Origin of the sequence: Blautia sp. MSK.20.85 (assembly GCF_013317245.1) — a bacterium.
Taxonomy (GTDB): Bacteria; Bacillota; Clostridia; order Lachnospirales; family Lachnospiraceae; genus Blautia_A.
Genome location: NZ_JAAIUN010000025.1, coordinates 1 through 53,963, shown reverse-complemented (window position 1 = coordinate 53,963; position 53,963 = coordinate 1). Strand labels below are relative to the sequence as shown.

The 53,963-nt window shown below is 44.8% G+C and carries 48 protein-coding genes, 8 tRNA genes and 1 riboswitch; of the genes, 49 read left to right on the top strand and 7 right to left on the bottom strand.

All coding sequences use genetic code 11. The annotated features are described in order from the left end of the window. Positions 1 to 114: 114 nt before the first annotated feature. The 12 genes from G5B12_RS12810 to G5B12_RS12755 all read left to right on the top strand — a co-directional run bounded on the left by G5B12_RS12810 (position 115) and on the right by G5B12_RS12755 (position 5,900). Positions 115 to 188: transfer RNA gene (locus G5B12_RS12810), tRNA-Asp, on the top strand. 29 nt (positions 189 to 217) lie between these two features. Then, a tRNA-Val gene (locus tag G5B12_RS12805) sits at positions 218 to 290 on the top strand. An 8-nt stretch (positions 291 to 298) separates the two neighbouring features. Continuing rightward, positions 299 to 380: transfer RNA gene (locus G5B12_RS12800), tRNA-Tyr, on the top strand. A gap of 7 nt (positions 381 to 387) precedes the next feature. Next, positions 388 to 460 (top strand) — tRNA-Thr (locus tag G5B12_RS12795). A gap of 15 nt (positions 461 to 475) precedes the next feature. Then, a tRNA-Met gene (locus tag G5B12_RS12790) sits at positions 476 to 549 on the top strand. Positions 550 to 554: 5 nt separating this feature from the next. After that, positions 555 to 627 (top strand) — tRNA-Phe (locus G5B12_RS12785). Between the two features lie 133 nt (positions 628 to 760). Further along, a tRNA-Lys gene (locus tag G5B12_RS12780) sits at positions 761 to 833 on the top strand. A 228-nt stretch (positions 834 to 1,061) separates the two neighbouring features. Next, positions 1,062 to 1,877: a methyltetrahydrofolate cobalamin methyltransferase gene (locus G5B12_RS12775; RefSeq protein ID WP_118063306.1), complete on the top strand. Its 816-nt coding sequence runs from the start codon at positions 1,062 to 1,064 to the stop codon at positions 1,875 to 1,877. Between the two features lie 147 nt (positions 1,878 to 2,024). Beyond that, positions 2,025 to 2,657 carry a corrinoid protein gene (locus G5B12_RS12770; RefSeq protein WP_021976028.1) on the top strand — a complete coding sequence of 211 codons (633 nt, stop codon included), beginning with the start codon at positions 2,025 to 2,027 and terminating at the stop codon, positions 2,655 to 2,657. Between the two features lie 165 nt (positions 2,658 to 2,822). Beyond that, positions 2,823 to 4,583 carry an ASKHA domain-containing protein gene (locus G5B12_RS12765; protein ID WP_334297801.1) on the top strand — a complete coding sequence of 587 codons (1,761 nt, stop codon included), beginning with the start codon at positions 2,823 to 2,825 and terminating at the stop codon, positions 4,581 to 4,583. A 49-nt stretch (positions 4,584 to 4,632) separates the two neighbouring features. After that, entirely contained in the window at positions 4,633 to 5,169 is a 537-nt protein-coding gene (locus G5B12_RS12760) for a DUF2284 domain-containing protein (RefSeq protein ID WP_021976026.1), read from the top strand. A 224-nt stretch (positions 5,170 to 5,393) separates the two neighbouring features. Continuing rightward, a complete protein-coding gene (locus tag G5B12_RS12755) occupies positions 5,394 to 5,900 on the top strand; it encodes a hypothetical protein (protein ID WP_148707925.1) in 507 nt (168 codons plus the stop codon). A gap of 16 nt (positions 5,901 to 5,916) precedes the next feature. Here G5B12_RS12755 and G5B12_RS12750 read toward each other — a convergent pair whose 3' ends face one another. Continuing rightward, positions 5,917 to 7,104, bottom strand: coding sequence for a metallophosphoesterase (locus tag G5B12_RS12750; RefSeq protein WP_174088445.1), 1,188 nt, complete (start codon positions 7,102 to 7,104; stop codon positions 5,917 to 5,919). Between the two features lie 340 nt (positions 7,105 to 7,444). Between G5B12_RS12750 and G5B12_RS12745 the strand changes: the two genes are divergently transcribed. The 6 genes from G5B12_RS12745 (at position 7,445) to G5B12_RS12720 (ending at position 15,377) form a co-directional block, all read left to right on the top strand. Then, positions 7,445 to 8,275, top strand: coding sequence for a SpoIID/LytB domain-containing protein (locus tag G5B12_RS12745; protein WP_174088444.1), 831 nt, complete (start codon positions 7,445 to 7,447; stop codon positions 8,273 to 8,275). A 217-nt stretch (positions 8,276 to 8,492) separates the two neighbouring features. Further along, positions 8,493 to 9,479: a M23 family metallopeptidase gene (locus G5B12_RS12740; protein ID WP_021978138.1), complete on the top strand. Its 987-nt coding sequence runs from the start codon at positions 8,493 to 8,495 to the stop codon at positions 9,477 to 9,479. A gap of 335 nt (positions 9,480 to 9,814) precedes the next feature. Beyond that, positions 9,815 to 10,795 carry a LacI family DNA-binding transcriptional regulator gene (locus G5B12_RS12735; protein WP_118071738.1) on the top strand — a complete coding sequence of 327 codons (981 nt, stop codon included), beginning with the start codon at positions 9,815 to 9,817 and terminating at the stop codon, positions 10,793 to 10,795. Positions 10,796 to 11,354: 559 nt separating this feature from the next. Then, a complete protein-coding gene (locus G5B12_RS12730; protein ID WP_174088443.1) occupies positions 11,355 to 13,289 on the top strand; it encodes a PTS beta-glucoside transporter subunit IIBCA in 1,935 nt (644 codons plus the stop codon). After that, the gene (locus G5B12_RS12725; RefSeq protein ID WP_174088442.1) at positions 13,290 to 14,717 is read left to right on the top strand and encodes a glycoside hydrolase family 32 protein; all 1,428 of its coding nucleotides are present in this window, start codon (positions 13,290 to 13,292) and stop codon (positions 14,715 to 14,717) included. 417 nt (positions 14,718 to 15,134) lie between these two features. After that, positions 15,135 to 15,377, top strand: coding sequence for a GIY-YIG nuclease family protein (locus G5B12_RS12720; RefSeq protein ID WP_174088441.1), 243 nt, complete (start codon positions 15,135 to 15,137; stop codon positions 15,375 to 15,377). A 96-nt stretch (positions 15,378 to 15,473) separates the two neighbouring features. On the opposite strand, the gene G5B12_RS12715 is transcribed toward G5B12_RS12720, so the two are convergent. The 3 genes from G5B12_RS12715 to G5B12_RS12705 form a co-directional block, all read right to left on the bottom strand. Continuing rightward, positions 15,474 to 16,292: an ATP-binding protein gene (locus G5B12_RS12715; protein WP_021978132.1), complete on the bottom strand. Its 819-nt coding sequence runs from the start codon at positions 16,290 to 16,292 to the stop codon at positions 15,474 to 15,476. Continuing rightward, entirely contained in the window at positions 16,289 to 16,639 is a 351-nt protein-coding gene (locus tag G5B12_RS12710) for a hypothetical protein (protein ID WP_147344062.1), read from the bottom strand. The genes G5B12_RS12715 and G5B12_RS12710 overlap by 4 nt, the downstream gene beginning before the upstream one ends. Positions 16,640 to 17,256: 617 nt before the next feature. Then, positions 17,257 to 17,961 carry a LytR/AlgR family response regulator transcription factor gene (locus G5B12_RS12705; RefSeq protein ID WP_021975872.1) on the bottom strand — a complete coding sequence of 235 codons (705 nt, stop codon included), beginning with the start codon at positions 17,959 to 17,961 and terminating at the stop codon, positions 17,257 to 17,259. 538 nt (positions 17,962 to 18,499) lie between these two features. On the opposite strand from G5B12_RS12705, the gene G5B12_RS12700 reads away from it, so the two are divergent. Together G5B12_RS12700 and G5B12_RS12695 are read left to right on the top strand one after the other, a co-directional pair. Beyond that, a complete protein-coding gene (locus G5B12_RS12700) occupies positions 18,500 to 19,387 on the top strand; it encodes a hypothetical protein (RefSeq protein WP_174088440.1) in 888 nt (295 codons plus the stop codon). A gap of 794 nt (positions 19,388 to 20,181) precedes the next feature. Then, complete coding sequence (locus G5B12_RS12695) at positions 20,182 to 21,018, top strand: hypothetical protein (RefSeq protein WP_174088439.1); 837 nt, start codon at positions 20,182 to 20,184, stop codon at positions 21,016 to 21,018. Positions 21,019 to 21,078: 60 nt separating this feature from the next. Here the strand turns inward: G5B12_RS12695 and trhA are convergent, their stop codons facing one another. Then, entirely contained in the window at positions 21,079 to 21,744 is a 666-nt protein-coding gene (gene trhA / locus G5B12_RS12690) for a PAQR family membrane homeostasis protein TrhA (RefSeq protein ID WP_174088438.1), read from the bottom strand. Between the two features lie 302 nt (positions 21,745 to 22,046). Between trhA and ppk1 the strand changes: the two genes are divergently transcribed. From ppk1 to G5B12_RS12665, 6 genes are all read left to right on the top strand, one after another. Next, positions 22,047 to 24,161 (top strand): polyphosphate kinase 1, encoded by a 2,115-nt coding sequence (ppk1, locus tag G5B12_RS12685; protein ID WP_334297803.1) that lies wholly within the window; start codon positions 22,047 to 22,049, stop codon positions 24,159 to 24,161. Positions 24,162 to 24,266: 105 nt separating this feature from the next. Further along, positions 24,267 to 24,710, top strand: coding sequence for a hypothetical protein (locus G5B12_RS12680; protein ID WP_147343516.1), 444 nt, complete (start codon positions 24,267 to 24,269; stop codon positions 24,708 to 24,710). Between the two features lie 23 nt (positions 24,711 to 24,733). After that, positions 24,734 to 24,865 carry a hypothetical protein gene (locus tag G5B12_RS17830; RefSeq protein ID WP_255493958.1) on the top strand — a complete coding sequence of 44 codons (132 nt, stop codon included), beginning with the start codon at positions 24,734 to 24,736 and terminating at the stop codon, positions 24,863 to 24,865. Positions 24,866 to 24,975: 110 nt separating this feature from the next. Beyond that, on the top strand, positions 24,976 to 25,470 hold the full coding sequence (locus tag G5B12_RS12675; protein WP_174088436.1) for a hypothetical protein: 495 nt from the start codon (positions 24,976 to 24,978) through the stop codon (positions 25,468 to 25,470). Continuing rightward, a complete protein-coding gene (locus G5B12_RS12670) occupies positions 25,470 to 26,207 on the top strand; it encodes an EAL domain-containing protein (protein ID WP_118071754.1) in 738 nt (245 codons plus the stop codon). The genes G5B12_RS12675 and G5B12_RS12670 overlap by 1 nt, the downstream gene beginning before the upstream one ends. A 123-nt stretch (positions 26,208 to 26,330) precedes the next feature. Then, positions 26,331 to 26,879: a stage V sporulation T C-terminal domain-containing protein gene (locus G5B12_RS12665; protein ID WP_021975964.1), complete on the top strand. Its 549-nt coding sequence runs from the start codon at positions 26,331 to 26,333 to the stop codon at positions 26,877 to 26,879. Positions 26,880 to 26,912: 33 nt separating this feature from the next. Here G5B12_RS12665 and G5B12_RS12660 read toward each other — a convergent pair whose 3' ends face one another. Both G5B12_RS12660 and G5B12_RS12655 read right to left on the bottom strand, forming a co-directional pair. Further along, positions 26,913 to 27,476, bottom strand: a complete 564-nt coding sequence (locus tag G5B12_RS12660) for a M15 family metallopeptidase (protein ID WP_174088435.1) — start codon at positions 27,474 to 27,476, stop codon at positions 26,913 to 26,915. Positions 27,477 to 27,547: 71 nt separating this feature from the next. Next, a complete protein-coding gene (locus G5B12_RS12655) occupies positions 27,548 to 29,008 on the bottom strand; it encodes a nicotinate phosphoribosyltransferase (RefSeq protein ID WP_174088434.1) in 1,461 nt (486 codons plus the stop codon). 257 nt (positions 29,009 to 29,265) lie between these two features. On the opposite strand from G5B12_RS12655, the gene G5B12_RS12650 reads away from it, so the two are divergent. The 23 genes from G5B12_RS12650 to G5B12_RS12540 all read left to right on the top strand — a co-directional run bounded on the left by G5B12_RS12650 (position 29,266) and on the right by G5B12_RS12540 (position 53,861). Next, positions 29,266 to 29,802 carry a V4R domain-containing protein gene (locus G5B12_RS12650; protein WP_244096092.1) on the top strand — a complete coding sequence of 179 codons (537 nt, stop codon included), beginning with the start codon at positions 29,266 to 29,268 and terminating at the stop codon, positions 29,800 to 29,802. A 20-nt stretch (positions 29,803 to 29,822) separates the two neighbouring features. Continuing rightward, on the top strand, positions 29,823 to 31,073 hold the full coding sequence (locus G5B12_RS12645) for a sensor domain-containing diguanylate cyclase (protein ID WP_174088433.1): 1,251 nt from the start codon (positions 29,823 to 29,825) through the stop codon (positions 31,071 to 31,073). Positions 31,074 to 31,256: 183 nt separating this feature from the next. Then, positions 31,257 to 31,328: transfer RNA gene (locus G5B12_RS12640), tRNA-Gln, on the top strand. 120 nt (positions 31,329 to 31,448) lie between these two features. Continuing rightward, the gene (locus G5B12_RS12635; protein WP_021975959.1) at positions 31,449 to 32,156 is read left to right on the top strand and encodes an acyl-[acyl-carrier-protein] thioesterase; all 708 of its coding nucleotides are present in this window, start codon (positions 31,449 to 31,451) and stop codon (positions 32,154 to 32,156) included. A gap of 75 nt (positions 32,157 to 32,231) precedes the next feature. Then, entirely contained in the window at positions 32,232 to 32,927 is a 696-nt protein-coding gene (locus tag G5B12_RS12630; RefSeq protein WP_021975958.1) for an L-ribulose-5-phosphate 4-epimerase, read from the top strand. 296 nt (positions 32,928 to 33,223) lie between these two features. Beyond that, positions 33,224 to 33,472, top strand: a complete 249-nt coding sequence (locus G5B12_RS12625; RefSeq protein ID WP_021975957.1) for a helix-turn-helix domain-containing protein — start codon at positions 33,224 to 33,226, stop codon at positions 33,470 to 33,472. Between the two features lie 128 nt (positions 33,473 to 33,600). Further along, positions 33,601 to 33,771: riboswitch (Lysine riboswitch) on the top strand. A gap of 131 nt (positions 33,772 to 33,902) precedes the next feature. Then, positions 33,903 to 35,489, top strand: a complete 1,587-nt coding sequence (locus tag G5B12_RS12620) for a Na+/H+ antiporter NhaC family protein (protein ID WP_408611455.1) — start codon at positions 33,903 to 33,905, stop codon at positions 35,487 to 35,489. A 192-nt stretch (positions 35,490 to 35,681) separates the two neighbouring features. Continuing rightward, positions 35,682 to 36,524 (top strand): CvfB family protein, encoded by an 843-nt coding sequence (locus G5B12_RS12615; protein ID WP_148448280.1) that lies wholly within the window; start codon positions 35,682 to 35,684, stop codon positions 36,522 to 36,524. A gap of 105 nt (positions 36,525 to 36,629) precedes the next feature. Next, positions 36,630 to 40,097, top strand: a complete 3,468-nt coding sequence (locus G5B12_RS12610) for a DNA polymerase III subunit alpha (RefSeq protein ID WP_174088432.1) — start codon at positions 36,630 to 36,632, stop codon at positions 40,095 to 40,097. 68 nt (positions 40,098 to 40,165) lie between these two features. Further along, on the top strand, positions 40,166 to 41,155 hold the full coding sequence (gene pfkA / locus G5B12_RS12605) for a 6-phosphofructokinase (RefSeq protein ID WP_021975953.1): 990 nt from the start codon (positions 40,166 to 40,168) through the stop codon (positions 41,153 to 41,155). Positions 41,156 to 41,166: 11 nt separating this feature from the next. Then, on the top strand, positions 41,167 to 42,555 hold the full coding sequence (locus G5B12_RS12600; protein ID WP_330384701.1) for a TrkH family potassium uptake protein: 1,389 nt from the start codon (positions 41,167 to 41,169) through the stop codon (positions 42,553 to 42,555). Between the two features lie 13 nt (positions 42,556 to 42,568). After that, positions 42,569 to 43,228, top strand: a complete 660-nt coding sequence (locus G5B12_RS12595) for a potassium channel family protein (protein WP_174088431.1) — start codon at positions 42,569 to 42,571, stop codon at positions 43,226 to 43,228. Between the two features lie 51 nt (positions 43,229 to 43,279). Continuing rightward, positions 43,280 to 44,056 carry a TrmH family RNA methyltransferase gene (locus G5B12_RS12590; protein WP_174088430.1) on the top strand — a complete coding sequence of 259 codons (777 nt, stop codon included), beginning with the start codon at positions 43,280 to 43,282 and terminating at the stop codon, positions 44,054 to 44,056. A 15-nt stretch (positions 44,057 to 44,071) separates the two neighbouring features. After that, the gene (locus G5B12_RS12585) at positions 44,072 to 44,512 is read left to right on the top strand and encodes an NfeD family protein (RefSeq protein ID WP_021975949.1); all 441 of its coding nucleotides are present in this window, start codon (positions 44,072 to 44,074) and stop codon (positions 44,510 to 44,512) included. Between the two features lie 4 nt (positions 44,513 to 44,516). Next, positions 44,517 to 45,458 (top strand): SPFH domain-containing protein, encoded by a 942-nt coding sequence (locus G5B12_RS12580; RefSeq protein ID WP_021975948.1) that lies wholly within the window; start codon positions 44,517 to 44,519, stop codon positions 45,456 to 45,458. Between the two features lie 26 nt (positions 45,459 to 45,484). After that, positions 45,485 to 46,483 (top strand): ornithine carbamoyltransferase, encoded by a 999-nt coding sequence (argF, locus tag G5B12_RS12575; RefSeq protein WP_021975947.1) that lies wholly within the window; start codon positions 45,485 to 45,487, stop codon positions 46,481 to 46,483. Continuing rightward, positions 46,483 to 47,289: a biotin--[acetyl-CoA-carboxylase] ligase gene (locus tag G5B12_RS12570; RefSeq protein ID WP_174088429.1), complete on the top strand. Its 807-nt coding sequence runs from the start codon at positions 46,483 to 46,485 to the stop codon at positions 47,287 to 47,289. Before argF ends, G5B12_RS12570 begins: the two co-directional genes overlap by 1 nt. Before the next feature lie 91 nt (positions 47,290 to 47,380). Beyond that, positions 47,381 to 47,749, top strand: a complete 369-nt coding sequence (locus G5B12_RS12565) for a DUF6145 family protein (RefSeq protein WP_021975945.1) — start codon at positions 47,381 to 47,383, stop codon at positions 47,747 to 47,749. Positions 47,750 to 47,758: 9 nt separating this feature from the next. After that, positions 47,759 to 48,727, top strand: coding sequence for a tRNA dihydrouridine synthase DusB (dusB, locus tag G5B12_RS12560; RefSeq protein WP_334297802.1), 969 nt, complete (start codon positions 47,759 to 47,761; stop codon positions 48,725 to 48,727). A 103-nt stretch (positions 48,728 to 48,830) separates the two neighbouring features. Next, positions 48,831 to 49,781 (top strand): glycosyltransferase family 2 protein, encoded by a 951-nt coding sequence (locus G5B12_RS12555; RefSeq protein WP_021975943.1) that lies wholly within the window; start codon positions 48,831 to 48,833, stop codon positions 49,779 to 49,781. A 269-nt stretch (positions 49,782 to 50,050) separates the two neighbouring features. Further along, entirely contained in the window at positions 50,051 to 50,536 is a 486-nt protein-coding gene (greA, locus tag G5B12_RS12550) for a transcription elongation factor GreA (protein WP_021975942.1), read from the top strand. Positions 50,537 to 50,860: 324 nt separating this feature from the next. Beyond that, positions 50,861 to 52,657: a lysine--tRNA ligase gene (lysS, locus tag G5B12_RS12545; protein ID WP_242997074.1), complete on the top strand. Its 1,797-nt coding sequence runs from the start codon at positions 50,861 to 50,863 to the stop codon at positions 52,655 to 52,657. A gap of 88 nt (positions 52,658 to 52,745) precedes the next feature. Next, complete coding sequence (locus G5B12_RS12540) at positions 52,746 to 53,861, top strand: Fic family protein (RefSeq protein WP_174088426.1); 1,116 nt, start codon at positions 52,746 to 52,748, stop codon at positions 53,859 to 53,861. Positions 53,862 to 53,963 lie beyond the last annotated feature (102 nt).

Sequence of the window (53,963 nt, the reverse complement as noted above, 5' to 3'; positions counted from 1 at the left end):
TGTTACTAATCGGGTGAGGGCTTGACCAAGAAACGCAGGTTAAGAATTGATTCAAAGAGTTTGATTAACGATCAACAGGCATGTATGTAGTTTTTAAGGTACAAACCTTAAAATGGCCCAGTGGCTCAGTTGGTTAGAGCGCCGCCCTGTCACGGCGGAGGTCGAGAGTTCGAGTCTCTTCTGGGTCGTTACAGCTTAGCTGTAATGAATTAAATATGGGATCTTAGCTCAGCTGGGAGAGCATCTGCCTTACAAGCAGAGGGTCATAGGTTCGAGCCCTATAGGTCCCATAGATTATGGATGGATTCCCGAGTGGCCAAAGGGGGCAGACTGTAAATCTGTTGGCACCGCCTTCGAAGGTTCGAATCCTTCTCCATCCACTTAAATGCCGATGTGGCTCAATTGGCAGAGCAGCTGATTTGTAATCAGCAGGTTATCGGTTCGAGTCCGATCATCGGCTTTTAACATTTAATAACGCGGGGTGGAGCAGTCTGGAAGCTCGTCGGGCTCATAACCCGAAGGTCATAGGTTCAAATCCTGTCCCCGCTACTTATGCCCAGATAGCTCAGTTGGTAGAGCAGAGGACTGAAAATCCTCGTGTCGCTGGTTCGATTCCGGCTCTGGGCATGTTTTAATGCTAGGTTCTTCGAACGGCTGGTTAGAAAAAGCCTGAGCATGTTTTAATGCTAGGTCTTGCGAACGGCTGGTTAGAAAAAGCCTGAGCATGTTTTAATGCTAAACCAAGCATACAATTTAATATGGGGTATTAGCTCAGTCGGTAGAGCACTTGACTTTTAATCAAGTTGTCCGGGGTTCGAATCCCCGATGCCTCACTACTTTTTAAGAGCACTGTCAAAATGACAGTGCTTTTTTCGTATCAAAAATACATCACGGCTATCCTACACATTGTATGAAAAGAAGCGTGAAAACTCCACGCTATAGAGTATGTAGATTGTAAAAAGTATCTGCTACAATAAAGACAGTTAGAAAACTACAGCATGTTTCGGGGGATTCATGGACTGTACGTTTTGTCGGAAAGAAAACTTCAGGAGGTGTAGCAAATGATTATTATTGGCGAAAAGATCAATGGTTCGATTCCTTCCGTGGCAGAAGCAATCGCCAACAGAGACGCTGAATTTATCAAGGATCGTGCAAGAAAACAGGCAGAAGCGAATGCAACGTTTATTGACTGTTGTGCATCTGTTCCGGAAGAACAGGAAGTTGAAACTCTGAAATGGATGATCGACTGTATCCAGGAAGTAACAGATCTTCCAATTTCTGTAGACAGCCCCAGTGCAGATGTTCTGGCGCAGGCGTATAAATTCTGTAAAAGACCGGGACTTTTTAATTCTGTATCTGGTGAGGGAGATAAGATTGATAAGATCTTTCCAATTATGGCGCAGGAGGAAAATAAGGACTGGCAGGTTATTGCACTGTTAAGTGATGACAGTGGAATTCCGAAGAACGCAGCGGACAGACTTCGTGTATTCGATAAGATCATGGCAAAAGCCAAAGAGTACGGAATTTCGCCATCCAGGATCCACATTGACCCGCTGGTAGAGATGCTTTGTACATCTGAGAATGGAATTGAGACAAATATTGAAGTTATTTCTACTGTTCGTGAAAAATATCCTTCTATTCATATCACAGCGGCGATCAGTAATATTTCATTCAATCTTCCGGTTCGTAAGCTGATCAATCTTGGCTTTGTGGTACTGGCTATGAACGCCGGACTGGACAGTGGAATCCTTGATCCTACAAACAGAGATATGCTTGGACTGATCTATGCGACAGAAGCTCTTCTTGGAGAAGATGACTACTGTATGGAATATATCGGGGCATACAGAGAAGGTCTTATCGGACCAGTAAAAAAATAAAAAATGAACTTAAGGCAGTTTTGTCAGATTGCGGAGTCTGTCAGAAAATGCCTGAGGAACATACCGAAAATACAGTCAGGTACGGAAACAGACTGTATTTGGAAAAAAGACAAATGAGTGCAAATTAATTTCAGGAGGTAAAATCTTATGAGTAAAATGGATGAAGTTTTTGATCTGGTAGTGAGAGGAAAATCCAAACTGATCGCAGCAGCAGTACAGGAAGCCCTGGATGAGGGAAATGCAGCACCAGATGTTCTTGACAATATGATCAAGGCAATGGGCGTTGTTGGTGAGAAATTCAAAAATAATGAGATCTTTGTTCCGGAGATGCTGGTAGCAGCGAGAGCTATGAAAAAAGGTGTAGATGTTCTGAAACCACATCTTGCAGGTGGAAGCGCTGGTGTAGCAGGAAAGATGATCATTGGAACTGTAGCAGGAGATCTTCATGATATCGGTAAAAACCTGGTTGCAATGATGATTGAAAGTGCCGGCTTTGAGGTAATTGATCTTGGTGTTGATGTTCCGGTAGAGAAATTTATTGAAGCAGTTCGTGAGAATCCGGATGTTAAAGTAGTAGGTGTTTCCGCACTTCTGACAACAACCATGCCGGCTATGAAAGAAACCGTTGAAGCTCTTAATAAAGAAGATTTCCGTAAAGATATCAAGATCATGGTTGGTGGAGCTCCGATCACTCCGGAATTTGCAGAAGAGATCGGTGCAGATGCTTATACAGCAGATGCAGCTTCCGCAGCGCAGGTTGCAAAATCACTTGCCGCATAAAGTAAACAGGCAAAAAAGCGGGTATTTGCAATCCGCTTGCTTAAGGAGAAACTTGTTTGGGCAGGAATCTCCGGTATAATAGCAGATTAAGATCCGCAGAAACTAGAAAGATACGATAGTTTCTGCGGATTTTTTTCTAAGACTGTATTTGTAAGATGACAGGGGGTGGCAGATTTGAATACATACAGGGTGTTTTTTATAAAAGAAAAAACAGAAGTCACGGTGAAGGAAGGAACTACGGTACTGGAGGCTGAGCGAATCGCAGGTTTATCCCCGGATGCACCATGTGGAGGAGCCGGAAAATGTGGAAAATGCATGGTAAAAATAAACGGAGCTGTGGAAAAAGCTTGTCAGACAAAGATAACTACAGATATTGAAGTAGAAGCGATTGAGAAAAAATCTGAACACAGAATCCTTGTAAAGGGAACAGAGAGAGCCGTGACTTTTTCACCGGAACTGGAAATTCTGGATATTGAAATCCCGCCATGTACAGTGGGGGAAAACAGTTCAGACTGGACAAGGCTTTGCGAGGCGATAAACAGCCGCCGGAAGAAAGACATCATTTTTCAGCCAAAACTGGAAATACTGCCTGCAATCAGCCGACTGATAAAAGAGAAAAATGGAAAAGCGAGAGCGATTATCAGCGGAGATCAGATCCTGGAGCTGAAAGAACAGGACGACAGACCGGTACTGATGGCAGCTTTTGATATTGGGACAACAACGGTGGCAGGATATCTTCTGGATGGAAAAACAGGAGAGCAGCTGGCAACAGCAAGTGCATTAAATACACAGACAGAATATGGCGCAGATGTGATCATGAGAGCAAATTATTCGCTGGAGCACGGTACAGAAGAACTTTCCACATGTATCCGGGAGCTTTTAAGAAAATTGATCGGTGCACTTTGTGAAGCGGCGAAAAAATCTCCGGAGGATATTTATCAGGTCAGTGTTGTGGGAAATACCTGCATGCATCATCTTTTCCTGGGAATTGTACCGGATTCTCTGGTTCATGCACCGTATAATCCGGCCATCAGTCAGGGGCTGATGTTTCCGGCAGAAAAATTCCATCTTGGTATTCACCCGGGAGGACAGTTGGTAGCTTTACCTGTTATTGCAGGTTTTGTGGGGGCAGATACTGTAGCATGTCTTCTGGCTGTGAATCTTGAAGAAGAGAAAAAGATGACGCTGATGATCGACATTGGAACAAACGGAGAAATTGTTCTTGGAAATGAGAAACGCCGTATTGCATGTTCTACTGCGGCAGGGCCGGCTTTTGAGGGAGCTAAGATTGCCTGTGGAATGCGGGGCGCAGATGGAGCGATCGAACATGCACATCTGGTGGATGGAAAACTGGAATGTAAGGTAATCGGCGGAGGCAGACCAACGGGAATCTGCGGTTCCGGTCTGATCGATATCATAGCATGTCTTCTGGATGCGGGGGTGATCGATGAAAGCGGAAAGCTGCTGGAAAATCCGCGGGTGGTTCAGATCGATGAAAACACAAAGAAAGCATATCTTCTGGCTGATCCGTTGGAATCCGGGGATGGAAAACCGGTATATTTAAGCCAGAAAGATATTCGGGAAGTACAGCTGGCGAAAGGGGCCATTGCTGCAGGAATTGCTCTTCTGGCAGAACAGATGGGGATTACTCTGGAACAGGTGGAGCAGGTTTATATAGCAGGAGCTTTTGGAAATTATATGGACCCGGCGGGAGCATGCAGGATCGGAATGCTTCCCGGGGTTCTGAAGGATCGGATCATTCCGGTTGGAAATGCGGCCGGTGAAGGCGCAAAGCTTGCACTTCTGAATAAAGAAGAACTGAAACGGGCAGAGCGGCTTGCACGTCATACGGAATTTCTGGAGCTTGCGGCATTACCTGAATTCCAGGATCAGTTTGTAGATGAACTGGAATTTCCTGAGATATAAAATCCACCAGAACTGAAACTGAATCGAAAAGCATGGGGAGGAAAACATTATGGAGCTGGAAGAATTAAAAAATATTGGAAACAGCATAGGATTTTTTAAAGTAGAAGAACTGAATATAGATAAGATTAAACTTCTTCCGGAGGTGCGCCAGATGTGCAGCACGGATAAATGCCATATGTACGGACGCAACTGGAGTTGCCCGCCTGCCTGTGGAACACTGGAAGAATGTGCGGCAGATATTTCCGGTTATAAAAAAGGAATCATTGTACAGACAAAAGGGGAACTGGAAGATGAATTTGACGGAGAGGGAATGATGGAGACGGAAGCACTTCATAAAGAACATTTTGTAAAGATGCATGACCAGCTGAAAAAATTTTTCCCCAAACTTCTTTCCCTTGGGGCCGGATGTTGCACCAGATGTGCGAAATGCAGCTATCCGGATGCCCCCTGCCGTTTTCCGGAGAAACGTTTTTCATCAATGGAAGCATATGGAATGCTGGTAACACAGGTCTGTCAGGACAGCGGGATTGAATATTATTACGGACCTGGAACAATCACTTATACCAGCTGCTTTTTCCTGGAATAAAAGTCTTTATGAGGAGAAAGTCCCAACCGGCCAGCAGTTCTGTCATATGCAGAAAAAATTTCCGGTTCTATTTCTGCGAAAGCTTTACATAGGATTTTGGTAGCTGTATAGCTGTGGGAAACGCGCATTCCCGGTTCTGTACATTGCAGGAATCTGCGGTGGATGGAATGAAATCAGTGATCAGAAACCTGAGAACAAAGTCTTTTTTGGAAAGGCGGGATTTTATGGTATATGAAAGGCTGGGAATTAAAAAAGTATGGGATGGAAAGAAAGAATACTGTTCTGAGAAAAATCCGGAGAAAAAAGAAGGAAAATCAGGCAGATATACGGAAATATTGCAGATTTTTCATATGACGGTAATGATCCTGGGAATCTTTATGGAAAAAATCTCCCGTGTACAGGCTATGGGAGGAAAACGGGCAGGGATCTTTGCAGCGTATGCAGCAGCTGGCAAAGGAAGCTGGATATGCAGAAACAAAGTGCGTTATATCGTGAATAAGAACGGAAGCGGACATGCAGTGGCGGCAGTTGCAGGCGGAAATAATGGGATGGGAAGAAGGGCCGGAGAATCAGGATTTTACCCCAGACAGGCTAGATCTCCCGGAAAACGAACTGCAGGAAATAAATACCGGGACAGGCGGCTGCTTATAGACTTCCCGGAAATATCAACAGTCCCGGAGGTTCAAAAAAGAAATGGCTGTTATGCGTATCGGGGTTGCGAAAAGCAATAAACAGTAGATGGAGATTTTATAAAAAATGCACCGTGATCGAGCAGATCTCGCTATTTGTGGCAGTACGCATATTCGGGCCCCATATGCCTGCGCCGGAGGTAACGATGTTGTGCATGGTTCCTTTTTTCAGGTAACCGCAGGAATTTTCCCAGACCAGGCCGGTGATGATGTTCAGAGGGAACAGCTGGCCGTCATGAGTATGACCACAGAGATCAAGGTCTGCGCCTGCGGCTGCCACTTCATTCAACTGACCAGGCTGATGATCTATAAAAATAATGGGGAGTGTTTTGTCAAGGGAGGCTGTAAGCTGGTCAGGTTCCTTCCGTGTGTCGGACATTTTGCGGCAGCGGGACGGATCTTTGCGGCCTGTCAGATAGAACCGGTCATCAATGAGAAGCGTTTCATCATTGAGTAGCCGGATATTGGCGGATTTCAGAAAATCCCACATTCTGGGATCGTCATAATCTTCTTTCGCATTACGGAAAGTAAAACCGGCCAGAATCGGTTCGCTGAGATCATGGTTGCCCCAGCAGGCATAAACTCCGTATCTGGATTTCAGCGAACGAAGAATGGCCGCCGTTTTTTGGGGATCTTTGATCCCCTCATATTCGTTGTCAAAAATATCACCGGCAATGCAGATCAGATCCGGATCTTCGGCGTTGATCTTTTTTACAAGAAGTTCGGCATGTTTTTCCCCGATGCTGTATCCGAAATGAATATCTGCAAGCAGGACGATTTTCAGAGAATCCATTCCCTTCACCTGCTTGTCTACTTTCACATCATAAGTTTTTGTCTTAATATTCCACTGGTTTAAAATTCCATAGAGACTGATACCAATGATCAGAAGTGTACAGACTACGCCCGTGATCACGAAGGCTTTCCGGGAGTACAGCCAGGCCGGGTGAAGCGTGTGCTTCAGGATCAGTCTGCAGAGATCAGTAGTTACGATCACGATCAGGATGTAAAGAAACGTTCCCTGAAAATAATTGGCTGTATTTTTCAGGAAACGATGGATTTCAGGCGGCTTCCGGATAAGAAAACAGGTCAGAAGAGAAGTGGACAGAAAAATATAAACACCCACAAAACATACCCGTAACGCAAAGGTCTGGAAAAAATGGGTGCAGGCACCCATCCACAGGATCATCCAGCGGACGATATAAATATTGATGAGGATATATAGTGGTGCGAGAAAGATGGCAAGCATGATATGAGATACCTCCATAAAAAATTTCAGTTAAATATTTTATCCGCCTGATCAGAGAATTTAACCAAATCAAGTAAGTCCCCTGCGGGGTTGCGAAAAGCAATAAGCAGTGGGTGGGGACTTGCTTGTATCAGGAAGAGCGTAAGCTCCTCCTGATAAACTGCGGAGCAGTTATTTGGTGTAGAGCTACGTAGCGAAGCGGATTGCGAATATTCGCTTGAATGGATGGTGAGTAAGGTCTGATCACTGCAGATCCCCTTCGAATTGATATAGTATACAGCAAATAATAATTTTTTGCAAAAGAACATATATTAGGAAAAAGAACGCTTATGGTGTTTTTATGAAAAAATATGCGCTTCTTCGATATTGTCTGGTGTTTCTGGCAATTGTTCTTCCTTATTTTATGGCAGCGGCTTTTCACGGGACGGAGATGGTCCTGGCAGAGAGGAAGCCTGATATGGAAGAATATCTTCCCATCCTTGTTTTTTCACAGATTTCCCCGGATATGAAAAAAGAAACCATAAAAGCGCAGACTGTGATCGCACGGTCGAATATTCAGAGGTGGCTCGAGGAGGGAAAAAATCTTGCGGAGATCCTCTGGGAAAACGAAAATGCAGGAGAAGTCTGGAGATATTTTTTTACAGAAAAAAATCAAATCTATCAGCAGTCAGCGAAAGAGACGGGAGGGCAGGTACTGACATATGAGGGAAAAGTAAAGCTGACACCCTGGCATAAGATCAGCGCGGGGAAAACACGCAGCGGAGCGGAGGCTTTTCATGATGAGGCGTATACATATCTGAAATCAGCAGATAGCAGCGGGGACAAAAAATCTCCGGATTATATGAAAGTTGTGGAAATTCCGGCGGGTCAGTTTTCCGGAGAGCTGAAGATCAAAAAGCGGGATAGTGCCGGTTATGTGACGGAGCTTATGGTTGGGAAAACTCTGGTGGAAGGAGAAAGTTTTGCGGCGGGAATGGGGCTGGAATCGGCGAATTTCAGCTTGCAGAAAAAGAACGATACTTATTATCTGCGGGTGCGTGGCATCGGCCACGGTGTTGGTTTTTCTCAGTTCGGCGGAAATGAGATGGCGAAAAACGGAAGCAATGCGGAGGAGATCCTGAAAAAATATTTTCCGGATATGGAATTAAGAGTTGAGAATCCGGAGAATTAAAGGAAGTCGAGAGGATATTCCTGATTCGATTAAGCAGCAAAAGAAATGTATTATTATGAAAGAAAAATATTCAGAAAGTGAATAGACAGCCATATTCTGGACACTCTATAGATACAGAAATAGTGACTGGAAACGGTAGCAGAGTGAAATGAAGATATCCGCTTTACTGCTTTTTCCGTTGCTGAAAATGAACATATCAGACAGAGGTGGAAAGAATATGAAAAGTAAAATCGTGAGAGGCATTATCAACGGCGGAGTTTTGGCAGCAGTGGCTGCACTTGGAATTACCGTTTATCAGCTGGGGACAAAACCTATTGTAGAAAATTCCCAGGAGGAAAATTCTGTACAGATGGAAGAAGAACTTTCGGATGGGGAAAACGCAGAGGACGCGGCAGTTACCGGAAATGGCTGGGAAGATGTGGCGCAGGATGAGATGACCGATGGAGCAGCCGGAGATGAAACAGGTCTGTCAGGTGCTTCGGAAAATGGGGCAGATGCAGACGGTGTAACCGGAAGTATCCGTGAGACTGCAGGAAGCGGTGCAGCTGAAAATGAGGGAACAGCAGGAACAGACGGTAATACAATGGCAGATGTAAATAATGGGAGTGGTGCAGAGAATAAGAGTGTATCTGCGGCAGCAGGGGCAGAAAGTGCTGGCAATAGTACTGCTGGAATCGGAAATGCAGCAGATAACGCCAACGCCGGAAATGCAGCAAATAACGGAGCAGAGACTTCCTCCGCAGATACAGCCGAAACTTCCGCGGCCGGAATTGCGGCGCAGACCTTGAATTTTACAGAGGATTCCATTATGGAGTGGCCGGTGAGAGGAACGGTTCTTGTGGATTACAACATGAATGAAACCGTATATTATCCGACGTTGGATCAGTATCGGGTCAGCCCGGCTATTTCTCTGCAGGCAGTGGAAGATGCACCAGTGTATGCGGCGGCAGATGGTCAGGTGCTTTCCATTACACAGGATGCCTGCACAGGAACGACTGTGACCATGGAGCTTGGAAATGGCTATCAGGCGGTGTACGGACAGCTGAAGGATCTTACAGTGGCAGAAGGTGACACGGTAAAAGAAGGCGAAGTGATCGGAAATATCAGTGCACCGACCAAATATTATTCTGTGGAAGGCCCGAACCTTTATTTCGCAATGAGAAAAGATGGCACGCCGGTGGATCCGTTTGAGTATCTGGAGTGATGTGGCACGCCTGAGCAACAGGTAAACTGAAACGGCAGGAAGCTGAGACGGCAGAAAAACTGAAACAGCAGATATGATCGATCGGGAATGATCGCTGAAACGGATACAGTAGAATATCCTTTTTAGAGAAATTGGTTATAGCGGAAAACGTTGCAGATGAAAGTAAAACATGCGGGATGCGAGTCACTGGCATCCCGTATACAACAGAATAACTGCGAAACAATAGAAAAGCATCTTTTTTACCGGAAAGAAAACGTGTATAATCTATCTATAAATATCTGTAAAACGACGGAAAATGACAGACTTAACAGGACAGAAGAAGAGGTACATAGGTCATGAATATTAATGAAATAGCCAGACTTGCCGGAGTTTCCAGAGCTACGGTATCCAGATATCTGAACAACGGATATGTAAGCAGTGAAAAAAAAGAAGTCATCCGCAAGGTGATCCAGGAGACCGGATATCAGCCATCCTCCCAGGCACAGACATTGCGGACAAAAAAAACGAGTCTCATCGGTGTTATTCTTCCAAAGATCAATTCCGATACCATAAGCCGTGAGGTGGCGGGGATCAGTGACATTCTCACACGGAGAGGTTACCAGCTGATCCTCGCCAATACCAACAACGATGTGGAAGAAGAGCTGAAATATCTTTCTCTGTTTAAAGAACGCCAGGTGGACGGAGTGGTTTTTATTGCCACCATGTTTACCAGAAAGCATAAACAGATGCTGAAGGATTATAAGGTGCCGATCGTGCTTCTGGGACAGCATCTGGATGGATATCCCTGCATTTATCAGGATGATTATAAGGCAGCTTTTATGGTGACAGAGAAGCTTGCAAAGAAAGGAAAAAAGTTCGCTTACATTGGTGTCACAGATAAAGACGAGGCAGTTGGTGCACGCCGTAAAAAAGGTTTTATGGATGCGCTTCATAAGGGAAAGCTTGAGATCCTTCCGGAGAAGATGAAAACAGGAAGCTTCACCATGGATTCCGGCTATGAGATGGCGAAGGAACTTTTTGAGGAGGATCCATCCATTGATTCTCTGGTATGTGCCACAGATACCATGGCAGTTGGTGCCATGACTTATCTGAAGGAGATCGGACTTCGAATTCCCGATGATGTGCAGATCGCAGGGATCGGTGACGGTGTTCCGGGTAAGATCGTGGAACCGAAGCTTACCACGGTACATTTTTATTATAAGACCAGTGGAATGGAGGCGGCAGCCATGCTGGCGGATCTTATTGAGAACGATACCGGAATCAGCAAGGAAATCAAAATGGGATGTGAACTTGTGGAACGGGAATCTCACAGGTAGCAGAGAATATTCCCGCAGACAGAGGATAAAAATTATAAGTTATTGCGGAACAGGGGCAGATCTTTTGGAAGAAAAAGACCTGCTCTTTTTTGGCGGGTTTATGTGTTATGGCTGGGCAAGCACAGAAAAAGACCAGATTTTTTTGAGATGTCCTGACCGGCTTGTTTGTCTTGCGTATGTTCTTATGGAATATGTACAATTTTGACCGGAGAAATTTGTGAGATGTTGCGGATTTACAAATGAGAAGGCAGTGGTTATAATACAATCAAGATGTGAGAACGATTCCATATTAGAACACATAAAAAACATGAAAAACAAGCAAAGAAATGACTGAAAAACTTATAAATACCAAGGCATTAGGAAAAACAGACATTTTAAAAATAGAAATAAATATGGAATCAATCTCATAAAAGAAACAAAAGGATCAGAAATCATTAACTTCTGGAAAAACAGAAAGAACAGACACAGCTGATCCGAAGAAATCAGTTTTGAAAAAAAAGGGAAAGCAAAAAGAGTCTACTGCCCGCAGGAAGGACAGTAAAAGAAAAGGAGGACGGACATGGATTACAGAAAGACCGCACAGGAAATCTATGATCATGTAGGAAAGAAAGAAAACATCATTTCCGCAGCGCACTGTGCAACAAGACTTCGCCTGGTCATTGCGGATAATGACAAGGCAGACAAGGAATACGTGGAGAACATCGACGGTGTGAAGGGTGTATTCTTCGCACAGGGACAGATGCAGATCATCCTGGGAACAGGCGTTGTAAACAAGGTTTATGACGAGTTCATCCAGATCGCCGGAGTTTCCGAGAGCAGCAAGGAAGAACTGAAACAGGTGGCAGCATCCAAAGCCAATCCGGCACAGAGACTTATTAAGACACTTGGAGATATTTTTGTCCCGATCATCCCGGCTATCGTAGCCAGCGGATTCCTGATGGGAATCATGGAAGCTTTGAACTTCATGGTAAACAACGGCTTCCTGAACATCAACACCAACGGTTCCATTTATGTATTTGCACAGCTTTTCAGTAACACGGCGTACACATTCCTGCCAATCCTCATCGCTTACAGTGGTGCGAAAGTATTCGGTGCCAACCCCTACCTGGGCGCGGTTATCGGTATGATCATGATCCATCCGAATCTGCAGAATGCCTGGACCGTCGCAACAGAAGGCGTACAGGCAACACAGAAAGTATGGTTTGGACTTTACTCCATTGACATGGTTGGATATCAGGGACATGTAATCCCGGTTATCATTGCAGTATGGGTACTGGCACAGATCGAGAAGAGACTTCATAAAGTTGTACCAGCAATGTTCGACCTTTTTGTAACACCACTTGTCAGTGTTTTTGTAACTGGTTATCTTACTCTTTCCATTATCGGACCGATCTTCGTAGCTGTTGAGAACGGACTTCTGGATGGAATCCAGTGGCTCATCGCTCTGCCGTTTGGAATCGGAAGCTTTATCATGGGTGCTTTTTATGCACCGACAGTTGTTGCAGGTGTTCATCACATGTACACCATCATTGACCTTGGACAGATCGCCAAATTCGGCGTTACCTACTGGCTGCCTCTTGCATCTGCAGCCAACGTGGCACAGGGTGGTGCGGCTCTTGCCGTAGGTCTGAAATCAAAGAACCAGAAGATCAAATCCATGGCTGTTCCGTCTGCGTTAAGCGCATGTATGGGAATCACAGAGCCGGCGATCTTTGGTGTAAATCTTCGTTTTGGAAAGCCGTTTATCATGGGCTGCCTCGGCGGTGCATGTGGAGCGCTTTTTGCCTCCATTACAAATCTTGGTGCCACAGGAACAGGTGTTACCGGTATCTTTGGAATCCTGCTGTGCCTGAATAACCCGGTTGCTTATATCATAATGTTTGCCATCGCGTTCGGTGTGGCTTTTGTGCTCACCTGGATGATCGGATATAAGGACGAGGTACAGGAAACAGCTGAAAAAAATATCGAAACAGAGAAAAAAGCAGATGCTCCGGCAGAAATTGCTCAGGAGAAGCCAGCAGAGGAGAAAACATCTGAGACCGGCGCACAGACCCTCTACAGCCCGCTTGAGGGAACCGCGATCCCGCTTTCAGAAGTAAAAGATGCGACTTTTGCATCAGAAGTCCTTGGAAAAGGCATGGCAGTGATTCCGTCCAAAGGTGAGGTAAAAGCACCTTGCGACGCTACCGTTTCTACAATTTTTGACACAAAACACGCAATCGGTCTTGCAACAGAAAGCGGCCTGGAACTGCTGATCCACATCGGCGTTGACACCGTTGAGCTTGGCGGAAAATTCTACACCGCACATGTAAAAGACGGCGACGAAGTGAAAAAAGGCCAGACGCTGATCACATTTGATATGGATGCCATCAAGGCAGCAGGTTACGATGTGACCACACCGCTGATCGTAACCAATACCGATGATTATGAAGAAGTAAAAATGCTTGCAGAAGGAACCGTAAATAACAGTTCTGAAGTACTGGAGGTAAAATAAATGAGTTCTCTGACAAAAGTGCTTGCGGAGGAAGTTCGAAAAATCGAGGAAACGGCAGCAGTGGGAAGGGCAATGCAGACAAACCGTCTGACCCATCACCTGATGCCGCCCACCGGATGGCTCAACGATCCAAACGGATTATGCTGGTATAAAGGAAGATATCACGTGTTTTTCCAGTATTCTCCATTTGAGTCCAACGGTGGACTGAAATTCTGGGGACATTATTCCAGCGAAGATATGATCAGCTGGAGATATGAAGGTGTTCCGCTTCTTCCGGACAGTGTTTATGACTGTCATGGTGTATATTCCGGTTCTGCGATTGCGGAGAAGGATAAGCTTCATCTTTTCTATACAGGAAATATCAAGATGGATGGGGATTATGATTATATTAATAACGGACGGCAGTCCAGCACTCTCCACGTGGAGAGTGAGGACGGCATTCGTTTCGGAGAGAAAAAAGTTGCGATCTCCTGGGAAGATTATCCGGAGAATTATACCTGCCATATCCGCGATCCAAAGGTGTGGAAAGATGGCGAAGGGTATCATATGATCCTGGGTGGACGTCAGAAAGGTGATAAAGGCGCAGCGCTTTTTTATAGATCAGAGGATCTTAAGAACTGGAAATTTGACCACGAGCTTACCACAGAAAATACTTTCGGTTACATGTGGGAGTGCCCGGATTTCTTTTCTCTGGAAGGTCAGGAGGTGCTTTCAGTGTCTCCTCAGGGACTGACCCGTGAGGAATTCCGTTTCCAGAATATTTATCAGTCCGGATACTTTATCCTGAAGGATGGTAAGCCGGAGGAAAAATCCTTCCGGGAGTGGGATTATGGATTTGATTTTTATGCGCCGCAGACTTTTCAGGATGGAAAAGACAGACGGATCATCATCGGCTGGATGGGAATGCCGGATGCAGATGAAGAGTATGTGAATCCTACTGCAGAGAGCGAAGGCTGGCAGCATTGTCTGACGGTTCCAAGGGAAGTTACGTATAAGAACGGAATGCTTTATCAGTATCCGGTGAAAGAACTGAACGGGCTGAGAGAGAATGGGACTTCCATCAGCGGTTCCAGCGTGGAGCTTCCGGTGAACGGACCATTTGATCTGGATATCCAGGTAAAAGGTGACCAGGGCAAGGTAAGTCTTGGGGAAAATCTTTTCCTGGAGTATCAGGGCGGAGATGTGATCTTAACTCTCTCCGAAACAGCCGGTGCCGGACGTAAAGTACGTAAAGCACATGTTCCATCCGGTAAAGTTGAAAGTCTCAGGATCCTTGCGGATACTACAGCTGTGGAGATCTATGTAAATGGCGGAGAAGTGGTTTTTTCCACCAGATATTATCCGGAAACGCAGGCGCAGGCTGTGAAAGTGGAAGCAGCGGATGTTGATGGAAAGATTTATGGGCTGAAGAATTATGTGATGGAGTAGGTCTTCTGCTTCGGAATTTTATCGAATCAACAGCGAAGCAGTTATTCGGAGTAGAGCTGCGTAGCGAATGCGGATTGCGAATATCCGCTTGACTATTCACAGAAATAAAAAATAAACGTATAATAAAGCAGGTGGGAAAATCCGCAGCCGGAATCCCGACCTGCTTTATTTTTTAATATAAGTGAAATACATGAACCGTGCCGGCTGCTTGAGTATAGAAGGACGGCTGCTGAAGAAACGCCGGTGGCTGTCTTTACATAGAAAGATGCTGGTTGACGGGATATTTGCTTTACAGGATGGCAGTTATTCGGTGTAGAGCTACGTAGCGAATGCGGATTGCGAATATCCGCTTGACTGAAGATACACTGGCATATTGGCATTGTATTGCGGGAATTTTTTACAGAAGAGGAGACAAATATGAATTACACGTATATCGTGCAGTGTGCAGACGGCACACTCTACACCGGATGGACAAACTGCCTTGCCAGGCGGATGAAAGCCCATAATGAAGGCAAGGCAGGCGCCAAGTATACACGGGCCAAGAGACCGGTGAAGCTGATGTATTATGAAGGTTTTTCCACAAAGGAAGAAGCCATGAGCCGGGAATACCGGATCAAGCAGCTGACCAGGGAGAAGAAGCTGGAGTTGATGAAGTTTTGAATGGCGAGAAGCATTCCGACACTTCAAGTGACTTCAAAGGTGTGGAGCATTATGCAGCGGAACTGAAAGATAAGGATATGTATGTTCTGCTGAATCTTATTGGTATCTCAGCATAACAACTGAATCAAAGGTATCCCCATTGTCGATCCACTGACAGCTACCATCGTTTTTTGCACAGATATCTTCAATTATGGACAGACCGAATCCATGGTTGGGGATATCTTTTTTTGATGTTTTGTGGTTGAATGGTTGTGCCGGATCTTTGCTGTTTTGCATGTGGACAGTGAGAAAACCGGCGGACATTTTTGAGGTTACAGAGATAAACGGTGCTTCAGAACCGGAAGCGTTGCAGCTTTCGATTCCATTATCCAGCAGGTTAAAAAATATACTGCTCAGTTCCGAAGAGGGAATGTTGGATCTCTCTGGAAGAAGAACTTCGTAGGTAACTTTGATATTTTTCTGCATGGCAAGAAATCTTTTGTCCGCAAGGATGGCATTGATCAGGCTGTCCTGACAGATAGGGTGGAAACGTTCCTTCTGAAAATCATTGGTGATGGCGGGAAGATAGTCCTGGATCTTATCATATTCGTTTGTTTTCAGGTAATTTTGAAGTGTCTCAAGTTTCTGAATGGTAGCCTGCTGAAATGCAAGAGTCTCCTGTTTTCTGGAAACAAACAGCTGCTCCTGTTCTTTCTGTAACTGTTCCTGCTTCTGAAGAGCCTGAAACTTTGCTTCTTCCTGAGCATTTTTGAGCGATCGTCTGGCAAGAAGGTAGATCCTGCGGTAAGTGAGGAACAGAAAAAAGAGGAGCATTATCTGGCAGAACAGAGCATATTCCTGCAGCAGAGCCTCCAGGAAAAGAGATGCCTGAACACAGAAAAGTTCTATAAAAAGAATAACAAAGCCTCGTTTCATAAAGTCCTCTTTTCCGGCGGAAGTTCTGAAAGAATTGTTTTCAGATATGCATCTGCCTCATGATATTTTTTTGCGCGGATCAGATAATTCAGTGAAAAGAGATGGTTTTCCATATCGTGATTCCATTTTCGCACAGATCGATATTCCTGTTCCATATCTTTTGTATATTCCAGCTGTTTCTGAAGAAAGCTCATTTGCTGAATCAACAGTTCGTGTCTTTTTTCTCTGACAGAAATGTTGTGAAAAGCCCTGGCTATGATCAGACAGCAGAGAAGATTTAGAAACCAGTATAAAATGATCAGCCATTTTAACCAGGGAGAATTTTCCCGATATAGCAGTATTCCCATAAAAAGTGAAGACGCCTGTATGGGAAAAAGGAGCTCAGCAATGGTGGTCAGATGAATACTGTGGGAATAATTCCGGATCAGAGGAACCAGTTTTTTAATAAAAAGCAATGCAACGAAGAAATCTATGGTCGCTAAAAAAAGCGTTTCACCGGATGTATAAAGCAAATTATAACGAAATGATTTTTCATGGTGTATAAGAGTGTAGACCGACAGGGTAAACATTACAGCGATATTTTCAGAAACTGCCAGAATACATATTAGGATCAGAAATGTGGAAATCTTTTTTTTCAGAGGATCGGAAAAATAAAAAACTGTCAGGAGAAGAAGTGTCAACTGGATAAGCCAGGAACCCATACTGGGAAACCAATATTTTGACATAAAGGCAGCTGTTATGGGCAACATAAATGAGATAAAAAAACGGATATGGTTTTTTGAAAAAAAGCTCCGGGATGGCGTAAGGATACCAGTGCAAAATCGGACACAGATATAGGAATTTATGAAAGAACTCGGAAGAAGAGCGTATAAAATAAATTTCAGAAACTGTGGCATGAGAGTACCTTCTTTCTTGGAAATGTTATAGGATATCAGAGCAAAATACGAAAGTCAGTCTTTCGGAATCACAGCATCAGCAGAGAAAAAGATTTTTTAACATCTTCATAATGTGCGCGGCTGACAGGAATCTGCTGACCGGTGGTCAAAGTAATTTCTGTATGCTGGAGCCTGGAAACTGCATGAAGGTTCACAAGGAAACTTCTGTGGCAGCACACGAAAAAATCTGGAAGCTGTTGCTGGAGAATATTCAGTTTGTCCCGGACTGTATAAGTTTCAGATTTTGTATAAATAAATGTTTCACGCAGATTACGCTCCAGAAACAGGATATCATTTACCGGAATCCGGTGATGTGATTGCTTGATTTTAACGGTAAGAAAAGGTTCCTTATCTGTCTGAAGATTCTTAAGAGCAGCATCCAGTGCAGCCGGCAGATATTCGTTAAGCCGGTTTTTGTAAATGAAGTAGGTGTGCTTCGTAGAATAGACATCGGAGGCATATTCCAGATACTGACTGATAAAGATCAGCTGTGTCCGTGGATTCTCTCCGTTTATTATCTGGCCAAGTTCAATTCCGGAAACCGTTTCCTCTCCCAGAGAAATATCCAGAAAAACAATATCATAAGGACATCCCATCTCCGGCAGAGAAGTCATAAATTCCTTTCCGGAAAGGAAGGGATGCAGTTCATAAGGTACTTTCAGAATAGTTTCGATATTTTTCTTTATAATCTCCACAAAGATCTCACTGTCTTCGCAGATTGCAATTTTCAACATACGCATACTCCAGAAAATTATTCGGCTGCCCGAGACAGCCGTAGTGTCGTTATATGTCAAATATACATGAAAACAGGTGGAAAGTCCAGTGAGAGGGAAAAAGCAGCGTACACAGACAAAATGTGAAAGTATGTTATATTACACTGGTAATTGTAAAGAACAGAAATAAGAATGAAGTTATTTATTACCACTTTTGGGCTATTTATGCAGAATGGTTGAAGTAAGAAGGTTCAGGATGTTATGATTAATTAATAATAGTCAAGGAAGCACATGCTCATTTTTTAAAGAAGTATGTGCTTTTTTAGTGCAGATTTTGTCGAAATGTTTTAATTGCGTTTTCGCCCATATTGTGCTAATGTAAAGAAAAAGCATTTCATTTCTATTGATCTGTGCGGAACACTTCCGTATCTGTAATTCACCGGCCATTCGGCTTTTACAAAGAAATCTCAATGCTTAAATCACATGATCACGCAGGGAGATTTCCGGAAGCTGTTTTTACTGTAGGATTCTCCCGACTGCCCAAGAAGGAGGATACTACATGGGAGAAAGTAACATCGATGTATTAACTGCAAACCGGATGTATAAATCCCGGATCTTTGCAATGTTGTTCAGCGACAGGAATGAATTGCTGAAACTTTATAACGCAATTAACGGAACCAGTTATGATGACCCGGATCTTCTCCAGGTGAATACGCTGGAGAACGCTGTGTACATGTCCATGCAGAATGACGTTTCATTTATCATTGATATGCGGCTGAACTTGTATGAACATCAGTCAACTTACAGTCCGAATCTGCCAGTCCGGTATCTGCTGTATGTGGCGGATGTGTATTCGGATTATACGAAAGATATGAATCTTTATGGAACGAAAGCTGTGAAACTGCCGACACCGAGGTTTGTGATCTTCTACAACGGCCAGGCAGAACAGCCGGACCGGAAAGAATTGAAATTGTCGGAGCTCTTTTCAATTCCGGATGCAGACCCGTCTCTGGAACTGAAGGCAGTCATGTTAAATATCAATAAAGGTCATAACCGGAAACTGATGGAAACCTGCCGGACCCTCCAGGACTATGCGGAATATACCTTCCGTGTAAGAGAATACGCAGCGGAAATGCCACTGGATCTTGCAGTAGAGCAGGCAATCACAGAATGCATCAGCGAAGGGATACTGGCAGATTTTCTGAGAAAAAACCGAGCGGAGGCGAAGAAAGTGAGCATATATGAGTACGATGAAGAACGGCATATGAGACAGACTCGTGAGGAAGGTATGGAAGAAGGATATGCCAATGGGTTTAGTCAGGGAATTGAACAGGGAATTACGCAGACGGTAATTAATTTACTGAAGTCGGGGCTTTTAACAGACATTCAGATCAGGGAGATAACAGGACTTGATCAGGAGCAATTGGATGAATTGAAGAAGAGATGAAATAAAAATATTGTAAGACTCATCAGTTAATAATGGTGAAAGAAGCACATACTTATTTTACAATTTATTTTGTGAAGAAGTATGTGCTTTTTTATTCAAAAAATCGGTGTATACAGACAAAATGGAACAAATGTGAAAGCATATTATATTACACTGGTAATTGTAAAGGACAGAAATAAAAAAGAAGGAAGTTATTTATTACCACTTTGGGGCTATTTATGTAGAATTGTTGAAGTAAGAAGGTTCAGGATGTTATGATTTAAAAAATATATGATTATAATTCAGATATAGGAAGAGTTATTTGTTTACGGATATATTCATCACAATGACTTATATAATAACAGAGGAAAACAATGAACAGTATATATTTGATCCTGATGATCATAATTGGAGCAACAGGCATCGCACTTATTGGCAGTATATTTTTTTGCTGGATTCCGAGTGCGCATTTCAGAAAAGTTTATCATGTGGGGGTAATTCTGTGTGAGTTTTTATTTCTGAATTTTTTCATTGCCGGATCGATTTTGAGCAGGATTCACAGTGGATTAAGTATGGGAATGTTGTCAGGAGCACTGTTTGGCATTTGCATGAGTATTTTTATCAATTTGAATGAGAATGGAGGCGGATCTGATCAGCTTCAGATTATCCTTACCATTATTACAGCAGTACTTGTGTGCGGACTATCTGTACTGCGACTGAGAATAAGTACAGCATTGAATATTTTTATGGGTTCGTTCGTTATTTTGTTTTTGCTCTTTTGTATGTTTTTGCAGGGAAGAGTACAGTCAGGAATAATGCTGATAATTACGCTGATCTTAGCAATGGGACTGGCAGTCCTGGGATATCTGCAGCATTCTTATGGTTTTATGATCGTGACAGCTGTTTTGGGTGGCTTTATTGCAATGATTGGAGTTTCCAGTATAAGTGCAGATTCGAATCCGGGGTATATTATTCTGACACTTATGACAGAAGCATCTGAAACAGAAAAAATCCTGCTTCTGGCAGGAAGCGTGTTGCTGGCAGTTTGTGGGATCGTGGTTCAGATGCAGTCAGATACCTGGAGAAATCCGGAGGCGGAAACGAAGCAGATATATACACTGATCTCTTATATAAACACATTTCTGGATAATGATAATGTAAGCCTGATCGCCAGTGTACTATCCCTTATTGCGATTCCCTATTGCGGATACATGTTAAAGAATAATATGGGATATATGCTTACAGGAATTGCGTCAGCTGTTTCTGTATTTATCCTGATACAGTGGACAAGAAAACGGGAATATTTGAAAATTATGCTTTTTCAGGTTTTCTATATGGCAGGATATCTGCTGGTGGAATATGCAGTATATAATGGAATGTATGTAAAAGGACAATACCTTGCTGCATTTCTGTATCTCTGGAAATATATGGCTGCCTGGGCTGTACTGTATCTGGAATATGAGATCCTGGGAATCAGGAACCGTTTGTCAATGGTTCTTATCGCCGGATTCTTTTCCAGATATCTTGTACGGATGATCGTTACTGGAAAACCGGAGATCATGATGTTTACCGGTGATATTATATTCTGGTTTGTATCTTTTGTTCTGTATGTGATCGTCTGGTGGAATGAAGACGAAATAAGTACAAATTGAAAAATCCGATCCACAACGCAAGTGGATCGGATTTTTTGTGCCGTATGGAAATATGTGCGATCAGTGGATCCCCATCCCCGCAACAAAGAAATACATCACAACAAAGTGGCATACACTTCCCAGCATAACAAAGATATGGAATACTTCATGGGAACCAAAGTTTTTATGTTTCGCATTGAAGATCGGAAGCTTCAGTGCGTAGATCACACCGCCGATAGTGTAAATAATACCGCCTGCCAGAAGCCATCCGAAACCTGCCCGCGGCAGATTGTGGAAGATCGGTACAAAAGCCAGGACACACAGCCAGCCCATTCCAATATAGATTACGGAGGAAAGCCATTTCGGGCAGTTGATCCAGCAGCCTTTGAGGATCATGCCGATGATGGCAACAGTCCATACCAGTGCACAGAGGATGTAACCGGTGCGGCCGTGAAGGACGATCAGGCATACCGGTGTATAGCTGCCTGCGATCATCACGAAGATCATCATGTGATCCATTTTTTTCAGGCGGCGGTTCACCTTGACGGTGGAATTTACAGAATGGTAAAGAGTGCTTGCCAGATAAAGCAGGATCATGGTGAGGATAAAAACACTCACTGCAAAAACGTGAAGGATATCTGCGCTTCTGGCAGCTTTCACGATCAGCGGAGTAGCTCCGGCCACTGCGAGGAGCATGGCGATTCCATGAGTAATGGCACTTCCAGGGTCTTTTAATTTAAGTTTCATATAAAAAACACCTCCTGTATGATATTCCGCAGGAATCTGTTGTACGGATGCGGAATAGCAGTCAAATAACAATGTAGAAATTGATAAAATAACATGTAGTATTAAAAACTATATAATAAGCATACAAATACTATACCACTATTATTCGAAAATGCAAGCTTTTTTTCGCTGAAAATTTAATCGGGATTTTACAAAGTCTTGCACTGAAATAAACATTGGATAGCTATACTGGTAGCATTGCAGGCAAATTCCAGGCAGATCAGGGGAAAAGCAGATATCGCGGAACAAATGCCGGCGTTACAATAACAGAGCCTGCCGAAAAAGAAAAATATACGGTGGCACAGGAGGAGAAAATGGCAGATACAATATACATGAACAGGGAATTATCCTGGCTGAAATTTAATGAGAGAGTACTTGAGGAAGCTGAGAATCCGGAAAATCCGCTGTGTGAACGTCTCACATTTGCTTCGATCTATCAGAGCAACCTGGATGAATTTTATATGGTACGTGTGGGATCTCTTGTGGATCAGATGCTTCTTGCAAAAGATATCCGTGAAAACAAAACCAATATGACACCAAAGGAACAGTTGGATGCAATCCTTGCAAGAACCAAAAAGCTGAACCGGAAAAGAGATGTGGTCTATGAAGAGATCATGGAAAGCCTGGAAGAATATGGCGTACATATGCTGAATTTCCATAAGATCGAAAAAGAAGACCGCAATTATCTGGAACGTTATTTTGAGGCAGAAGTGGCTCCAGTTATTTCTCCGTCTATCGTCGGAAAAAGGCAGCCGTTTCCATTTCTCCGAAATAAAGAAATCTATGCAGTAGTAGTTCTGGAAACAAAAAAAGGAAAGGAAAAACTGGGTATCATTCCGTGCAGCAGTGCAGGCATCCAGCGCCTCATCCCGGTTCCCGGAAAAACAGGCACTTACATGCTGTCTGAAGAACTGATCCTTCACTTTGTTTCAAAAATCTTCAAAGGCTATCACATCAAGGCAAAATCTCTGCTCCGTATTACCAGAAATGCAGATATTGACGCAGACGCTCTTTACGATGAAGATCTGGATTACCGTGAATTTATGGTAGAGCTGATCAAGGCAAGGAAGAAACTGGCACCGATCCGTCTGGAACTGTCAAGAGAAATGGACGGAGATGTTGTTGAAACACTTTGCGAGTATCTGGAAGTGGACAAGAATTTTGTATTCCGTGGAGATATCCCGCTGGATCTTTCTTTTGTATTCCAGATCCAGGACGGCCTGAGAAAAAGAACAGAGCTTTTTTATGAAAAAAGGATTCCTCAGAAATCACCAATGTTTAACAGCCATGAACCGATCCTTGACCAGATCGCGAAAAAAGACCGTTTTCTTTCCTATCCATATGAGAGTATCAAACCGTTTCTTACAATGCTTCATGAAGCAGCCAATGATGAGGATGTCGTTTCCATCAAGATGACTCTTTACCGTGTAGCGAAACAGAGTAAGGTTGTGGAAGCTCTGATCGAAGCGGCAGAAAATGGAAAAGAAGTGTTCGTTCTGGTGGAGCTGAAGGCACGTTTTGATGAGGAAAACAATATTGGATGGTCCAGACTTCTGGAAGATGCGGGCTGTCATGTGATCTATGGTCTGGATGGTTACAAAGTACATTCCAAACTTTGCCAGATCGTGAAGAAAAAAGACGGAAATGTGGAATATTATACACAGATCGGAACTGGAAACTACAACGAAAAAACAGCCCGTCTGTATACAGACCTTTCTCTGATGACTGCTGATCCGAAGATCGGAACAGAAGCAGCAAGAGTATTTCAGGCACTGGCAATGGGAGAAACGGTTGAAGATATGGAACATCTTCTTGTGGCACCAAAATGTCTCCAGAACAAAGTACTTGCCATGATCGATGAAGAGATCGAACATGCCAAAGTTGGAGAACAGGCATATATCGGGCTGAAAATGAATTCTCTGACAGACAAGCGTATTATGAACAAACTGGTGGAAGCATCCTGCGCGGGAGTACACATTGATATGGTTGTCCGCGGTATCTGCTGTCTGATCCCGGGAGTAAAAGGTCAGACAGAAAACATCCACATTATCAGTATTGTAGGACGTTTTCTGGAGCATTCCCGTATTTACATTTTCGGAACACAGGAGAGGGCAAAGATCTATATTTCATCTGCGGACTTTATGACAAGAAATACTCTTCGCCGTGTGGAAGTTGCAGCTCCTATCGAAGACCCGGATATCCGGATGCAGATCCAGGAAATGTTCGTGACAATGCTCAGTGATAACCGCAAAGCGAGGACCATGAACAATAAGGGAAATTATAAGATCGAACCATCCGATAATGCTCCATTGAACTCCCAGGAAGTATTTCTGGAGCAGGCATATGACAACGCAGCTCCTGTTGTTATGGAGAAATAAGAAAACAGAATATAAAAAGCGGGGTTTTTCTTTGATAATATGTCTGTACTGTGATAAGATAAAAACAGTGTTCCTGCAAATGAGTGCAGGCGGAAGGGAGAATTTATGGCACACAGGAAAGTAGTGCTTTGTCTGTTAGGCGCGACTCTGGCAGCATCCCTGTTCAGTGGATGTTCCGGAAAAAAGTCGGACCCTGTTACAGTTACAGTATGGACATATTATAATGGCGATCAGCTGGATACTTTTAAAGACTTGACAGAGAAATTTAATGACACAGTTGGAAAGAAAGACGGCATCACCGTAGAAACCAAGAGTCTTGGAACCGCAGAAGATCTGGAACAAAATGTCCTTGCTGCAGCGGATGGTGAGGTAGGGGCGTCCGAAGTACCGAATATTTTTTCGGCTTACTCAGATACAGCCTATACCATGGATCAGAAGGACATGCTCGTAGACCTTTCCGGTTATCTTACAGATAAAGAAAAAAGTGAATATGTAGAAGAATATCTGAAAGAGGGAGATTTCTCGGACGACGGAAGTAAAATGTTCTGACGTCCAATCAGGAGCTGTCAGCTTTGCAGGAATATGTCAATGAGGAGGCACAGAACCTTATTGATTCCGGACAGATCCGAATTGAAGATATCGGAAATAATAAAGAATCTTATCTGCCGCTGATGGAAAATATCTGCAGCAAAACCGTCCGGTAAAGAAACTTTCTGATGAGGTAGAAGAGGCACAGAAGAATAACAGCACTTCGCTCCGCTTTTCCGACACGGGAATCCGGGAACTTGACCAGTTTGCCGGAGCAATTACGCAGATGAACCAGGACATGCTTACCATATCTACGAAATTCTTAAGGATCATGGAAATGGCAAGTGTAGAACTTGGAGGTTTTGAAGTTCGATCGGAGAATGAAAGCGTTTATGTAACAGATAACTTTTTTTCTATGCTGGGCAAAAAGGAACTGTCGGAAAAATCAATGACAGGAAAAGATTTTATGGAATTTTTGGATTCCTATAATAAAAGCTGCCATCACACGGTTAGAGGAGATGGTTCCAGAGTTTACAGTGTGATCCATAATAGCGGAGAAATACGATATGTCCGCATGGAGATCAAGACAGAACCGGATCGGCAGATCGGCCTTGTGGAGGATGTTACAAAAGTTACCAGGGAGCGTATGAATATTGAACATGAAAGGGATTATGATACGCTTACAAGACTTTACAACAGGCGGGCATTCCAGAGAGAAAGTGAAAAACTGTTCCGTGAGCATCCGGAGAAACACAACTGCGAAAGCAGTTTTTGCAGTTGATGAAGAGGGAAGATATTGCCTATTATTATCAGCCTATTGTATCGGCGGTTACAGGTAAGATCAGAGCTCTGGAAGCATTGATGCATGTAGAAATGTCAATGCTGAAATCCCCGGAAGATGTATTGCGTCTTGCAAAAGAAGAAAAATGCCTTCATGATCTGGAAAGAATCACTTTTTTCTGCGCGGCAGAAGGATATTGCAGACTTCGGGCAAATGGAAAAGTAAGAGGTGATGAGCTTCTGTTTGTAAATTCCATTGCAAGTGAGTACATGACAGATGAGGAATGCAGAGAATTCAGGCAGAGATATTTGGATATCCGGTCTCAGCTGGTTCTTGAGATCACAGAACAGGAACTTCTCAGCAAAGAAGCTCTTGAAAGAAAAACGTCAAAAGGATTTCTGGGTGCGGTCGCTCTGGATGATTATGGAAGCGGATACAACAGTGAAAAAAGTCTTCTGGCACTTTCACCGAAGTATATTAAGGTGGATATGGTGATCATCCGTGATATTGATACGGATATAGATAAACAGCAGATCGTAGCAAACATTGTGAAGTATGCACATCAGCGTGGAATGTATATTGTTGCGGAAGGCGTGGAGACAGCGGAAGAGCTTAAAAAAGTTCTTGAGCTGGAGGTAGATCTGCTTCAGGGATATTATCTTTCACGGCCGGCAGCAACGCCTGGAGCGATTAATCCGGATGCTTTGAAGATCATTGAAGAAAACAGGAAAAGATAAAAAAGAAAGTCGGGAAGAGCAGGTTTTCCCGGCTTTTTTTATACATATTTCTCCCAGTTTTTCACATAATAACCATACGGATAAAAGATAAACAGATAAAAGATACAGGAGGAATATTAGAAGATGAAAGCAACGGGAATTGTTCGTCGGATCGATGACCTGGGCAGGGTGGTGATCCCGAAAGAGATACGTAAAACGCTGCGGATCAAAGAGGGGACACCGATGGAGATCTATACAGACCGGGAAGGACAGATCATTCTGAAAAAATATTCGCCCATCGGAGAGTTGAATACTTTTGCCCGGGAATATGTGGAGGCACTGGTGCAGACTACCGGGCTGGCGGCATGTATCACAGATCGTGATCTGGTGGTGGCGGCAGCAGGAAGCGGAAGCCGGGAACTGGAAGGAAAAGAGATCAGCCGGGAACTGGACATGGTTATATCCGGGCGGGAAGGAAAGATGATCGATGGAAAAAGTCGGGATAATATATCGGTCATTTCCGGAGATATGGATTCTTACTGCGGAAAAATGATACAGCCGATCCTGTGTGCCAGTGATGCCATCGGTTCCGTGATCCTTCTTGGAAAAAATGAGAAAACGATCCTGGGGGATAAGGAACGGGTTCTTGTCCGCACAGCGGCCAGTTTTCTGGGACGGCAGATGGAGCAGTAAAGCAAGTCTGCTGTGCAGATGTAATGTTGCTGTTCAGGGTGGCGGCGAACATCTCGCGGGAAAGTTGTGGTATTCTTCCAGAGTCAGGTTGGTGATGGTAAGCCAGGAGGCCAGCGGTTTTGTCACATAGCGGATATGCCAGGGCTCATAGGGGACGCCAGTGATCTCCTCCCGGTTTTTCGGATACCGGAGAATAAAACCGTAGAGCGGAGCGTTCTTTTTCAGCCACCTGCCTTCACCGGTTTCGGAAAACTTTTCGGAGAGTTCCATATGGATGGAAGGACAGGAAACGTCCAGAGCAAGTCCGCTCTGATGCTCACTTGTTCCTGGCTTTGCCACAAAAGGGCTTCCTGTAAAAAGTTCCTGTTGCCGCCTGAAAGAGCGGTATCCGGAAACTGCCCACAGATTCAGGCCACATCGGTGGCAGGCGTGAAAAAGCTGGGAGGCGGCTCTGGCGGTCTGACATTCCAGCAGCCGTTTGGGATCACCTGGAGCTGCCTCAAATGGCAGGCCAATGTCAATGAGATGTTCCGGTACAAAGGATTCCGGCAGAGGATGCTCCCGGTTGATCAGACGGGTGTAAAAATCTCTGTGCATAAAAAACCCCCTTTCCTTATCCATAAGCTTATGAAAAGGAGAGGGGATTTATGATTGGAGATTTTTTTAAATTAGAGAGCTTTTTCACTCATTTCTTCCAGCAGGGCCTTTTTCATGTCATAAAGTGGCTGGGAAAGATCTACATATACTTTCTGCGGATTTACAAAACGTCTGGACTCATCCCACAGTGTGTTCTGCTCCTGTTTGCAATAGTCGCGGAGTTCCATGACAGATGGAGATTTGTAAACGCTCTTACCACCTTTAATTACCGGAACAAGAAGCTCACGGAGTTCGTAGGTTCCGCCCAGGACTTTGGTCTTTTTCCAGGTGTCAACCGGGTCGAAGATAACCATGGTTTCTTCCGGATCAAATTTCTCATCTGCCAGGCAGATCAGGTCTGCTTTGATCTTTCCGGTCTTCTTGCTGTAGATACGGTATACCGTCTTGTTGCCCGGGTTGGTAACTTTCTCTGTGTTTTCGGAAAGTTTGATCTTCGGCTGGAAGGTGTCACTGTCAGCGTCTTTTACAGCGGCAAGTTTGTATACGCCGCCGAATGCCGGATTGTCATCGGCTGTGATCAGTTTGGTTCCGACACCCCAGGAATTGATCTTGGCATCCTGAGCTTTCAGGCTCTCGATAAGGTATTCATCAAGATCGCTGGATGCAGAGATGGTAGCATCATCAAAACCGGCAGCAGCCAGCATCTTGTAGGCTTTTTTGGAAAGGTATGCAAGGTCACCGCTGTCGATACGGATTCCGTAGTTTTTCAGCTGGATACCCTCTTCACGCATTTCTTCGAATACACGGATTGCATTGGGAACACCGGATTTCAGGACATCGTAGGTGTCAACCAGAAGAGTGCAGGAATTCGGGTAAAGTTTCGCATAAGTCTTAAATGCGGTGTACTCGTCCGGGAAGCTCATGATCCAGGAATGTGCATGAGTTCCAAGAACCGGAACGTCAAACATCTGGCCGGTCAGCACGTTGGAAGTACCTGCACATCCGCCGATCACTGCAGCTCTGGCTCCGAAGATTCCGGCATCCGGACCCTGGGCACGGCGAAGACCGAATTCCATGATCGGATCACCCTTGGCTGCGTGGCATACGCGGGCTGCCTTGGTAGCGATGAGGCTCTGATGGTTCATGATGTTCAGGATTGCGGTTTCTACAAGCTGAGCCTCCATGATCGGTGCTATAACTTTGACCATTGGTTCTCTCGGGAAGATTACGGTTCCTTCCGGGATCGCGTAGATATCACCGGTGAACTTGAAGTTGCTTAAGTACTCAAGGAAATCTTCCTCAAAGATGCCAAGACTTCTCAGATAGGTAATGTCTTCTTCGGCGAAACGGAGATTTTCGATGTATTCGATCATCTGCTCCAGTCCGGCACAGATAGCAAAACCGCCGCCACATGGATTGTTGCGGTAGAACATATCAAAGATAACGGTCTGGTTGGTCGGGTTTTTGAAATATCCCTGCATCATGGTAAGCTCATAGAGGTCCGTGAGCAGAGTAAGGTTATTTGCTCGCATAAAGTTCTCCTTTAAGTGCCTCCGGATATTGTGACCGGAGGAAAATACACGGTAGTTTCCGTTCTTTTTTTATAAGGCTTATTATAACACAAAGGAGGGGATTGTAAAATTTTTTTTACAGAAGGGTCAGATTTTTTGATGTGCATAAAAATGGATAATTTTCATACTTTTTTTATTAGAAAAAGGTTACATAAAATTGACACTGGAAAATGAATGGATTATTATAAATGTATAGAAAATTTAAACAGGAGACGGGTATGGGTGAGAATATTTTTCTGAAGGAAATGAAAGAAATCCAGTTTGAGGATTATTTTAAATATGATGCCAAATGCAGAGGAAATCTGGGAGATGAGCTTCCGGTAATGGTATATCGGATGCTGGAGTATTCCCTGAAAGACGAACTGAAAAACCGGTTTGGAAAAGAGGTTCAGATTGAGGTATTCCGGAGTGCAGGACGTAAAGCCGGAGAATATTTTGCAAAAAACATGCTGGATCTGGATGTGCCGCTGGATCAGTTTGTCAATGAACTTCAGAAAAAAATGCAGGAGCTGAAAATCGGAGTTCTCCGCATTGAGGATGTAAATGAAGAAACCGGAAAAATTATCCTGACCGTTGCGGAAGATGCAGACTGTTCAGGGCTTCCTGTTCTCGGGGAAACCGTATGTAATTATGATGAAGGTTTTATAGCAGGAATCCTTTCTCTGTACTCCGGAAAGCCGTACACGGCGGTAGAAGTTGACTGCTGGGCAACGGGAGACAGAGTTTGCCGTTTTCATGCAGATGTACAGGAATGATCGGAATAGAGGTTTGATAAATGGAAGACAGAAACTGCGAACTGTTATTTGAATATCTGAGATCAATTTTATACGATTCTGAAGTGAAAACTCTGGAGATAGACAGCCTGGATGAGCCTTTTCGAAAACTTGGAATGGGTTTGCAGTATCTGGAAACGGCAGTAAAGGAAATGAAACAATGTTCTGCCGCATTATCCAAAGGAGACCTTTCCAGCTTTAAGCCCGCCAGAGAGAATTTTCTGTGTGAAAATCTCAAAAATATCCATGCGAACCTGAATCATCTGACCTGGCAGGCCAAGCAGGTAGCCAAGGGGGATTATTCCCAGACAGTTTCTTATCTGGGGGAATTTTCGGAAGCTTTTAATACCATGACAGAGCAGCTTCGGGAGAGGGAAAGATCTCTGAAACTTATCGTCGAGCAGGAAAAGAAACATGCGGAGATGGCAGAGAGTTACAGTCAGCTTCTGATGGAACTGATCGCAAGAAGCGAAGAAGAAATCCTGGTGATCAGTCTGGACGGACAGAGCCTTCTGTACAGTAACCGGAGAACGGAAGATGAAGTACGGAACTGGGATGTTTATAAGCAGTGGATCAGTCAGATTGAACAGAAAACGCAGAAGAATAACAGACGAAAAGAACTGTATGAGTGGAAATGGGAAGCAGAAGATTCCGACCATCGATTTTATGCGATTACTACCGGTAAGATGAAATGGCAGGGAGAATGGGCATATGTGAATATTGTTCAGGAAGTTACGGAAACGAGAGTCAAGGAAGAACAGCTGAAAGCGGAAGCATATCAGGACATGCTCACCAGAATTGGCAACCGTTTTTATCTGAAAGAAAAAGCAGAAGAGATTTTGAAGACAGGGGAGCCGGTTTCGGTCTGCTACTGTGACCTGGATCACCTGAAATATATCAATGATACGTTTGGACATCAGGAAGGGGATGCATATATCCGTTTTTTTGTCAGGATCGTAAATGAAAATATCCGGGAAGAAGATGTTTTTGCCCGGATTGGTGGAGATGAATTTTGCATTCTGATGCGGGATTGTGCAGGCGATGATGCAAGGAAGCGCCTGTCAGATATTCAGAAACAGTTTGTCCTGAGAGAAAAAAAGAATTATGCCCGCAGCTTCAGCTGTGGAATTGTAGGAGTTCCCCGGAATCATGATAAGGTAGATCTGGATACATTGCTTCATGAGGCTGACGAAGTGATGTATAATCAGAAGAGGGAACATAAAAAAGAATATCAGAGTGAACTTGGAATATAAATATTTGTTTTACTGTATAACTGAAAAATGCCGGGAAGCCGCATAAAATAAGGCTTCCCGGCACTTTGGAAAAGTTTTTTAGAAAAAAATAAAAAAATTTTAAAAAAGGGGTTGCAATTTTAAAAAAGCTGTTATATAATATCATTCGTCGCAAGCGATAAGGCAAGCGAAACAAAAACACATAGGGCTATCGCCAAACGGTAAGGCAACGGACTCTGACTCCGTCAGTTCAAGGTTCGAATCCTTGTAGCCCTGCTTCTTGAGCACCTCGATGAGAGGTGCTTTTTTGTTCTATGAAATAAGAGAAAAAACAAGTGTGTATCTTTAGAACAAGTGATACAATAAATTTGCAGACAGTATAACAGGAGGCACATTATGAGCTACAGTTTTGAAAGTCGCGTAAGATTCAGCGAGATCGGAGAGAAGGGCTGCCTGACGCTGCCGGGAGTTCTGGATTATTTTCAGGACTGCTGTACCTTTGAATCTGAACAGACAGGTCTCGGAATGGAAGTATTAAAGGCACAGAAAAGAGCCTGGGTACTTTCCGCATGGCAGGTAATTGTGAAGAGATATCCAAAGCTTGGTGAAAATATAAAAGTAACAACAATTCCTTATGGATTCCGGGGCTTTATCGGAATGCGTAATTTTATTCTTGAGACAGCGGATGGCGAGAGACTGGCCTGGGCGAATTCTTACTGGTCCTTTATCAACACAGAGACAGGACTTCCGGAAAAGCTGACACCGGCGGACACCGATCCTTATGATCTGGGAGAGAAGATGGAAATGGATTATGCACCGAGAAAGATCGCGCTTCCGAAAGAGCGGAAACCGAAGGAATCTTTTGCCGTACAGAAACATCATCTGGATACGAACCACCACGTAAACAACTGCCAGTATATCCGAATGGCAGCTGATTTTCTGCCGGAGGATTTTGCGGTCCATCAGCTTCGTGTGGAGTACAAGAGACAGGCTGTCCTTGGAAATGTAATGATTCCGGAAGTATATATGGAAGCAAATAAGGCAACGGTAGTTCTCAATGCGGAAGATCAGGAACCCTACGCTGTGGTGGAATTTACAAAGTAATCAGAGCTGTTTTAAACAGCATGGATATATTACGAAGTGGATTGTAAAGACACTTTATAAAAGGGAGGAAACGCAATGCTGGAAAAATTAAAAGAAGAAGTTTACAGAGCAAACATGGATCTGCCGAAATATGGCCTGGTTACGTTTACCTGGGGAAACGTCAGCGGTATCGACAGAGAGAAGGGACTTTTTGTCATCAAACCAAGTGGTGTGGATTATGATAAACTGACGCCGGAAGATATGGTTGTAGTCGATCTTGAAGGAAATAAAGTCGAGGGCAAATACAATCCGTCTTCTGATACTGCCACACATGTGGTGCTTTACAATGCGTTTCCGAAGATTGGAGGTATTGTGCATACCCATTCATCCTGGGCTACAAGCTGGGCACAGGCAGGAAGATCCATTCCATGTTATGGAACAACACATGCGGATTATATTTACGGAGAGGTTCCATGCGTGCGTAACCTGACAAAAGATGAGATCGAGGAAGCCTATGAGAAAAATACCGGTATTCTCATTGCCGACTATTTCAAAGATAAAGATTACGAAGCAGTTCCGGCAGTCCTCTGCAAAAACCACGGACCGTTTACCTGGGGAAAAGATGCACATGAGGCTGTTCACAACGCAGTTGTCCTGGAAGAAGTTGCCAAGATGGCTTCCCGCTGCGAGCTGATCAATCCGGATGTAAAACCGGCGCCGCAGGAGCTTCAGGATAAACATTACTACAGAAAACATGGCGCAAATGCCTACTATGGACAGGGAAATAAATAAGAAAAAAAAGAAGCAGAAGAATGTCACATGGAAAAGTGTGGCATTCTTTTTTTGTGGAATATAAATTGTGGAGAGGTGCCGTTTACGGGCGGGCAGTAATTCAGAATGGAATAACTGTTTTACTGATACAATAGTGTCCTGTAAAAGATACTATCCAGGGTAAAACAATGAAGAAATGTTCATTTTTTGTCGAAAAAAACCAGATTTGCTGACCTTTAACACAGGTGCCACCAAAATATGTGCTAATGTCAAGAAAAATGCAGAACATTAACACATTTTGGAAAACAGGTGGCAGGATGAAAATTTACACTTATCAGGGAAGAAAGAACGTTTCCGGAGAAAAAATACGTCAGATGAGAAATATAAAACGGATGTCACAGTCAGATCTGGCGGCAAAAATGCAGGTGGAAGGTGTGATGCTGGAACGTGACAGTATCAGCAGGATCGAAGGCGGAGAACGTTTTGTGGCAGATTATGAACTGAGAGTGTTTGCAAAAGTGCTGGGTGTGGATGTGAAGTGGCTACTGAACGAAGAGTGCTCCTGAGATCAGCAGCATGATAATTGGTATGACTGATATTTATACAGCAAACTACTTGATATTTATGTCGGAAACTGCTACAGTATAAAGAAAAAAGGCGACCGGGAAACCTTGCGGGGGTAAACGGTCACGGATAAAGAGATAGAGGCGCGGATTTTATCAGTATTTATGGACGAGAGGCCCTGGCAGGCTGTCCATAAAGAAAGGAAAATCTGCCGAAGTGCTCTGAAAGGCCAGATGACAGGGTACTGGGATAACGCAGAATATGCGTTGTACTGTCACGGATGTGGAGCGCTATCGTAAGTTGAATAAAGAAGATTATTTAACCGGAGGTGTTCTTAAGAAGGGACAGCCTCCGTTTTTTTGTCCCCGAAAAGGGAGGAGAAAAATGAGTAAAAAAGCAGGAACAGCATTGTCTGTTATGGCAATGGTATTCATGGGCGCACTGGCAAGTCCCCTGACTGTGCTGGCTGCGGATGCGGAGGAGACTTATCAGCCTGCTCTGTATGCAACAATCTGGGCACTGCTTCCACCTCTTGTAGCGATCATCCTTGCGCTGATCACAAAAGAAGTATACAGTTCTCTGTTTGTGGGAATTGTAGTAGGAGCACTGCTTTATTCCGGATTCAAATTCGAAGGAACAGTAACACAGATTTTTGAGGGAGGAATCATCAAGGTTCTTTCTGACAGCTATAACGTAGGTATCCTGATCTTCCTGGTAATCCTGGGATCTGTGGTATGTATGATGAACAAGGCCGGCGGCTCCGCCGCATTCGGACGATGGGCCAGCAAAAAGATCCACACGCGTGTGGGCGCGGAACTTGCAGCGATCATCCTTGGAGTCCTGATCTTCATTGACGATTATTTTAACTGCCTGACAGTAGGAAGCGTTATGCGTCCGGTAACAGACAGACATCATGTATCCAGAGCGAAATTTGCATACCTGATCGATGCGACAGCCGCTCCGGTATGTATCATCGCACCGATCTCATCCTGGGCTGCTGCAGTCAGCGGATTCGTAGAGGGACAGGATGGACTTGCGATTTTTGTAAGAACCATCCCGTATAACTTTTACGCGATCCTTACTATTGTAATGATGGTTGGCATGGTACTGATGAAAACCGAGTTTGGTGCCATGAGAACACATGAGATCAATGCGCTGAACGGAGATCTTTATACAACATCTGCAAGACCGTATGAGAATGCAACGGATGATGAGACACCGAATCCGAGAGGAAAGGTGATCGATCTTGTGATCCCGATCGTTGTGCTTGTTATCTGCTGTGTCATCAGTATGATCTACACAGGAGGATTTTTCAGTGGAACAGATTTTGTTACCGCATTTTCACAGAGTGATGCCTCTACAGGCCTTGCAATGGGAAGTGCTTTTGGTCTGGTGTTTGCCATTATTTTCTATATGATCCGCCGTGTGATCAATTTCAGAGATTGTATGGGATGCATCCCGGAAGGCTTCAAGGCTATGGTACCGGCGATCATGATCCTGACCTTTGCATGGACACTGAAGGCTATGACAGACTCACTTGGTGCAGCAGTATTCGTAGAAGAAGCAATGCGTTCTGTTGCCGGTGGTATTGAAGTTATCCTTCCGGCCATTATTTTCCTGGTTGGATGCGGACTTGCATTTGCTACAGGTACTTCCTGGGGAACCTTTGGTATCCTGATCCCGATCGTTGTTGCGGTATTTGAGAAATCCAGTCCTGAGATGATGATCATTTCCATGTCCGCCTGCATGGCAGGTGCAGTTTGCGGAGACCACTGCTCACCGATCTCTGATACAACGATCATGGCTTCCGCAGGAGCACAGTGTGATCATGTGACTCACGTTTCCACACAGCTTCCGTATGCGATCCTGGCTGCAGCAGTATCCTTTGTAACTTATATTGTTGCAGGCTTTGTAAAAACAGCATGGATCGCTCTTCCGGTGGGAATCGTGCTGATGCTGATTGTACTTTTTGTCATTAAGATGATGAACCCGATGCCGGTTGAGAAACCGACAGAATAAATTAGTAAAAAAACAGATGGACCGGATGCGGATCACAGATATCCGCATAACCGACCGATAAAAGGCAGTGACGGAAAGAAATTTCCAAAGCTGCCTTTTTTGTGCTTTCTATAATAATTCTCTTATGTTATAATGCAGGACAGACAGCAAACAGTAAATGAACATATATATTTTTTAGGAACAGGAGTAAGAATGATAGAATTAGGTAAAAAACAGAAATTACTGGTTGTAAAAACCGTAGATTTCGGAATATATCTTGGAGAGGACCGAAACGCACCTCAGAACGAGCGTGTGCTTCTTCCGTCCAAACAGGTACCGGAAGGAACCAAAGTAGGTGATGAGATCGAGGTATTCATCTACAAAGATTCTCAGGACAGACTGATCGCAACTACCCGTGAGCCGATGCTCCAGGTGGGACAGACAGCAGTCCTTAAGGTTAAACAGGTCACCAGAATAGGAGCTTTTCTTGACTGGGGACTGGAGAAAGATCTTCTTCTTCCGTATCATGAGCAGACCAACAGAGTCCGTGAGGGGGAAGAATGTCTGGTAGCTCTTTATGTAGATAAGAGCAGCAGACTCTGTGCAACCATGAAAGTATATCATTATCTTTCCACTAGAACTCCTTATGTACCGGGAGATATGGTAAAGGGCCGTGTCTATGAGATCAGCGGAAACTTCGGCGTTTTTGTTGCGGTAGATGATAAATATTCCGCACTGATCCCTGCAAGAGAGGCAACCGGCAAATACAGACCGGGAGCTATTCTTGATCTTCGTGTCACTGAGGTAAAAGAGGATGGAAAGATGAATGTCAGTGACCGTCAGAAAGCCTACATCCAGATCAATGAGGATGCAGAGAGCGTACTCAGCGTAATCGAGGAATTTGCAGGCGTGCTGCCATTTGATGACCATGCTTCACCGGAAGTCATCAAGAGAGAGTTTGGCCTCAGCAAGAACGCATTCAAGCGTGCAGTGGGCCATCTGATGAAAGAAGGAAAAGTAGAGATCCGTGACAGAAGGATCTACATTAAAAAATAACAAGGTGTTGACCGGCTCCGGATCAGACACGCTCCGGCACGTTCCGAGAAAAGTGCAGAGCGGGGAGGATCCGGAGCCCTGTTTTTACAGTAAGGAGAGAAGGATTTGGAGTTTACACATTTACATGTCCATACAGAATACAGTCTTCTGGATGGCTCCAATAAGATCAAAGAGTATGTGGCCAGAGTGAAAGAACTGGGTATGGACAGCGCGGCGATCACTGATCATGGCGTTATGTATGGTGTCATTGATTTTTACAGGGCTGCAAGAGAAGCCGGGATCAATCCGATCCTCGGATGTGAGGTTTATGTGGCTCCGGGTTCCCGTTTTGACCGGGAAGTGGGAAGTGGCGATGACCGTTATTACCATCTGGTTCTGCTGGCCGAGAATAATCAGGGCTACAGCAATCTGATGAAGATCGTATCCAAGGCATTTGTGGAAGGCTTTTATTATAAGCCACGTGTGGATTTGGAACTTCTGGAAAAATATCACGAGGGAATCATTGCCTTAAGTGCCTGCCTGGCAGGAGAGGTTGCAAGGTATCTTGCCCGTGGAATGTATGAGGATGCAAAGATCGCAGCCCTGCGTTATCAGGATATTTTTGGAAAAGGAAATTTCTTCCTGGAGCTTCAGGATCATGGAATTCCGGAGCAGCAGACGGTAAACCAGCAGCTTCTCCGCATGCACAGAGAGACAGGAATCGACCTGGTTGCTACCAATGACGTGCATTATACCATGGCTGAGGATGCGGAGCCCCATGACGTGCTCCTCTGTCTGCAGACCCAGAAAAAACTCAGCGATGAGAACAGAATGCGCTATGAGGGCGGCCAGTATTATGTGAAATCTCCAGAAGAGATGGCGAGACTTTTTCCATATGCTCTGGAAGCTCTGGAAAATACCCACAAGATCGCGCTGCGCTGCCACGTGGAGATCGAATTCGGCGTGACCAAGCTGCCGAAATATGATGTGCCCGACGGACTGACCTCCTGGGAGTATCTGAACAAGCTTTGCCATGAAGGGCTGGAACAGCGTTATCATCCGGTAACCGATGCGCTGAAAAAACGCCTGGATTATGAGCTGTCCACCATCAAAAACATGGGATATGTAGATTACTTCCTCATTGTGTGGGACTTCATCAAATATGCCAGAGACAATGATATCATGGTCGGCCCGGGACGAGGTTCCGCCGCAGGAAGCCTGGTTGCCTATACACTTGGGATCACCCAGCTGGATCCGATCCGGTATGATCTTCTCTTTGAGCGTTTCCTGAATCCGGAACGAGTATCCATGCCGGATATTGATGTGGACTTCTGCTTTGAACGAAGACAGGAAGTTATCGATTATGTACGGCGGAAATATGGCGATGACTGCGTGGTTCAGATCGTTACCTTCGGTACTTTGGCAGCCCGCGGTGTGATCCGTGATGTAGGCCGTGTTCTGGACATGCCTTATGCCCAGGTAGACACCATCGCCAAGATGGTTCCACAGGAGCCAAATATCACCATTGATAAGGCACTGGGAATGAATCCGGAGTTCCGGAAAGCCTATGAGGAACAGGAAGATATCCACCGCCTGATCGACCTTGCCAAGCGTCTGGAGGGTCTGCCAAGACATACTTCCATGCATGCAGCAGGTGTTGTGATCAGCCAGAAAGACGTATCGGAATACGTACCTCTTTCCAGAGCCCAGGACGGTTCCATTGTCACACAGTTTACCATGACAACACTGGAAGAGCTGGGACTTCTGAAAATGGATTTCCTGGGGTTACGTACCCTGACCGTTATCCAGAACGCGGTAAAAATGATAGAACAGAGTACCGGCGTTTTCCTGGATATGCAGAAAATTGATTACAACGACAAAAAAGTACTGAATTCTCTCGGAACAGGACGTACTGACGGCGTGTTCCAGCTCGAGAGTGCCGGAATGAAAAACTTCATGAAGGAACTGAAGCCTCAGAGCCTTGAGGATGTCATCGCGGGAATTTCCCTTTACCGTCCGGGTCCCATGGATTTCATTCCGCAGTACATCCGCGGAAAAAACCGTCCGGATACCATCCGTTATGACTGCCCGCAGATGGAGCCCATCCTGAAGCCGACCTATGGCTGTATCGTATACCAGGAGCAGGTTATGCAGATCGTCCGTGATCTTGCAGGCTATACTCTTGGACGAAGCGACCTGGTGCGCCGTGCCATGTCCAAGAAGAAAGCTTCTGTTATGGCAAAAGAGCGCCAGAATTTCGTTTACGGAAATGTGGAAGAGGGGGTTCCGGGCTGTATCGCCAACGGCATTTCCGAGGAGATCGCAAACAAGATCTACGATGAGATGACAGACTTTGCGAAGTATGCTTTCAATAAGTCTCACGCTGCCGCTTATGCGGTGGTTTCCTATCAGACCGCATATCTGAAATACTACTATCCGGTAGAATTCATGGCTGCGCTGATGACGTCCGTTGTGGAAATGCCAAACAAGGTAGCGGAGTATATTTCCGTATGCCGTCAGATGGGAATCCAGATCCTTCCGCCGGATATCAATCATGGCATGTATGGTTTTTCTGTTGACAACGGTGCCATCCGCTATGCACTTTCTGCTATCAAGAGTATCGGCCGCCCGGTTATTGAGGGGATTGTGCGGGAACGAGAGGAGCACGGGGAATATACTTCCCTGAAAACTTTTGTGGAGCGAAATATTGATCAGATCAACAAACGTGTTGTGGAAAATCTGATCAAGGCCGGAGCACTGGACTGTCTGGAAGGAAACCGGAAACAGAAGATGACCATATATACGCAGATCATCGACAGTATCAACCAGGACAAAAAGCACACCATGGCCGGACAGTTGAGCCTTTTTGATATTGCTTCTGAGGAAGATAAAAAGGAATTTGAGATCCGTATGCCGCAGGTTGAGGAATATCCGAAAGAGATCATCCTGACCTTCGAAAAAGAAGTTCTTGGCATTTATCTCAGCGGCCATCCACTGGAGCGCTACCGGAATATGATGGAAAAAATGATCTCTGCAAAAACGTCGGATTTCCAGCCGGATGATGAAACCGGAATTCCGGAAGTCTATGATAACCAGAAAGTGATCGTAGGCGGAATGATTACGGATAAAACCATAAAATATACAAAGAATAATAAGGTAATGGCGTTCCTTACCGTAGAAGATCTGGTAGGCACCGTGGAAGTTGTGGTATTTCCGCGTGATTACGAAAAATGCCAGATGTTCCTGAACGAAGATGCCAGACTTTTCATCCAGGGAAGAGTATCTGCGGAAGACGACAAAGCCAGCAAACTGATCCTGGAAAAAGTCCGTACCTTCGATGATATGCCAAAAGAACTGTGGATCCAGTTCGAAAGCCGGGAAGACTACGCAAAAGCCGAGACCGGTCTGGTAGATGATCTGATGTCATCCAGAGGAAACAGCAGTGTGGTTATTTATCTCAAAGATGTCAAGGCAATGAAGAAACTTCCGCCTGCCTATCAGGTCCATATCGAGGATTCCTGGCTGGAACACATGTGTGAAAAATATGGAAGTTCCAATGTTAAAATTGTGGACAGAGTATTGAAAAACTTATAAAAATGCTATAAACTATATCCGAATATGTGTATTACAATAGGTTGTTTCATAAGATGGAGGATAACAATATGGCAGAGAACAAAATCAAAACGATCGGCGTTTTGACCAGTGGCGGTGACGCACCTGGAATGAATGCTGCAATCCGTGCTGTTGTCAGAAGAGGATTAAGCAGCGGACTGAACGTAAAGGGAATCTATAAAGGATACAGCGGTCTCTTAAATGAAGAGATCAGAGACATGACAGCAAGAGATGTTTCCGATACGATTGAGCGAGGCGGAACAATTCTTTATACTGCCAGATGTGCAGAGATGAGAACAGAGGAAGGACAGCAGCAGGCTGCAGAGATCTGCAGAAAGCATGGAATCGACGGCCTTGTTGTTATCGGTGGAGACGGTTCCTTCGCAGGTGCTCAGAAACTTGCGAACCTTGGAATCAATACCATTGGCCTGCCGGGAACCATTGACCTTGATATCGCATGTACCGAGTACACCATCGGTTTCGATACAGCTGTAAACACAGCGATGGAAGCCATCGATAAGGTACGTGATACATCCACATCCCATGAGAGATGCAGTATCATCGAGGTTATGGGACGTAACGCCGGATACCTTGCAGTATGGTGCGGTATCGCAAACGGTGCTGAGGATATCCTGATCCCGGAGAAATATGATTACGACGAGCAGAAGCTTATTGACAATATCGTAGAGAGCCGTAAGAAAGGCAAGAAACACCATATCATCGTAAATGCTGAGGGTATCGGCCATTCAGAGGCTATGGCAAAACGTATCGAGGCTGCAACAGGCATCGAGACACGTGCAACTATCCTTGGTCACATGCAGCGTGGTGGAAGCCCTACATGTAAGGACCGTGTATATGCGTCCATGATGGGTGCTCTTGCAGTAGACCTTCTTGTTGCCGGTAAACGCAGCCGTGTTGTTGGATATCGCCACGGTGAGTTCGTTGATTTTGACATCAATGAGGCTCTTGCAATGCAGAAGAATGTAGATTCCTACATGTGGGAGGTTTGCAATTCTCTTTCTCACAACTACAATAAATAAAAAATATGAACTTGAAAAAAGTTTCAGACGGATTGCATAAACTGAATACGTCACAAATAATTGCCCTCGGCTTTGCGGGGGTGATTTTTGTAGGCGGATTTATTTTGTGGCTGCCGTTCTGCAGTGCACCCGGGCAGGCTGTTACCTTCCCGGATGCTGTTTTTACAGCGGCAACCAGCGTATGTGTGACGGGACTTTCCACAGTTGTCATGGCAGTCCAGTGGAGCCCCATTGGAAAAGCGGTTATCCTGTGCCTGATACAGATCGGCGGGATCGGACTGATCGCACTGGCAAATATGATATTCATCAGCCTCCGGCGGAAAATTTCCCTGAAAAACCGGCGGATCATCAAGGAATCCTATAACCTGGATGAAATGGGTGGAGTCGTGGCTGTAGTCCGCAGTGTGGTGAAATGCGTGTTTCTTGCAGAAGGAATCGGTGCGGTCCTGTATGCGTTTTGCTTTGTACCGGAATTTGGAATAAAAAAAGGTCTGGTGCATGCCATATTTCTGGCGGTATCTGCATTCTGCAACGCAGGGATCGATCTTTTCGGGGAAACAAGCCTTTCGGTATATGTGAGCAATCCGCTGGTCAATATCACTACGATTGGCCTGATCATTGTGTCAGGTCTTGGATTTATCGTCTGGTGGGATCTGTGGGATAAATTCCGCAAGGTTCTGAGAAAAGAGCTCTCCCCATCCAGAGTTTTTCGTGTACTGCGGCTTCAGAGCAAGCTGGTCCTTACGATGACCGGGATCCTGGTATTTTCAGGAGCATTTCTGGTATTTATCTTTGAATCCGGAAACCCTTCCACGCTAAAGGGGGCACCACTGGGAACAAAGCTCATGGCATCCTTTTTCCAGTCAGTGACAACACGTACGGCGGGATTTTATACCATGGATCAGTCGCTTTTGTCCACACCTACCGTGATCATTTCCCTACTGTGGATGTTTATCGGAGGATCACCCATGGGCACTGCCGGTGGTGTGAAGACTACTACCATTGCGGTTCTGATCCTTTCTATTGCAGCATATCTTCAGGGAAAAAAGGATGTAGAGGTATACGGCCGCAGGATCCGTGAGAGCTATCTCCGTTCTGCCATGGTTGTTGCAGGAACCAGTGTGTTGATCCTTTTTACCATGACGGTGCTTTTGTCCGCAGTAATGCCGGGAGTGGATCTGGCAGATGTTTTATATGAGATCACTTCTGCGGGGGCTACAGTAGGACTTTCCAGAGGACTGACACCTCAGCTGAATGTGGCAGGCAAGTGGATCGTGATCCTTACCATGTATCTGGGACGTATCGGACCACTGACACTGGGAACTGCAGTTGTGGTGCGTGTGCGTAACAGGCCGGGAAGCACGACTCATCTCGGGGAAGAAGATATCATGATCGGTTAAACAGGAGAATAAAATGAAAAATAAATCTTTTGCTGTGATCGGGCTTGGACAGTTTGGAATGACTCTGGCGGTGACGCTGGCAGAGTCCGACTGTGATGTCCTTGCCATTGACGACAAAGAAGAAAATATCGAAGAGATTTCCGAAAAAGTAACCTACGCGGTGAAAGCAGATGTCCGTGAACCTGGAATCCTGAAAGCACTGGGAGTTCAGAATGTGGATGTGGCCATTATCGCAGTTGCCGAAAATCTGGAAGCCAGCATTTCCGCAACCATGCAGGCCAAGGATCTGGGAGTTCCCTTTGTAGTTGCAAAAAGCATGAATTCTCTTCATGGACGTATTCTTGACAAAATCGGTGCAGATAAAATCATTTATCCGGAACAGGCCATGGGACTCCGTGTTGCCAGAAATCTCCTGTCCGGCGGATATCTGGATGTATTTGAACTTTCGGCGGAATTCAGTATGGCAGAGTTTTCCATTCCGGAGTCATGGATCGGGAAAAGTCTCATAGATCTGAATGTGCGGGAGCGTTTTCACATTAATATCATTGGTATTAAACAGGGCGAAAATGTCACAGTAGATCTGAAACCGTCCGAGCCGCTTCCGGACCGCTGTTCCATAATCGCCATTGGAAAAAATAAGGATCTTAATGCGGAACCGGCGTTTATGAAGTGATTTTTCGAAGATTCCGTAAACAGGATAAGTGCAAGGAGTAAGAGAAAAAGTATGATAACCAGTGTATCAAATGCAAAAATAAAAAATGTCATGCAGCTGAACCAGAAGGCAAAAGCCAGAAGAGAACAGGGACTTTTTGTGGCGGAAGGCCGGAAGATGTTTCTGGAAGCACCGGAAAACTGGGTTTCCCAGGTGTTTGTCTCCGAGACTTTTTCCAAGGATGGAGAGCTGATGTCCCAGGTAGAGAAATATCCTTATGAGATCGTGAAAGATTCCGTATTCCGTCAGATGTGTGACACCAAGACTCCCCAGGGGATCCTTACCGTTCTGAAACTGCCTTCCTGGAGCGAGGAAGAAGTACTGGCAGGAGAAAATCCTCTGGTCATGGTTCTTGAAGATCTTCAGGATCCGGGAAATGCGGGAACCATTTTAAGGACCGGTGAGGGCGCCGGCGTGAGCGGCGTTTTTCTTACAAAAACCTGTGTGGATATCACAAATCCCAAGGTGATCCGTTCTACCATGGGCTCCATTTACAGAATGCCTTTTCTATATGTGGAAGATGTGGTATCATTAGAAAAGAAGCTGAAAGAAAAAGGAATCCGCAGTTTTGCAGCTCATCTGAAAGGTGAGAATTCCTACGATCATGAATCCTATAAAGGTGGTACCGCATTTTTTATCGGAAACGAGGGAAAAGGTCTTACAGACCAGGCTGCGGACGCAGCAGACTGCCTGATACGCATCCCGATGTGCGGAAAAGTAGAATCGCTGAATGCTGCTATGGCATCGGGGATTTTGATGTATGAAGCTGCAAGACAGAGAAGAGAATAAGAGAGGAGGGGTTTTATGACACCTTTGGCCTGGCTTGGAATACTGGCAATTTTACTGGTAATTGAAGCGATCACGGTAGGACTTACCACTGTCTGGTTTGCAGGCGGTGCTCTTGTGGCGTGCATTGTCTCGTGGCTCGGCGGGGGAATTGTTGTACAGCTCCTTTTATTTTTCGGAGTTTCCGTGGTGCTTCTGATCTTTACCAGACCTCTGGCGGTTCGCTACATGAACAAGGGCGTGGAGAAGACCAATGCAGAGAGCCTTCTGGGAAAAAGGGCCGTAGTAATACAGCCAATCAACAACCTGGCTCAGACCGGGCAGGTGCGGATCAATGATATCGAATGGACGGCACGTTCAGCCGACGAATCGGTTGAAATACCGGCCGGTGCAGTAGTTGAGATCAAAGAGATCCGCGGAGTGAAGCTGATCGTAAAAGAAGATAATAAGGAGGGCTAAAATTATGGGTGGAGTTATTGTTTTGCTTGTAGTCATCGTTCTTGTATTGTGGGTACTTGCATCCTGCATCCGCATTGTGCCGCAGGCTTATGCTGTGGTACTGGAACGTCTTGGCGCTTACAAAGCTACCTGGAGCACAGGTATTCATTTCAAGGTTCCGTTCATTGAGCGTGTTGCAAGAAGAGTAAACTTAAAAGAGCAGGTTGTGGATTTTCCACCGCAGCCGGTGATCACGAAAGATAACGTAACCATGCAGATCGATACCGTTGTATTTTTCCAGATCACAGATCCGAAGCTTTATGCATATGGCGTTGAGAATCCGATCATGGCTATCGAGAATCTTTCTGCTACAACACTTCGTAATATCATCGGTGATATGGAACTGGATGAGACACTGACATCCCGTGAAGTCATCAACACCAGGATGAGAGCTTCCCTTGATGAAGCTACAGATCCATGGGGAATCAAGGTGAACCGTGTAGAGCTTAAGAACATCATTCCTCCGGCAGCCATCCAGGATGCCATGGAGAAACAGATGAAAGCCGAGCGTGAGAGACGAGAAGCCATCCTGAAAGCAGAAGGAGAGAAACGTTCTACCATCCTTGTCGCAGAAGGTAAAAAACAGTCCGCGATCCTTGACGCGGAGGCTGAGAAACAGGCAGCGATCCTTCATGCGGAAGCACAGAAAGAGCGTATGATCAAAGAAGCAGAAGGACAGGCACAGGCAGTTCTTAAAGTACAGCAGGCAACTGCGGAGGGACTTCGCATGATCAAAGATGCAGGAGCAGACGAGTCCGTTCTTACCCTGAAGAGCCTGGAAGCACTCACAAAAGTTGCCGACGGCAAAGCAACGAAGATCATTATTCCGTCCGAGATACAGGGCATTGCAGGGCTGGCAACATCCCTGAAGGAAATCATGACAGATAAACCGGCAGAGCAGAAATAAATCTGCAGCCGTGAGGAGGATATATTATGAATCTTAAAGGAAGAAATTTCCTGACACTGAAAGACTTTACACCGGAAGAGATCACTTACATGATCGATCTTGCAGCGGACCTGAAAGCAAAGAAAAAAGCCGGAGAGCTTCATGAGTATTACAGAGGCAAGAACATTGCCCTGATCTTTGAAAAAACAAGTACAAGAACACGCTGTTCCTTCGAAGTAGCTGCTCATGATCTGGGAATGGGTTCCACTTATCTTGATCCGACAGGTTCCCAGATCGGAAAGAAAGAGAGCATCGCAGATACAGCAAGAGTTCTTGGAAGAATGTATGAAGGAATTGAGTACCGCGGATTTGGCCAGGATATTGTTGAGGAGCTTGCAAAACATGCAGGTGTTCCGGTATGGAATGGTCTGACAAACGAGTATCATCCGACACAGATGCTTGCAGATATGCTGACAGTACGTGAGCATTTCGGCAAACTGAAAGGCCTGAAACTTGTATACATGGGTGATGCCCGTTACAACATGGGTAACTCCCTCATGGTTGTATGCTCCAAACTTGGTCTCGATTTCGTAGCCTGCACCAATAAAAAATATTTCCCGAATGATGAACTGGTAGCACAGTGCCAGCAGTGGGCAAAAGAGGCAGGTTCCACCATCACTCTCACAGAGGATGTAGAGGCAGGAACCAAAGATGCAGACATTATCTACACAGATGTATGGGTATCCATGGGCGAGCCTGACGAAGTATGGACAGAGCGTATCCATGACCTGACACCATACAAAGTTACGAAACATGTAATGGAGAACGCCGGTGAGAAGGCAATCTTCCTTCACTGCCTGCCTGCATTCCATGATCTTAAGACAAAGATTGGAAAAGAGATGGGCGAGCGTTTCAACCTTACAGACATGGAGGTTACAGACGAGGTATTCGAGTCTCCGCAGTCCAAGGTATTTGACGAAGCAGAGAACCGTATGCATACCATCAAGGCTGTGATCGTTGCTACATTAGGAGAGCCGGAGAAATAATGGCAGAGTTATTTAATGAAGAAATAATTTCACAGGCAACACATACAAAATGGGCGGGCAAAACCGTCCATTTTGCAAGAGAAATTGATTCCACCAACCTCTGGGGCAAACGTGCCTGGAAGGAAGAAGGAGCGGGACATGGTGAGCTTTTTGTGGCAGAGTATCAGTCCGCAGGCCGTGGACGTTTTACAAGACGGTGGAGTGCACCGCCAGACAGTGCCATCACCATGAGCATTCTTCTCTGCCCGGAATTTTCTCCTCAGAAAGCGCCGATGATGACACTTGTTATGGGACTTTCTGTTGCACAGGCAGTTGCGGATCTTGGTCTTGATGTAGGAATCAAATGGCCTAATGACGTGGTAGTTTCCCGCAAAAAAATCTGTGGGATCCTTACCGAGATGACCATGAAACAGGATAAGATCGGCTGTGCGGTCATTGGCGTCGGGATCAATGTAAATATGGACAGTTTTCCGGAAGAAATGGCGGACAAAGCTACCTCCCTGTATCTGGAAAGCGGACATCTTTTTGACCGGGCAGAGGTAACCGGACTTGTGATGAAGCGTTTTGAGGAAAATTATGAGAAGTTTGTGGAGACAGAAGACTTAAGCGGCCTGAAACCGGATTATGAGAAACTTCTGGCCAATCTGAACCAGCCGGTACGTGTGCTGGATCAGAACGATCCGTACGAGGGAATCGCAAGAGGAATCAACGCCGGCGGGGAACTTCTGGTGGAACGTGCAGACGGCACCATTGAAGAAGTAAATTCTGGAGAAGTTTCTGTGCGAGGACTGTACAGCTATGTGTAAAAATAGAGAAATACAGATCGGATAAAATTTCCGGCAGTAGTTTTTCGGCAATGTTTTATGATGAATTTATGTTATAAATAAAGGAGTATTTATGTATCAGGATAACATTGTGCTCTGCGGAGCAAGCTCATATGAGCAGAAATATTATTTTAACCAGGATTTTGCGTCCCTTCCGGAAGCAGTAAAGCAGGAACTGCAGATCATGTGCGTGCTTTTCACAGAGGATGTAGGCGGGATCCTGACACTGGAATTTGACGAGGACGGAAGCCTGCAGTTTAAGACAGAAGCACTGGAGGCAGATGCCCGTTTTGATGAGATCGGAAGTGCGCTGAAGATCAAGGAACTCCAGCGTGACAAAAGAGAGCTTCTGGAATCTCTGGAAATGTACTACAAAGTATTTTTCCTGGGAGATATCCCGGACGAGGAACTTAAGAAAAAAGCAGATACAGTTGAGGACTGATACATGAAGATGCAGTGGAAGATCGGAAATGTGGAGATCCCGAATCCCTTTGTGCTTGCGCCGATGGCCGGGGTTACAGATCTGGCATTTCGAAGACTTTGCAAGGAGCAGGGAGCAGGACTGATCTGTATGGAGATGGTCAGCGCCAAGGCAATTTCTTTTCACAATAAGAATACAGAGGCACTGATGGAGATCAATCCAGGGGAGCATCCGGTATCCATGCAGCTTTTTGGCAGTGAGCCGGATCTGATGGCAGAGGTGGCAAAAAGTATCGAGGAGCGTCCTTTTGACATTCTCGATATCAATATGGGATGCCCTGTCCCCAAGGTGGTAAACAACGGGGAAGGCTCCGCACTTCTGAAAAATCCTAAACTGATCGAAGAGATCGTACGCAGTGTTTCCGGCGCCATTTCCAAGCCGGTGACTGTGAAAGTGCGTATCGGTTTTGATGATAAAACACCGGTGGATGTGGTGGAAATCGCCAGACGTGTGGAAGATGCCGGGGCAGCAGCCATTGCTGTACATGGAAGAACCCGCCAGCAGTATTATTCCGGACAGGCAGACTGGGATGCCATCCGCAGGGTGAAGGAAGCGGTGACGATTCCCGTGATCGGAAACGGAGATATCATTTCACCGGAAACCGCAGCAGCCATGTTTAAAGAAACCGGCTGTGATGCGGTGATGATCGGCCGTGCAGTACGTGGAAACCCGTGGATCTTCCGGGAGCTGAACCACTATTTTCTTACCGGAGAAAAACTTCCGAAACCAACCGTGGAGGAAGTTTGTGAAATGATCCTGCGTCATGCCAGAAACCAGATCGAAATCAAAGGTGAATATATCGGAATCCGTGAAATGCGGAAACATGTAGCCTGGTATACGGCAGGCATGCGGCACAGTGCCGGAATCCGGAGAGAATCCAACAATATTGCAAGTTATGAAGAACTGAAAAAACTTACAGATATGCTTCTTGAACGATAAAGAGGAAGAAACCGCCAGGGCTATTGACAAGGAACAGAACGCGTGCTACAGTCAGTGGGTCGGTCAGAAAACATAAGAGCTTTACAGGAGAAAAAAAGTACAGATGCCAGATAAAATAGCAGTTTTGATACCTTGCTATAACGAAAGTAAGACTGTAGCCAAGGTTATCCGTGATATGCGAAAAGCACTTCCGGAGTCTGTGATTTACGTATATGATAACAATTCCACAGATGGTACAGACGAGATTGCGAGGAAAGAAGGGGCTGTTGTCCGTTATGAATATCAGCAGGGAAAGGGCAACGTAATCCGCAGTATGTTTCGTGATATTGATGCACAGTGCTATCTGATGGTTGACGGGGACGACACCTATCCGGCGGAATTTGCGGCACAGATGTGTGAGAAAGTTCTGAAAAACGGAACAGACATGGTTGTCGGAGATCGCCTGTCCTCTACATATTTTACAGAGAACAAACGTCCTTTCCATAATTTCGGAAACAGCATTGTCCGTGGTTCTATCAACCGCCTTTTCAAAAGTGATATCAAGGACATTATGACCGGATACCGGGCAATGAGTTACCGCTTTGTAAAAACATTTCCGGTCCTTTCCAGAAATTTTGAGATTGAGACAGAAATGACGATTCATGCCATAGATAAGAACATGCAGGTAGAGAATGTGATCATTGAATACCGCGACCGTCCGGAGGGAAGCGAATCCAAACTGAATACCTACGCAGATGGATTTAAAGTGCTGAAGACGATCATGAGAATGTTTAAAAATTATAAGCCGTTGGAATTCTTTTCTATTATAGCAGCGGTGCTGTTTGTAGTCGGGATGGCATTTTTTATTCCGGTACTGATTCACTTTCTGGAAGTGGGAACTGTGAACAAACTGCCTACACTGATCGTAAGTGGATTTGTGATCATGACAGCGATTATCTGCTGGTTTTCCGGAATTATCCTGTCTACACTGGTCAATCAGCACAAGCAGGATTTTGAGTTCCAGACACAGATGGTAACCAACCGGTATAAAGACCTTTTCCCGGAAGAAAAATAAGAAACAGAAATAAGAAAAAATGCTGCGAAAAAACCGTGTGGAAATTTAAATTTTCCTGCGGTTTTTTCTACATTTTCAGGGCCCTTTTTTCGACGTGGAATGCTTGACAATACAGGGGCTTTTCGGTATAATACAGGAATTGTGAATATCCTGAGGTTTTTACGCCCTTTTTTAGGAAAAAGAGCTCTTGGGAATGGTAGCAACAGAAATATCCGAAGCTGTATTTTTTCAGAAAAAAACAGCGCGGTTTTGAAAGGAAGTAAGGCAAAATGGAAGAAGCAAAGAAGAACTTACTCACATACGCAGGACTTAGAAAACTGGAAGACGAGCTGCACGATCTGAAAGTTGTTAAGAGAAAAGAAGTTGCAGGAAAGATTAAAGAGGCCAGAGAGCAGGGAGACCTTTCTGAGAACGCTGAGTACGATGCAGCAAAAGACGAGCAGAGAGATATCGAGGCACGTATCGAGGAGATCGAGAAGATCCTCAAGAATGCCGAGGTTGTAGTAGAGGACGAAGTTGATCTTGACAGAATCAGCGTAGGCTGCAAGGTTAAGGTTCATGATTATGAGTTTGATGAAGACATGGAGCTGAAGATCGTAGGTTCCACAGAGGCTAACAGCCTTGAGGGTAAGATCTCCAACGAGTCTCCGGTAGGTAAGGCGCTGATCGGCGCTCACACCAACGATATCGTTGAGGTTGAAATGCCGTCCGGAATCATGAAATACAAAGTTCTTGAGATCCAGAGAAACGTATAAAACAGGTAACGGAGCGGATCGCACATATCCGCTGAACGATAGATAGATTAAGGAGGCCAACAAGTGGCAGAGCAGAAGAAGCAGGATGTAAACCAGCTGCTTAAGGTACGTCGTGACAAACTGGCAGACCTTCAGGCAAACGGCAGGGACCCGTTTCAGATCACAAAATTTGATCAGACACATCATTCCCTTGAGGTAAAGAAGCTTTATGAAGCACATGAGGCAGAGCTTCTCAAAGACCGCAAGGAGCTTGACGTAACAGGTCTTGATGAAGAGCAGGCAAAAGAGGCTCAGAAGAAGGATTATGAAGAAAGAAGAAGCATCATGGACGCAAGCCCGATCCACGTAGCGATCGCAGGACGTATGATGTTCAAACGTGTAATGGGAAAAGCTTCTTTCTGCAATATCCAGGACTTACAGGGTAATATTCAGGTTTATGTGGCGAGAGACGCCATTGGAACCGATTCCTATGCAGATTTCAAGAAATCTGATATCGGTGATATTTTTGGTCTGGAAGGATTTGCTTTCAGAACAAGAACAGGTGAGATCTCCATTCATGCAGAGAAGATGACTCTTCTTTCCAAGAGTTTACAGATCCTTCCTGAGAAATTCCACGGGCTGACAGATACAGATACCCGTTATCGTCAGAGATATGTGGATCTTATCATGAACCAGGACAGCAAGAATGTATTCATCAAACGTTCCCAGATCATCAAAGAGATCCGTAACTTCCTTGCAGGACGTGACTTCATGGAAGTTGAGACACCAATGCTGGTTTCCAATGCAGGTGGTGCCGCAGCAAGACCGTTTGAGACACATTATAATGCGCTGAACGAAGATGTTAAGCTTCGTATTTCCCTGGAGCTTTATCTTAAGAGACTGATCGTCGGCGGACTTGAGAGAGTTTACGAGATCGGCCGTGTATTCCGTAACGAGGGTGTTGACACCCGTCACAATCCGGAGTTCACTCTGATGGAGCTTTATCAGGCATATACTGATTATGAAGGAATGATGGAACTGACAGAGTCCATGTTCCGTTACCTTGCAGAGAAAGTCTGCGGTTCCACAAAGATTTCCTACAATGGTATTGAGATCGATCTTGGTAAGCCGTTCGCACGTCTGACCATGAACGATGCCATCAAGAAATATACAGGAATCGATTTTGACGAAGTAGCAGATGATGAGGCAGCAAAGAAACTTGCTGACGAGCATCATATCGAGTATGAGGACCGTCATAAGAAAGGTGATATCATCAACCTCTTCTTCGAGGAGTACTGTGAGAAAGAGCTGATCCAGCCGACATTCATCATGGATCATCCGATCGAGATTTCTCCTCTGACCAAGAAGAAACCTTCTGATCCGAACAAGGTAGAGCGTTTCGAGCTCTTTATCAATACATGGGAAATGTGTAATGCATATTCCGAGCTGAACGACCCGATCGACCAGAGAGAGCGTTTCAAAGCACAGGATGCTCTTGCAGACGCAGGTGATGAGGAAGCCAACCACACAGACGAAGACTTCCTGAACGCACTGGAGATCGGTATGCCGCCAACAGGTGGTATCGGATACGGAATCGACCGTCTCGTTATGCTCCTGACAGACAGCCAGGCAATCAGAGACGTACTTCTGTTCCCGACAATGAAGAGCCTTGACTCTGATAAGAGCGCAGCCAAAGCAGGCGATACTGCAGAGGTAGCAGCAAACGACAACAACGGATTCTTCACACCGAATGAGAAGATCAACTTCTCCAATGTAAAGGTTGAGCCTTTATTTGAAGAAGATGTTGACTTCGATACATTCAGCAAATCTGACTTCCGTGCAGTTAAGGTTAAAGAGTGTGTTGCAGTTCCGAAGAGCAAAAAACTCCTTCAGTTCACACTGGACGACGGAACAGGCACAGACCGTACCATCCTTTCCGGAATCCACGCTTACTATGAGCCAGAAGAACTGGTAGGCAAGACCCTGATCGCGATCACAAACCTGCCACCACGTAAGATGATGGGAATCGAGTCCTGCGGTATGCTGCTTTCCGCAGTAAATAACCTGAAGGATTCTGAGGATGAAGAACTTCATCTGATCATGGTTGATAACCATATCCCGGCTGGTGCGAAACTGTATTAATATGAAATTATAAATAAGAAAAATGAAAGCACTTCTTGGAGGTTGATCTGGGAAGTGCTTTTATTGAATCATAAAAGAGGTAGTGTCTATGGAAAAAGACCCGTTTAAAGAGTATTTGCGAGAGTCTGAACCAGATAAAGCGTATAAAGGTTATGCTTGGAGTACAGCAATTGGGCTTCAGGCAGTGGACGGACTTAAACCATCTAAATATTTGGTTGATACTGCCATTCAGAATATTGAAGGCAAAATCACGATGAAAGAAGCACAAAGCCTTATTGATAGCTACTATGAAGAAAGACCAGTACATTTGTCTGATGATGAACGTACCGAGGAAGCAGATAAGGTTTCTTCGCGTATTGCAGAACTTCTGTCCGAAACAGGGTTTTCATTTTCTCCAAATGAATATATCTCTATCCATCGCAAACTTTTCCAGGGAATCTACGAACATGCCGGAAAGTTCAGGGATTATAACATTACAAAGAAAGAATGGGTGCTTGATGGCGCAACTGTTATGTATGGTAGTGCTTCAGAACTGAGAGCAACGCTGGAATATGATTTTTCGCAGGAGAAAGCTTTTAGCTATAAAGGTTTGTCAATGGATGAAATTATCCATCATCTTGCGATATTTATTTCAAGATTATGGCAAATCCATATCTTCGGAGAAGGTAATACAAGAACAACGGCAGTGTTCTTTATTAAATATTTGCGGATGCTTGGATTCTCAGCGACCAATGACATTTTTGCAGAAAATGCGTGGTATTTCAGAAATGCACTTGTCCGTGCAAACTATACGAACTTACAAAAAGGTATTCATGAAACCACAGAATATCTTGAAGTATTTCTCAGAAATCTACTTTTAAATGAAAAAAATGAACTCCATAATCGCAATCTTCATATAAGTGGACTTTGGAATGGAAAAAAAGTGGATATTGGAGAAGAAAAAGTGGACATTCAAGACGTAAAAGTGGACATTGAAAGAGTGCTTTCTGAAAAATGTAACGACTTTTCGGTAAGAACAACTATTCATATCCACAGACTTTTCGAGAAATTTGGTTTTGAAGAAGTATTCGGCAGAAGTGCAGTTATGGAACTTCTTGAATTAAAAAGCTCAGGAGCATCCAAACTTCTTTCAAATCTGGTACAGGCAGATATTATCGAACCAGTATCCGGTCACGGAAAAGGAAAGTACAAATTCAAAAAATAATTAGAAGAAAAAATGTATATATGAGAGGAACTGTCTATGAAACAGGTTTTAGGAAGATAAGCGGGAATCCTCGGTAATTCAATTGCCGAGATGAAAGCGTAA

Coding starts and splice junctions, on each gene's coding strand:
- G5B12_RS12775 (WP_118063306.1), top strand. CDS start 1,062: ATGATTATTATTGGCGAAAAGATCAATGGTTCGATTCCTTCCGTGGCA.
- G5B12_RS12770 (WP_021976028.1), top strand. CDS start 2,025: ATGAGTAAAATGGATGAAGTTTTTGATCTGGTAGTGAGAGGAAAATCC.
- G5B12_RS12760 (WP_021976026.1), top strand. CDS start 4,633: ATGGAGCTGGAAGAATTAAAAAATATTGGAAACAGCATAGGATTTTTT.
- G5B12_RS12755 (WP_148707925.1), top strand. CDS start 5,394: ATGGTATATGAAAGGCTGGGAATTAAAAAAGTATGGGATGGAAAGAAA.
- G5B12_RS12750 (WP_174088445.1), bottom strand. CDS start 7,104: ATGCTTGCCATCTTTCTCGCACCACTATATATCCTCATCAATATTTAT.
- G5B12_RS12745 (WP_174088444.1), top strand. CDS start 7,445: ATGAAAAAATATGCGCTTCTTCGATATTGTCTGGTGTTTCTGGCAATT.
- G5B12_RS12740 (WP_021978138.1), top strand. CDS start 8,493: ATGAAAAGTAAAATCGTGAGAGGCATTATCAACGGCGGAGTTTTGGCA.
- G5B12_RS12735 (WP_118071738.1), top strand. CDS start 9,815: ATGAATATTAATGAAATAGCCAGACTTGCCGGAGTTTCCAGAGCTACG.
- G5B12_RS12730 (WP_174088443.1), top strand. CDS start 11,355: ATGGATTACAGAAAGACCGCACAGGAAATCTATGATCATGTAGGAAAG.
- G5B12_RS12725 (WP_174088442.1), top strand. CDS start 13,290: ATGAGTTCTCTGACAAAAGTGCTTGCGGAGGAAGTTCGAAAAATCGAG.
- G5B12_RS12720 (WP_174088441.1), top strand. CDS start 15,135: ATGAATTACACGTATATCGTGCAGTGTGCAGACGGCACACTCTACACC.
- G5B12_RS12715 (WP_021978132.1), bottom strand. CDS start 16,292: ATGAAACGAGGCTTTGTTATTCTTTTTATAGAACTTTTCTGTGTTCAG.
- G5B12_RS12710 (WP_147344062.1), bottom strand. CDS start 16,639: ATGGGAATACTGCTATATCGGGAAAATTCTCCCTGGTTAAAATGGCTG.
- G5B12_RS12705 (WP_021975872.1), bottom strand. CDS start 17,961: ATGTTGAAAATTGCAATCTGCGAAGACAGTGAGATCTTTGTGGAGATT.
- G5B12_RS12700 (WP_174088440.1), top strand. CDS start 18,500: ATGGGAGAAAGTAACATCGATGTATTAACTGCAAACCGGATGTATAAA.
- G5B12_RS12695 (WP_174088439.1), top strand. CDS start 20,182: ATGCTGATAATTACGCTGATCTTAGCAATGGGACTGGCAGTCCTGGGA.
- trhA (WP_174088438.1), bottom strand. CDS start 21,744: ATGAAACTTAAATTAAAAGACCCTGGAAGTGCCATTACTCATGGAATC.
- G5B12_RS12680 (WP_147343516.1), top strand. CDS start 24,267: ATGGCACACAGGAAAGTAGTGCTTTGTCTGTTAGGCGCGACTCTGGCA.
- G5B12_RS12675 (WP_174088436.1), top strand. CDS start 24,976: ATGAACCAGGACATGCTTACCATATCTACGAAATTCTTAAGGATCATG.
- G5B12_RS12670 (WP_118071754.1), top strand. CDS start 25,470: ATGAAGAGGGAAGATATTGCCTATTATTATCAGCCTATTGTATCGGCG.
- G5B12_RS12665 (WP_021975964.1), top strand. CDS start 26,331: ATGAAAGCAACGGGAATTGTTCGTCGGATCGATGACCTGGGCAGGGTG.
- G5B12_RS12660 (WP_174088435.1), bottom strand. CDS start 27,476: ATGCACAGAGATTTTTACACCCGTCTGATCAACCGGGAGCATCCTCTG.
- G5B12_RS12655 (WP_174088434.1), bottom strand. CDS start 29,008: ATGCGAGCAAATAACCTTACTCTGCTCACGGACCTCTATGAGCTTACC.
- G5B12_RS12650 (WP_244096092.1), top strand. CDS start 29,266: ATGGGTGAGAATATTTTTCTGAAGGAAATGAAAGAAATCCAGTTTGAG.
- G5B12_RS12645 (WP_174088433.1), top strand. CDS start 29,823: ATGGAAGACAGAAACTGCGAACTGTTATTTGAATATCTGAGATCAATT.
- G5B12_RS12635 (WP_021975959.1), top strand. CDS start 31,449: ATGAGCTACAGTTTTGAAAGTCGCGTAAGATTCAGCGAGATCGGAGAG.
- G5B12_RS12630 (WP_021975958.1), top strand. CDS start 32,232: ATGCTGGAAAAATTAAAAGAAGAAGTTTACAGAGCAAACATGGATCTG.
- G5B12_RS12625 (WP_021975957.1), top strand. CDS start 33,224: ATGAAAATTTACACTTATCAGGGAAGAAAGAACGTTTCCGGAGAAAAA.
- G5B12_RS12620 (WP_408611455.1), top strand. CDS start 33,903: ATGGGCGCACTGGCAAGTCCCCTGACTGTGCTGGCTGCGGATGCGGAG.
- G5B12_RS12615 (WP_148448280.1), top strand. CDS start 35,682: ATGATAGAATTAGGTAAAAAACAGAAATTACTGGTTGTAAAAACCGTA.
- pfkA (WP_021975953.1), top strand. CDS start 40,166: ATGGCAGAGAACAAAATCAAAACGATCGGCGTTTTGACCAGTGGCGGT.
- G5B12_RS12595 (WP_174088431.1), top strand. CDS start 42,569: ATGAAAAATAAATCTTTTGCTGTGATCGGGCTTGGACAGTTTGGAATG.
- G5B12_RS12590 (WP_174088430.1), top strand. CDS start 43,280: ATGATAACCAGTGTATCAAATGCAAAAATAAAAAATGTCATGCAGCTG.
- G5B12_RS12585 (WP_021975949.1), top strand. CDS start 44,072: ATGACACCTTTGGCCTGGCTTGGAATACTGGCAATTTTACTGGTAATT.
- G5B12_RS12580 (WP_021975948.1), top strand. CDS start 44,517: ATGGGTGGAGTTATTGTTTTGCTTGTAGTCATCGTTCTTGTATTGTGG.
- argF (WP_021975947.1), top strand. CDS start 45,485: ATGAATCTTAAAGGAAGAAATTTCCTGACACTGAAAGACTTTACACCG.
- G5B12_RS12570 (WP_174088429.1), top strand. CDS start 46,483: ATGGCAGAGTTATTTAATGAAGAAATAATTTCACAGGCAACACATACA.
- G5B12_RS12565 (WP_021975945.1), top strand. CDS start 47,381: ATGTATCAGGATAACATTGTGCTCTGCGGAGCAAGCTCATATGAGCAG.
- dusB (WP_334297802.1), top strand. CDS start 47,759: ATGCAGTGGAAGATCGGAAATGTGGAGATCCCGAATCCCTTTGTGCTT.
- G5B12_RS12555 (WP_021975943.1), top strand. CDS start 48,831: ATGCCAGATAAAATAGCAGTTTTGATACCTTGCTATAACGAAAGTAAG.
- greA (WP_021975942.1), top strand. CDS start 50,051: ATGGAAGAAGCAAAGAAGAACTTACTCACATACGCAGGACTTAGAAAA.
- lysS (WP_242997074.1), top strand. CDS start 50,861: ATGGACGCAAGCCCGATCCACGTAGCGATCGCAGGACGTATGATGTTC.
- G5B12_RS12540 (WP_174088426.1), top strand. CDS start 52,746: ATGGAAAAAGACCCGTTTAAAGAGTATTTGCGAGAGTCTGAACCAGAT.